The following is a 55,749-nucleotide window of genomic DNA, read 5'->3' as shown; positions in this document are numbered from 1 at the left end:
AGTTGGCGCAAGTCGAAGGGCAATTGAGCTTGGAGTCGGACGCCCGCCAGATCGCCTTTGAAATTCATGGCTTGATTTTGGCCTTGCATTACGAAGCCCGATTTTTACGCAACCCCGACGCTACCGATCGCGCACGCCGCGGGTTTGCCCACATTCTGTCTCGCTACGCCGCCGACCGTGCGCCCAGCAGTGGCCAAGCCAGCGCCACCAACGCGCTGGTCAAACCACGGCGAAAGAACAAAGTCATTTGATTTTCAATTCTCAGGTCCATTTACCCCATTGCTCAAGGAGCTTTCATGCCCGTCTACAACCCGCCCATTCGCGACATGCAGTTTGTTTTGCACGAGTTGCTCGATGTCGCCGAGGAATTCAAGGCCTTGCCCAAGCACGCTGAAACCGATGCCGACACCATCAATGCGGTGCTCGAAGAAGGGGGCAAGTTCGCATCTGAAGTAATTTTTCCTTTGAATATTTCAGGGGACACCCAGGGCTGTACGCTCAACCGCGACACGCACGAAGTCAAAGCCCCTGACGGTTTCAAAGCCGCCTACGCGCAGTATGTGGCCGGTGGCTGGCCCTCCCTCAGCTGCGACCCTCAGTTCGGCGGGCAAGGCCTGCCCTTCGTGGTCAACCAGTGTTTCTATGAAATGCTCAACTCGTCCAACCAGGCTTGGACGATGTACCCCGGCTTGTCGCATGGCGCTTATGAAGCCCTGCACGCGCATGGGACTGCAGAGCAAAAAGCCTTGTATTTGCCCAAACTCACCAGCGGCGAGTGGACTGGCACCATGTGCCTGACGGAGCCACACTGCGGTACCGATTTGGGCCTTTTGCGGTCCAAGGCCGAGCCCCAAGCCGATGGCACTTACCGCATCAGTGGCCAAAAGATTTTCATCAGCGCCGGTGAGCACGACCTGGCCCCCAACATCGTGCACCTGGTGCTGGCCCGTTTGCCCGATGCGCCTCCTGGCAACAAGGGCATCAGCCTGTTTTTGGTGCCCAAGTTCAAGGTGGCGGCCGATGGCATCATGGGAGCGCGCAACGGCATTTACTGTGGTGGTCTCGAGCACAAGATGGGCATCCACGGCAACGCCACTTGCCAGATGGTTTTGGACGAAGCCGTGGGCACTTTGGTGGGGCAGCCCAACAAAGGTTTGGCTGCGATGTTCGTGATGATGAACGCTGCGCGCTTGGGCGTGGGCAACCAGTCGCTGGGGCTGACCGAAGTGGCTTACCAAAACGCACTCGCTTATGCCAAAGACCGCGTGCAAATGCGTTCGCTCACCGGTGTGAAAGCGCCCGGCAAACCGGCCGATCCGATCATCGTGCACCCCGATGTGCGCCGCATGCTGATGACGGCCAAGGCTTATGCCGAAGGCGGACGCGCACTGGCTTGCTACTGCGCCTTGCTGCTGGACAAGGAATTCAACCACCCTGACGAGGCTGTGCGTCAGGAGTCGGCCGAGTTGGTGGCTTTGCTCACCCCCATTGTCAAAGCCTTCACCACCGACAACGCGTGGGAAGCCACCTCGGCCTGTATGCAAGTGTTTGGTGGCCACGGCTACATCAAGGAGTGGGGCATGGAGCAGCATGTGCGCGATGCCCGCATCAACATGATCTACGAGGGCACCAACACCATCCAGTCTTTGGACCTGCTGGGCCGCAAGGTGCTGGGCAACCAGGGTGCCTCGCTGCAAAAGTTTGGCAAGCAGATTGAAAAATTGGTGAAAGCCGAAATGGCCAACGAAGCCATGGCCGAGTTCATCAAGCCGCTGGCCGATCTGGGCCAAAAGCTCACGCAATTGACGGGCGAAGTGGGTATGAAAGCCATGAGCAACGCCGACGAAGTGGGCGCTGCGGCTGTGGACTACCTGCGCGTGGTGGGACATTTGGTCTTGGCTTACTTCTGGGCCCGCTCGGCGCAGATCGCCCTCAAGAAATTGGCCGAAGCCGAAGAAGAAGCCCAGCGCCCCGATCCCTTCTACCAAGCCAAGTTACAGACGGCGCGTTTTTACTTCACCCGCCTGATGCCCGAGACCTCGAGCTTGATGCGCCGCATCCGCGCCGGCAGCGATGTGCTGATGGACACCGAGGCCGCGCTGGCTTGATCAACGGCACGGCATGAACATGGTCAAACAAACAACCGCACTGACCCTCGGTTTGTTCACTTTGCTGGCGCAGGCTCAAATGAGCCCTGTGGGCCTGTGGCGCAGCATCGACGATGAGAGCAAGCAGCCCAAAGCAGAAATCCGCATCACCCAAACGGCCAGTGCGGGCCTCTCAGGCGTGGTGGAGCGCTCACTGCAAAACAACCCCAATACCGACCCCATTTGCAATCTGTGCACCGATGACCGCAAGGGCAAGCCCAAACTGGGCATGGAAATCATCCGTGGCGGTCAACAAGGTGACGGCAAAGCGGTGTGGGAAGGTGGGAAAATCCTTGATCCTGAAAACGGCAAAAACTACAGCCTGCGCCTGACCCCCATTGAGGGCGGCAAAAAGCTCGAAGTTCGCGGCTACATCGGTACCCCTCTTTTGGGACGCTCGCAAACCTGGATTCGTATTCAGTAACGCTTATCACTCTGCACGACACACCACAAGGAACGCCATGTCTGACATCCTGACCCACATCGACGCGGGGGTGATGACGATCACCTTCAACCGTCTGGACAAAAAAAACTCCATCACTTCCAGCATGTACGCGGCCATGGCCGACGCTGTTGACCAAGCGGCTGCAGACGCCAATGTGCGCGTGGTGTTGTTCCAAGGACATGAAAGCATCTTCAGCGCGGGCAACGACATTGGCGACTTTTTGAACCAGCCGCCCAGCACACAAGAATCGCCTGTGTTCCGATTCCTGAGGGGCATCGCCACCTTTGAAAAGCCCTTGCTGGCCGCTGTGGCTGGCCCTGCGGTGGGCATTGGCACCACCATGCTGTTCCACTGCGACTTGGTCTATGCAGGTGACAACGCCGCGTTTTCCATGCCTTTCGTGAATTTGGGTTTGTGCCCTGAGGCGGCTTCGAGCCTGTTGGCCCCGCGCATGTTCGGCTACCACCGCGCCGCAGAAGCGTTGCTCATGGGTGAGCCCTTTTTTGCTGAGGCGGCGCAAGAGGTGGGTTTGGTCAACCGGGTGGTGCCGCCTACCGAAGTCAACGGCTATGCGCAAGCGCAAGCCCGCAAGTTGGCAGGAAAACCGCTGCCTTCTTTGATTGAGACCAAACGGTTGATGAAAGGCGACACCCAAGCCGTGTTGCAAAAGATGGACGAAGAGGGCAAGAGCTTTGGCCGCATGCTGCGCGAGCCCGCTGCCAAAGAGGCCTTCGGCGCTTTCATGGAAAAACGCAAACCCGACTTCAGCAAAGTTTGACCTCGGGATCTTGCTGGGCGGGGCTTTTCTTTCCATAGAATCGAGTGCATGCCCCACAGCCACTCCACCCCTGTCGTTCTTGAGCCCGAATACATCGAAGGTTTCCGCCAGATTTTTGAAGACAAAATTGTCTTCAACAAAACCTTGGGCCTCAAGCTCGTCAAGGTGACACCTGAGGGTGTGGTGGCCCGCGTCGACATGCGGCCGGAGTTGGTTGGGCATTTTGCCTACAACCGCATCCACGGCGGGGTCATCAGTGCGGTGCTGGACGCCATCGGCAGCGCCGCCGTCATGGCCGCGCTGGCGGCCAAGCACATGGACGAGCCGCCAGCCAAGCGCCTGGAGCGTTTTGCCAAGCTGGGCACCATCGACTTGCGCGTGGATTATTTGCGCCCGGGTATTGGCGAGCACTTCACCATCACGGCCAATGCTTTGCGCGTGGGCTCGCGTGTGGGCTCATCGCGCATGGAGTTTTGTGGGCCCGATGGCACCTTGATGTCGACGGGCGCTGCCGCTTACATCGTCTCTTGACGGTCTGAGCCTGCGCCCAGAACACGTGCATCACTCGGCGGGCACCAACCTCGGCTTGCCCTGGTCGTCTACCGCCACGTAGGTCAGGCTGGCTTCTGTCACCTTGATGTACTGGCCTTGCAACTGAAAGCGTTCGGCAAACACCTCGACCTTCACCGTGACCGAGGTGCGGCCTACACGCACGATCCGGGAAAAGAATGACAAGATGTCGCCGACCTTGACGGCCTGCTTAAAAATGAACTCGTTCACCGCCACGGTCACCATGCGCCCGCGCACGCGCCGGGCCGGCAAAACAGCACCAGCCAAGTCGACTTGCGCCATGACCCAGCCGCCAAAGATGTCCCCGCTGGCATTGCAGTCGGCCGGCATGGGAATGACCTTCAGCACCAGCTCTTGGTCGGTGGGCAAAGACACGGCTTGGGGGTGTGGGGCGTCGGACATGGGCACAATCGGTGGTTAACATCAAGACTGGATTGTCCCTTATGCGCCACCACGGCGAAACCGCTCCTTCTGCTGCTCCGCCCGGCAAACCTTCAGGTCAGGCCGCACAGCCCCCTGCCGGCGGTGACTGGCAAACCCTGTCCCGACTTTTGCCCTACCTTTGGCAATACAAGTGGCGTGTGGTCATCGCTTTGAGCCTGATGGTGAGCGCGAAGTTGGCGAATGTGAGCGTGCCCTTGCTGCTCAAGGAATTGGTCGATGCCATGAGCCTCAAGCCGGGCGATCCGCAAGCCGTGCTGGTGGTGCCGGTGGCCTTGTTGGTGGGTTATGGTGCTTTGCGTTTGCTGACTTCGGCGTTCACCGAGCTGCGCGAGTTGGTGTTTGCCAAAGCCACCCAGGGGGCCTCGCGCAGCATCGCCTTGCAAACTTTTGAACACCTGCATGCCCTGAGTCTGCGCTTTCACTTGGCGCGGCAGACAGGGGGGATGACGCGCGACATCGAGCGTGGGGTGCGTGGCATTGAATCGCTGATCTCTTATTCTTTGTACAGCATCATCCCCACCCTGGTCGAGGTGGGTTTGGTGTTGACGATTCTGGCCGTGAAATTCGATGCCTGGTTTGCGGGCATCACGCTGTTGGCTTTGGCGCTGTACATCTTTTTCACGGTGCGCATCACCGAGTGGCGCACCCAGTTTCGCAAACAGGCCAACGAGTTCGATTCGGCCGCACACACCCGGGCCATCGATTCGCTCTTGAACTACGAAACCGTCAAGTATTTTGGCAATGAACATTTTGAGGCGGGACGTTACGACGAAAGCCTGGAGCGCCTGCGCCTGGCCCGGCTCAAGGCGCAGACCACCTTGTCGGTGCTCAACACCGGGCAGCAGCTCATCATCGCTTCAGCTTTGGTGGCGATGCTCTGGCGAGCCACCGAAGGCGTGGTGGCCGGGCGCATGACGTTGGGCGATCTGGTGATGATCAACGCCTTCATGATCCAGCTTTACATTCCACTCAACTTTTTGGGCGTGCTTTACAGGGAGATCAAGCAAAGCCTGACCGATTTGGACAAGATGTTTGTGCTGATGGACCGCGAACGCGAAGTGGCCGATGCACCCGGTGCGCAGGCGCTCGCTTTGCAAGGCGCGCCTGATGTGGTGTTTGACCGGGTGTCCTTTGCCTACGAAAGCGACCGCCCGATCCTCAAAGACATCAGTTTCACCATTCCTGCCGGAAAAACCGTGGCGGTCGTGGGCCCGTCGGGCTCAGGCAAGTCGACACTGGCGCGCTTGATGTTCCGTTTTTACGACGTGCAGCAAGGTTTTATTCGCATCGCCGCGCAGGACATTCGCCAAGTGACACAAAGCAGTGTGCGCCAAGCCTTGGGCATCGTGCCGCAAGACACCGTGCTCTTCAATGACAGCGTGGCCTACAACATTGCGTATGGCCGTCCCGGGGCCAGTCAGGTCGAGATCGAAGGCGCAGCCCGTGCGGCCCGCATCCACGACTTCATTGCTTCCACGCCCAAGGGCTACCAGACTTCGGTGGGTGAGCGGGGCTTGAAGCTCTCAGGTGGGGAAAAGCAGCGCGTGGCCATCGCCCGTACCCTGCTCAAAGATCCGCCGATTTTGGTGTTCGACGAAGCCACTTCGGCGCTGGACTCGGCCAACGAACGTGCCATTCAGGCCGAGTTGGCCAGCGTGGCACAAAACAAAACGACCTTGGTGATCGCGCACCGCCTGTCCACCGTGGTCGATGCGCACGAGATTTTGGTGATGGACGCCGGGCAGATCATTGAACGCGGCAACCACGTGGCCTTGTTGGCCCAAAACGGGCGCTACGCCAGCATGTGGGCGCTGCAACAATCCACGGATTGAACCGCACAAGGACAGGAACCCATCACCGATGGAAACCAAGTGGCTTGAAGATTTTGTGAGTTTGGCTGAAACCCGCAGTTTCAGCCGCTCGGCTCAGTTACGGCATGTCACGCAGCCGGCTTTTTCGCGGCGCATCCAGTCGCTGGAGGCATGGGCGGGGACCGATTTGGTGGACCGCAGTTCTTACCCCACCCAATTGACACCGGCAGGGCAGATCTTGTATGCCCAGGCTTTGGGATTTCTGCAGGCGCTGCAAAACATGCGGGTCTTGCTGCGTGATCAAGATGCGGCCTCTTGAAACAGTTGGGACGCTGTGCAGAGAGACCCTATTCATTTCAAGGGGCTACGGGGGGCGGCCGCTTTTTACCGCACAATCCTTCCAAGCCGCGATTCGGGCGCGTTTTGTGCTTTGAAGGACTGCGGGTTGGGTCCTTGCATCAAGATGGTGCGGCCTTTCGGTTTTTTGAGTGCGGACCCCACCTAGGGAAGCTCCTAGGCAGTTCGGTCTCAGATTTGGCTTTTAATCATCAAGTGGCGTTTTGCCGCTCAACATTGGAAAGAGGAACAAACCATGAAAAATCATGCGCATACCGTGATCGCTGCCGTATTGGCAACCGCCGGCTTGATGGCCGGCACTTCGGCCATGGCGGGCAAAACACTGGACCAGATCAAGCAACGCGGACAAATCGTTTGCGGCGTCAACACGGGCTTGGCAGGCTTTTCTGCGGCTGACTCCAGCGGCAACTGGTCAGGTCTGGATGTCGACCATTGCCGTGCGCTGGCCGCAGCCGTGCTGAGCGACGCCACCAAAGTCAAATACGTGCCTTTGACAGCGCAACAGCGCTTCACCGCTTTGCAGTCCGGTGAAGTGGATGTGTTGGCTCGCAATACCACCAACACCTTGAACCGCGATGGCTCTTTGGGTTTGCATTTCATCGGTGCCAATTACTATGACGGCCAAGGCTTCATGGTGCCAAAAGGCAAAATCACCAGCGCCAAGCAACTCAAGGGTGCAACGATTTGCGTGCAGTCTGGCACCACCACCGAGAAAAACCTGACCGATTTCTCCCGTGCCAACAAGCTGAACCTCAAGCCCGTGGTGTTTGAGAAAGTGGAAGCGGCCACTGGCGCTTACTTCTCTGGCCGTTGCCAGGCTTACACCACCGACGCATCGGGTCTCGCTTCGGTTCGCGCCAAAGAAGCCAAAGATCCAGCGGCACACGTTGTTTTGCCTGACTTGATCTCCAAAGAGCCTTTGGGCCCTATGGTTCGCCGCGGCGATGACGAGTGGTTTGCCATCAACAAATGGGTCTTGAGTGGCTTGGTCGAAGCCGAAGAGTATGGCATCACCCAAGCCAATGTGGACCAGATGAAAACCAGCGACAACCCCCAAGTGGGCCGTTTGTTGGGCGCCACAGAAGATTTGGGCAAACACCTGGGTCTGGACAAAGAATGGTTGGCCCGCGCCATCAAGACCACGGGCAACTATGGCGAGATGTTTGAGCGCAACGTGGGCCCCAAGACGGCCATCAACTTGCCACGCGGCCTGAACAATCAGTGGAGCAAAGGTGGCTTGATGTACGCAGCCCCCCTTCGTTGATTTCAGTCTGACTTAAAGACTTTGGATACGCCCCTTCTCGGGGCGTATCTTTTGTAACCGTGGTTTTCTTCAGGCCCTGTCCATGTCCCATTTTTCCATGATCGAGGCCAGGCCTTTGCCTGGCAAGAAAAACCGATCCATTTCTTGGCGCAGCCGCGAAGGGCGATCGGTCCTTTACCAGATCGTCGCGATTTTGTCCGCTCTGGCCTTGGTGGGCTTGCTGGTGCGCAACACGCTGACGAACATGCGATTGCGTGGCATCCAAAGCGGTTACGACTTTTTGTTCCAACCGTTTGGCTTTGACATCAGTGAAACGATGATCGAGTACGCGTCCAACAGCACTTATCTGGTGGCCTTTTTCATTGGCATGCTCAACACGCTCAAGGTGGCTGTGATCGGCATAGTGTTGGCAACTGTGTTGGGCGTGCTGTTGGGTGTGGGGCGGTTTTCCGCCAACTACTTGGTGCGCAAGGTTTGCTATGTCTACGTTGAGTTCTTTCGCAATGTCCCGGTTTACCTGCAGTTGTTGATTTGGTATTTGGTGTTCACCGAAGCATTGCCCGATTTCGACAAGGCCTGGAAGTTGGGCAATTTTTACCTCAGTAAAAACGGAGTTTCATTCCCTTGGCCCGAATGGCAACTCGGACAAACGCTGGCCCTTTTGGGTGCTGCTTTGGGGGGGGTGTTTGCCATCTATTACCGCCGCAAGGCCAAAGCTTATTTCGACCAAACAGGTCAAACCCGTCCGGTTTGGGGAGTGTCTTTGGCAGTCAGCTTGGCCTTGATGGTCTTGGGCTGGTTGGCTGGGGGTGCGCCTTCCGAGTGGAATGTTCCCAAAGTGGGCGACTTCCAGATTGAAGACGGAGGCGTGTTCAGCCCCGAGTTCATGGCCTTGCTGTGCGGCTTGGTTTTCTACACCGCGTCCTTTATTGCCGAGGTGGTCCGGTCTGGCATCGCCTCCGTGTCCTTGGGTCAGCATGAAGCCTCGGCTTCTTTGGGCTTGAGCAAAAGCCAATCCATGCGTTTGGTGGTCTTGCCCCAGGCGCTGCGGGTGATCATTCCTCCGCTCACCAGCCAATACCTGAACCTGACGAAAAATTCTTCTTTGGCGGTGGCCATCGGCTATCCCGAACTGGTGTCGATTGCCAACACCACACTGAACCAGACAGGCCGGGCCATCGAGGCCTTGTCCATCGTGATGTTGGTGTATTTGACGCTGTCCCTCATCACTTCGGCCCTCATGAACTGGTTCAATGCCAGTGCCGCCATTCAGGAGCGCTGACATGAGCAATGTTTTCAAATCCTTGGATGCCAGGCCTATGCCTGGTCGCAGCTCAGGTCCTCTGGCTTGGTTGCGTGCCAATCTGTTCTCCAGTGTAGGTAACGCTGTTTTGTCGCTGGTCTTGCTGGCTCTGGGCTTTCTGGCCCTGGTGTCTTCGCTTGACTGGGCCTTGTTTCAGGCTGTTTTCGGCAGTCATTTGCAAGCCTGTAACGACATGCGCGGTGTGGGGGCTTGCTGGGGTGTGATCTCCGAAAAAGGCCGCTTGATCGTCATGGGCCGCTACCCCGAAGCAGAGCACTGGCGGCCGGTGATCGCCACAGCCCTGATGTTGGGCGTGGTGGTTATCAGTTGCATGCCGCGTTTTTGGAACAAGGCTTTGCCGCTGGTCTGGTTGGTCATGCTGTCCGTTTACTTCGTGCTCATGAAGGGTGGCTTTGGGGGTCTGACCCCGGTCGACACCGACCAGTGGGGCGGCTTGCCGCTGACGGTGATGCTCACGGTGATTTCCATGACGCTGGCCTTTCCTCTGGCCATCTTCGTGGCGCTGGGTCGGCGCTCCAACATGCCGGCCATCAAGACCTTGTGCACGCTTTACGTGGAGTTGGTGCGGGGCGTGCCGCTGATCACTGTGCTGTTCATGGCTTCCTTCATGCTGCCGCTGTTCATGCCCGAAGGCGTGAAGATCGACGTGCTTGTGCGTGTGGTGGTGGGCATCACCCTGTTTTCAGGGGCTTACATGGCCGAAGTCATCCGCGGCGGCTTGCAGGCTTTGCCCAAAGGGCAGACCGAAGCGGCGGCCACCCTGGGGCTGAGCTACTGGCAGACCCAACGCATGATTGTGCTGCCGCAGGCGCTGGCCACCGTGGTGCCTTCCATCATGAACACCTTCATCGGCTTGTTCAAAGACACTTCTTTGGTGACCATTGTGTCGCTGTACGAGTTGACGGGTGCCTTGGGTCTGGCGCTCAACTCCGATGCCGACTGGCGTCCCTTCAAGATCGAAGCCTACCTCTTCATCACCTTCATTTATTTCGCGTTCTGCTTTGCCATGTCGCGCTACAGCTTGTGGATTGAAGACCGCACAGCTGTGAGCAAAGTCCGTTGAACGAAAGACCTTCTATGACCTCCAACGCTACCCCCCTGATTGAATTCAAAGGCGTGAACAAGTGGTATGCCAGCAATGGCTACCATGTGCTGCGCGATGTGAACCTGCAATTTGCCAAAGGCGAAAAAGTCGTCATTTGCGGTCCTTCGGGCTCGGGTAAGTCCACCCTGATCCGTTGCATCAACGCCCTCGAGGAATACCAAGAAGGCACGCTGACCGTGGATGGCACCTTGCTGGGTGATGATCTCAAAGGTATTGACAAAGTGCGCCGCGAGGTGGGCATGGTGTTCCAGCAGTTCAACCTGTTCCCGCACCTGACGGTCTTGGAAAACCTGATTTTGTCGCCCACTTGGGTGGCCAAGATGCCGCGCAAGGAAGCGGTGGACAAAGCCATGGTGCAGCTCGAGCGTGTGCGCATTTCGGAGCATGCCCATAAGTACCCCTTGCAATTGTCCGGCGGGCAGCAGCAACGCGTGGCCATTGCGCGTGCGCTGTGTCTCACACCCAAGATCATGCTGTTCGATGAGCCCACTTCGGCGCTGGACCCCGAGATGATCAAGGAAGTGCTGGACGTGATGATCGAGCTGACCGGCCAGGGCATGACCATGCTGTGCGTGACGCATGAAATGGGCTTTGCCAAGGCCGTGGCTGACCGCGTCATTTTCATGGATCAAGGCCAAGTGGTTGAACAAGCGCCTCCGCAGCAGTTCTTTGACTCACCTCAGACCGACCGGGCACAAGACTTTCTGTCCAAAATTTTGGGGCATTGAGGCGAGGTTTCGAGGTTTGCGACAATACTCTCCATGACTCAAGAAATCACCTTCACCCGCCCTGACGACTGGCATCTGCACGTGCGCGACGGCGCCGCCCTGAGCGTGGTGGTGCCCCACACCGCCGCGCAGTTTGGCCGCGCGGTCATCATGCCCAACCTCAAGCCGCCGGTGACCACTGCCGAACAGGCCTTGGCCTACAAGGCGCGCATCCTGGCCGCTGTGCCCCATGGCTTGAGCTTTGAGCCTTTGATGACGCTGTACCTGACCGACAACTTGGCCCCGGCCGAAATCGCCCGCGCCAAAGCCGCTGGCGTGGTGGCCTGCAAGCTGTACCCGGCGGGTGCCACCACCAACAGCGACGCGGGTGTGACCGATTTGCGCAAGATCTACCCCGTGCTCGAAGCCATGCAACGCGAAGGTGTGCTGCTGCTGGTGCACGGCGAGGTCACCTCCTCCGACATCGATCTGTTTGACCGCGAAGCCGTGTTCATTGAGCAGCAATTGATCCCCCTGCGCCGCGACTTTCCGGGCCTCAAAATCGTGATGGAGCACATCACCACGAAAGAAGCCGCGCAGTACGTGGCCGCAGGCGACGCGAACCTGGGCGCGACCATCACCGCCCACCACCTGCTGTACAACCGCAATGCCCTGTTTTTGGGGGGCATGCGTCCGCATTACTATTGCCTTCCCGTGCTCAAGCGCGAGACGCACCGGCTGGCCCTGGTGCAAGCGGCCACCGGCGGCAACGCCCGGTTCTTTTTGGGGACCGACAGTGCCCCGCATCCAGCCCACCTCAAAGAACACGCCAGCGGTTGCGCGGGTTGCTACACCGCGCACGCGGCCATTGAGCTGTACGCCGAGGCCTTTGACCAAGCCGGTGCCTTGGGCCAACTCGAGGGTTTTGCCAGTTTCTTCGGCGCTGACTTTTATGGCCTGCCGCGCAACAGCGGCACCGTCACGCTGCGCCGCGAAAGCTGGACACCGGCCGAAAGCTTTGCTTTTGGGGAGGCCGAGCTCAAGCCGCTGCGCTCGGGTGAAAGCCTGCCCTGGCGGATGGTGAACCCCTGAGCCACAGCGTGAATCCGAACCGGACGGGGCGCAGGTGCGTCCCGTCATCTGCCCTGAGCGTGCCCGACATCGATTGGCAAGCCCCTTGGCTGGCCGACTGGCGGGCCTTGGGCAAACCCATCGCCCAGCAAGTCGCTGCCGGTTGCCCTCAAGCTCAAGCCTTGAATCAAGCGCGTGACCACCTGCCCGTGCGCTTCGTGCCGCAAGCCGACTTGCCCGAGGGTCAGGCCTACGAAGACTTCATCTTTGCCCACGGCCAGGTGCCCACCCGCGAGGGTTTGCACGACTTCTTCAATGCTTTGTGCTGGATGCACTTCCCGCTGGCCAAAAAGCGTTTGAACCAATTGCAGGCCAGCGAGATCGCCCGTGCCGGCGTGGGCCAAGAGCGCGGTCCGGTGCGAGACGCAGCCACCGTGTTCGACGAAAACGCTTGGCTTATTCAGCCTTCGGACGCGTTGTGGACCGCATTGACCGAACACCGGTGGACCGAGGCTTTGGTCGATGGGCGTGCCCAATGGGCGCACACCCGCCTGTGGGCCTTTGGCCATGCCGCGCTTGAGAAAGCCGTGCAGCCTTACAAATCGATCACCGTGCACCTGTGGCGGGTGCCGCAAGAGGTGGGTGCGGCCGATCTTGATGCCTGGCTGGCGCAAGACCTGTCGCCGGACAAACTGGCCAGCAAACCCTTCAGCCCCTTGCCTTTGTTGGGTGTGCCCGGCTGGTGGCCTGCCAACGAGGACCCCGCCTTTTATCGCGATGCGAGCGTGTTTCGCCCGCGCCGCTGGACTGCCGCCCCTGAAAAACCGTACGCCAATTCGGAAATCGAACCCCCGGCTTGATTTTGGATTCGGACCCCCTAATATCCGTTCCAACGTGCCCGCGTCTTTCGGGTGAAAGTGAAACTCAACATGAAACGCATTTTTCTTTTTGTCATGACCAACCTGGCCGTGGTGCTGGTGTTGGGGATCGTTGCCAATTTGCTGGGCGTCAACCGCTTTTTGACGGCCAACGGCCTGAACCTGGGCGCTTTGCTGGGCTTTGCGCTGATCATGGGTTTTGGCGGTGCCATCATTTCTTTGCTCATCAGCAAACCCTTGGCCAAGTGGTCATCGGGCGTTCAAGTCATCGCCCAACCGGCCAATGCAGACGAAGCATGGATCGTGGACACCGTGCGCAAACTGGCTGACAAATCGGGCATCGGCATGCCCGAAGTTGGTATTTTTGAAGGCGATCCGAACGCCTTTGCAACTGGCGCATTCCGCGATTCGGCCTTGGTGGCCGTGTCCACAGGTTTGCTGCAAAACATGACCCACGAAGAAATTGAGGCCGTGCTCGCCCATGAAGTGGCGCACATTGCCAACGGTGACATGGTCACCATGACCCTGATCCAGGGCGTGATGAACACCTTTGTGGTCTTCATCTCGCGCATTGTGGGTTATGCCGTGGACAGCTTTTTGCGCAAAAACGACGAAGAAAACACAGGCCCTGGCATGGGCTACTACATCACTACCATCGTGATGGACATCCTGCTGGGCTTTGTGGCCGCGATCATTGTGGCCTGGTTCAGCCGTCAGCGCGAGTTTCGAGCCGATGCCAGCGCTGCCCAATTGATGGGTCGCAAGCAGCCGATGATCAACGCTTTGGCCCGTTTGGGTGGTGTGCACACGGCCGAATTGCCCAAGACCATGGCGGCCATGGGCATTGCCGGTGGCATTGGTCAGTTGTTCAGCACCCACCCACCGATCGAAGAGCGCATTGCCGCTTTGCAAAACAGCGCTGAGCGCTGAATGACGTAACCCAAGCGACCCCGTGGGTCGCTGACTGGGCCTAAGATGGTTGGGTGATTGACCTCAAGCCCTCAGGCTGCGCATGAAACCGCGCAAAGCCTTTTTCTCCATCCCTCGCCTGTGGCGCTTGGCGCAGCACCGTAGTAGCCGTGCTTTTTCGTCTTGGCCCCTGGCGGTACAAGGCATGGTCTGGATGGTTTTGGGTGGCTTGCTTTTTTCCCTGCTCAACACCGTCGCCCGTGAATTGACTTTGCAATTGGACGTTTACCAGTCGCAGTTCTTGCGGTACTTGTTCGGCCTGTTGGTGATCTTGCCCTGGGTGTTTCGTGATGGCTGGCGCGCCTACATGCCGGTGAACATGGCAGGGCAGTTTTGGCGCGGCGGGGTGCACACCTTGGGCCTTATTTTGTGGTTCACAGCCCTGCCCAAGATTTCCTTGGCCGACATGACGGCCATTGGTTTTACCGGGCCGATTTTCATCATGATTGGCGCGGCCTGGTTTTTGGGTGAACCCATGCGCAAAGACCGCTGGATCGCCGCCATCATTGGGTTTGCCGGCGTGTTGGTGGTGGTCTTGCCCAAGATGTCCGGGGATGGCGGTTGGTACAACCTGGTGATGCTGGCTTCGTCGCCGGTTTTTGCGGCTTCTTTTCTCATCACCAAAGCCCTGACCCGGTACGAGAAACCCGGCGTCATCGTGCTGTGGCAAGCCATCACCGTGACCGTGCTCAGCTTGCCAATGGCCTTGCCACACTGGCAAATGCCCACGCCTGTTCAATGGCTGGGTTTTGCAGCCACCGGGGTGCTGGGCACCTTGGCCCACTACAGCCTGACGCGGGCGTTCGCGCTGTCCGAGATCTCGGCCACCCAGTCGCTGCGCTTTCTCGACCTGGTCTGGGCCTCGGTCTTGGGTTGGCTGGTGTTTGGCGATGTGCCCAGCGAATGGACTTGGGCCGGGGCCTTGGTCATCTTGGGCTCTACCGTCTGGATTGCCCGCAGGGAAAGCAGCAGAAAGACCGTTGTGCCCGATTGACGGGGTATATTGCTCTGCTCAACAGGGAGAACTGAGTGATCGACATCGAGCCATTGCGCTTTGCCTGGACTCTGGGGGGGCCTGACACACTGGTGCTGGGGCGTTTGCATGTGGAACGTGGCCAGACTGTTTTTTTGCATGGCCCCAGTGGTTGTGGCAAGAGCACTTTGCTGGGCTTGTTGGCGGGTGTTTTGTCGCCCAACCAAGGCCGCGTGGCCTTGTTGGGGCAGGACTGGGGGGCCTTGAAGGGTGGCCATCGCGACACCTTTCGGGCCGACCATGTGGGCGTGATGTTTCAGCAGTTCAATTTGCTGCCTTACCTGAGCGTGCTGGACAATGTGACACTGCCTTGCCGCTTTTCCAAATTGCGCCGCGAACGATGCCAGGCCGCAGGTGGCCCCGAGGCTGCGGCCCAAAGCTGGTTGCAGCGCATGGGCTTGCCCGAAGCTCTGTGGAGCCGCCGCGCCGACGCCTTGTCGGTAGGTCAGCAGCAGCGCGTGGCCGCTGCCCGCGCCTTGATGGGGCAGCCCGAACTGATCCTGGCCGACGAGCCCACTTCGGCGCTCGACTCCGCCTTGCGCCAGAGCTTCATGGACTTGCTGCTGCAGGCCGCACGCGACGCGGGCAGCACCTTGGTGTGCGTGAGCCACGACGAGCAACAGGCGATGCACTTTGATGTGCGGTGGTCATTGCCCGACATGCAGCAAGTGGAGGTGCGCTCATGAACAGACTGCTGAGCATCGCCCGGCAAAGCGCCTGGAACCGACGCAGCACCTTGGTGTGGGTGGTGGTGTCGCTGGCGCTGGCCACCGCATTGTTGTGGACGCTGGAGCGCCTGCGCCACGACATTCGCAGCAGTTTTTCGCAATCGGTCAGCGGCGTCGACTTGATCGTGGGGGCACGCAGCAGCCCGGTGCAGTTGATGTTGTTTTCTGTGTTTCACATCGGCAGCGTTCCGCAAAGCATGTCCATGGACAGCGTGCGCCAACTGGCACAGCACCGCTCCGTGTCCTGGGTTGTGCCCTTGAGCCTGGGGGACTCGCACCGGGGGTTTCCCGTGATGGGCACCACGCCCGCCTATTTTCAGCACTTTGCCTATGGCGACAAACAGCCGCTGGTCTTGCAACACGGCGCGGTGTTTGCAGACACCCTTGACGGTTTGTACGAGGCGGTGATTGGCGCCGAGGTGGCACATCAAATGGGTTACGGCCTGGGCCAGAGCATCACCCTGGGCCATGGGCTGCACGACGATCATGGCCATGACCAGGAAGGTCAGCAGACCGACGAGCACGCCGACAAGCCCTTCAAGGTGGTCGGTATTCTGGCGCCCACGGGCACCCCGGTGGACCGAACAGTGCATGTGAGCCTGCAAGCGCTGGAGGCCTTGCACCTGGGCTGGGTCGCGGGCACGCCCATGCCGGGTGGGCAAATCCCGGCCGATCAGGCGCGCAAATTCAATTTGCAGCCCGAAGAAGTCACGGCTGCCCTGGTGGGCCTGAAAAGCCGGGCGGCGGTATTCAATGTGCAGCGCTTTGTGAATCTCTACGAAGCAGAAGCCCTGATGGGCGTCATGCCCGGCGTGGCTCTGGGTGAGTTATGGTCGGTGCTGGGCTTGGGTGAGAATGCCTTGCTTGCTGTCTCGGCTTTGGTGGCGTTGGTGAGTGTGGTCTCGCTCATGGCGGTGGTGCTGGCGGGCCTGAACGAGCGCCGCCGCGAACTGGCGGTGCTGCGCGCCGTGGGGGCTGCGCCGCGCCATGTCCTGAGCCTGCTCACACTCGAAGGCTTATGGGTCACCTGTTCAGGCGTTTTCTTGGGTGTGCTGTTGGCCCATGCGGGGATGGCCTTGGCCACGCCTTGGCTGCAGCAGTCGCTGGGTATCCGCTTGCAATTGGCCATGCCTTTGCCCACACAATGGGCTTTGGCTGTCGGTGTTTTATTGGCCGGTTTGTTGGCCAGTTTGGGGCCGGCCTGGCGGGCTTACCGCTTGTCCTTGGCCGATGGCTTGTCGCCACGGGTATGAACAAAAAGGATCAGGGATGAAACGCAACACCATGATGAAGTGGGGGCTGTTTGTTTTGGGCCTTGGGCTCGCGGGCCAAGCTTGGGCCCAAAGTGTGCGTGACACGGTGCGCGCAACCGTGCCTCAGGTGCAGCCCGCCTTGTCAGGCGAATCCCCACCGCCCGGCACCAGCATGCCCGGACAGACGCGCACCATCGGTTGGGAACAGTTGATTCCAGCGGGCTGGGACCCTTACAAAGACCTCAAAGCCCTGAACCTCAATGCGCTCAATGACAACGACCCCAGGGCCGATGAGGCACTTAAAAAATTGCGCAAGATGTGGGACAACGCGCCCATCAACCCGCTGATCCTGGGGCAGAGCGTGCGCTTGCCTGGTTACATGGTGCCGCTGGAGGACTTGCCCGAAGGCACCAAGGAGTTTTTGCTCGTGCCCTATTTGGGCGCTTGCGTGCATTCGCCGCCGCCGCCCGCCAACCAGATCGTGCATGTGGTGCTGGACAAACCCACCAAGCGTTTTCGCATGATGGACTCCTTGTGGGTCACCGGCCCTTTGAGTGCCACCCAAACCGATACGCACATGGGAGTGTCCAGTTACCGGATCGACGCGAAAATGGTGGCACCGTATGCGGACAAAAAGTGAAGGCTCAGTCCGGGTTCGAAACACCTGATGCTACATGCCCCGAAGGGACATGCTTGGCCGCCGATTCGATGTGACCGGTTTGGTCATCAAAGAAAAAATCAGGCTCGAACTCACGCAGAAATTCGCCTTTGGGCAAGCCGCCCAAAAACATGGCTTCGTCCACTTCGATGTTCCAGTCCATCAGCGTGCGGATGGCACGTTCATGGGCCGGGGCGCTGCGGGCTGTGACCAGCGCGGTGCGGATCCGCATGGCAGGGGTGCCTTCTTGCTGAAGCCGCTGCAGGGCCGCCAGCAAGGGCTTGAACGGGCCGGCCAGCAAGGGTTGTCCCGCCTTGTCGCGCTCATGCGCTTGAAAGGCGGACAGGCCCTCGGCTTGGAACACCCGCTCGGCCTCGTCAGAGAACAGCACCGCATCGCCGTCAAAGGCGATGCGCACTTCGTGGGGGTGTGCCTCTGAGGCCAGCGCCGAATGCGGGTACACCTGCGCGGCGGGCACACCCGCACCCAGAGCCGCACGCACATCCGACAAGTGGGTGGACAAAAAGAGGTTGGCGTTCAGTGGTTTGAGGTAACGCCACGGTGGCTGACCTCGGGTGAAACTGCCGCGCTGGATGGGCAGGCCGTAATGCTGCGCCGAGCGGAACACCCGCATGCCCGATACCGGGTCGTTGCGCGACAAGATGACCACTTCCACCCGCTGCGCATCGGCGTCGTTGAAAGCCAGCAGCTTGCGCACGAGAGAGAAAGCCACGCCCGGTTTGGCAGGCGCCTCCAGCCGATCGAGCTGCAACTTCATGTAAGCCCGGTCGTCGCCTTGCTCGAACACCAGGTTTTCTTCTTCAAAGTCGAAGAGGGCGCGCGATGAAATCGCGACGACGAGTTGGCCTTCAAGGGAAGCGGGCATGCGTGCTCCTCGGGCTTACTTCACCCATTGGTTGAGTTCCATGATCGGCATCAGCACCGCCAGCACGATCAACATGACCATACCCCCCATGCCCACGATCAACAAGGGTTCGAGCACGGTGGCCAAGGCCATGGCGCGGCGCTGCACCTCAGACGACAACTGCGTGGCCGCCCGTTGCAGCATCACCGGCAGCTGGCCGGTCTGTTCGCCCAGCCGGGCAAACATGGACAGCAGGCCGGGAAAACGGGCATTTTGTGCCAAGGCGGTGCCCAGCGGCGCCCCTTCGCGCACCCGCACCAAAGCTTCCAGCGCATCGGCCCGCAAGGCTTGGTTGGACAGCGTGTCGGCCGCCGCCTGTAGGGCTTTCAGGATGGGCACCCCCGCAGCTGTGAGCATGGCCAAGGTGGAGGCAAAGCGGGCACTGTTGTAGCCACGGGCCAGCCGACCGATCAAGGGCAGGCGCAACCACGCGGCGTCAAATTTCAAACGGAATGCGGTTTGTTTCAAGGCCAAGCGGAAACTGAAAGTGCCACCAGCCAAGGCCAAAATCACCAGCCAGCCCCATGTGCGCACAAAGTCGCTGATGGCCAGCATGGCCAGCGTGAGTAAAGGCAGCTGGCGCTTGGTGCCGGCAAACACACCCGCCACCTGTGGCACCACCGAGGTGACCAAAAAAATCACGATGGCCAGGGCCACCAGGCTGACGATGGCGGGGTAAAGCGAAGCCGACAACAGTTTAGAGCGCAAGAGCTGTTGATCCTCCAGGTCGTTGGCCAGTTGGTTCAGCACATCGCCCAAATGCCCGCTTTCTTCGCCAGCGGCGATCACGGCCCGGTCAATCGCCGGAAACTCACCGGGGTGCAGACCCAAGGCACGGCCCAGGCTGCTGCCGGAATTGACTTCGGCGCGTATGGCGGCCATGAGTTGGCGCTGTTTGTCGTGTTCGGACTCATCAGACAAGGCCGAGAGCGCGCGTTCAATCGGCAAGCCGCTGCTGACCAGACCTGCCAATTGGCGGGTCCAGACGGCGCGTTGGCTGGTGCTGAAAGCGCGGCTTGCACCCACCGGGCGTTGCCACCAAGGCAAGTTGGAATGGGGGTCAGACGTGCCGGCTGAGATGACCTCGACCACCAGAGGCACCAGCGATTGGGCGCGCAGTTGCGTGCGGGCCGATTTCAAGCTGTCGGCTTCCACTACGCCTTTGCGCGTGGCACCGTCGGCTTGCAGGGCTTCAAAGCGGTAGGCGGGCATGGGGTGCTCAGTCGCGCGTCACACGCAGCAGTTCTTCGGTGCTGGTGATGCCTGCGTCTACCAGGCGTTGTCCATCGTCACGCATCAGCACCATGCCTTGTTGCAAGGCGGTGGTTCGCAAATCGGATTCGGCGGCGCGGTTGTGGATCTGAGCGCGGATCTCATCACTGGCCACCAGCAGTTCAAAAATGCCCGTGCGCCCAGCATAGCCCGTGTGACCGCAGGCCTCGCAACCGGCTCCATGGCAAGCGGTACAACGTTTGCGGACCAAGCGCTGCGCGAGCACCCCCAAGAGGGATGAGCTCAGCAAAAACGGCTCCACGCCCATGTCGGTCAAGCGCGTCACGGCGCTGGCCGCGTCGTTGGTGTGCAGCGTGGCCAAGACCAGGTGGCCCGTGAGCGAAGCCTGGATGGCGATTTGCGCCGTCTCGAAGTCTCGGATCTCGCCGATCATGATCACGTCCGGGTCTTGCCGCAGGATGGCGCGCAAGGCTTTGGCAAAGCTCAAATCGATCTTGGCGTTGACTTGTGTCTGACCCACGCCCGACAGTTCGTATTCGATCGGGTCTTCCACCGTCATGATGTTGTTGCGTGCCGCGTCCAGCCGTTGCAATGCGGCGTAAAGGCTGGTGGTTTTACCGGAACCGGTGGGGCCGGTGACCAACAAAATGCCGTGCGGCTGGCCAATGAGTTGGTCCACCTGTTGCAACACACTGCCCTGCATGCCCACAGCCTCCAAGGTCAATCGGGCTTCGCTTTTGTCCAAAAGGCGCAAAACGGCGCGTTCGCCATGCGCGCTGGGCAGGGTGGACACGCGCACATCGACCGCGCGCGTGCCCAAGCGCAAGCTGATGCGCCCGTCTTGGGGCAGGCGTTTTTCGGCGATGTCCAACTCGGCCATGATTTTGAGGCGAGAAATCAGCGCGGCGTGCAGGGCGCGGTTGGGTTGCACCACTTCGCGCAAGGTGCCATCTACCCGAAAACGCACGCTGCTGTGGCGTTCGTAGGGTTCGATGTGGATGTCGCTCGCGCCGTCGCGCGCCGCTTGCGTCAGCAAAGCGTTGAGCATGCGGATGATGGGCGCGTCGTCGCTGGCTTCCAGCAGGTCTTCTACCGCGGGCAACTCTTGCATCATGCGTGACAAGTCGGCTTCGGACTCGACTTCGTTGACCACGGCTGCAGCGCTTGAAGAGCTGTTGGCCTGCCCCCCCGAATAGGCTTGGTTGATGCGTTGTGCCAATTCATTTGAGGCGCTGTGCTGCATCTGTAACCCTTGGCCAGCAAATTTGCGTGTGACTTCGGATTGGGCCGACTGGTCACTCTCGTCGCACCAGCAAAGGGTCAGGCGCTTGCCATCGTCCTCCAGCAACAAGCGGCTGGCGCGGGCGAAAGCGTAGGGCAGGGGGTATCGCATGATCAGTTTCAGGGCTGACGTTTGGCCGGTTCGGCCATGTCGGGCAAAACGGCCGAGCCATTCAAGGGCAAGGCGCCTGTGGCGGTGGGCTGGAAGCCCTGTTGGTTCAAACGCATTTGCTCATAACGGCCCATGGACAAGGCTTCGGTGGCCGCACCGTCGCGCACGACCACAGGGCGCAGAAACACCATCAGGTTGGTTTTTTTGCGGCTGCGTGCTTCGGACTTGAACAGGTTGCCGAAAATGGGCAGGTCACCCAAACCAGGGACTCTCTCTTGGCTGTTGGTGGTGTCGTCTTGCAGCAGTCCACCCAGCACCACAATCGAGCCGTCATCGACCAACACGCTGGATTCGATGGAGCGTTTGTTGGTGATCAAGCCAGCGGACGAAGAGCTTTTGCTGTCGATGCTGCTGACTTCTTGAAATATTTGCAGTTTGACTGTGCCGCTTTCGCTGATCTGCGGTTTGACCCGCAAGGTCAAGCCCACGTCTTTGCGCTCGATGGTCTGGAATGGGTTGACTGCCCCACTGCTGCTGTTGTTGGCGGTGTATTGGCCCGTCACAAAAGGCACGTTTTGGCCGATCACGATTTTGGCTTCTTCGTTGTCCAGTGTCAGCAAGTTTGGCGTCGACAGCACGTTGGCATCGCCATTGGACTGTAGAAACCGCGCCAGCGCGCCTAAGGCCAAAACCCCGTTGCGCTGTTGCCCAATGGCCAGGTTCAATCCGGTCGACGGAGTGATTTGACCCGCGGCAGCACCTGCTGCCAAGGTGAACAGGTTGGTGCCTCCCACCGAGAAGTTGGTCCCCAGCACACCCACGGTGTTGCTGCCGGTGCCTGTGCCGCTCATCCATTGCACGCCAAATTCGGCCGCTTTGTCAGCGCTGACTTCGGCGATCAGGCTTTCGACAAAAACCTGCGCGCGGCGTTGGTCCAACATGTCGATCACACTGCGCAGTTGTCGGTATTGGGGCTCGGGCGCGGTGATGATGAGCGAATTGGTGGCCGGATCGGCTTGCACTTGACCGCCAGTGGAAGGTGCCGACGCGTTCGGGCTTGTGCTGCTGCCGGCAGTCGCCGTTGGTGTGGCCGAGGGTGGTGGCGTGGGCGATGCACTGGACGCCGTGCCGGTAGCGCCGCCTTGGCCGGTGATGGCAGCGCGCAAAGTCACCGCCAGTTTGGTGGCGTCTGCGTTTTTCAAATAGACCACATGGATATTGCCACTGGCGGCGCCTGCGCCCGTCGCATTGGGCTGGTCCAGTTGATCGGCCAAAGCACGCGTGAGGGCCAAACGGGCCGGGTTGGCCGCACGCACGATCAGCGAGTTGGTGCGCGCTTCTGCCAGCACAGTGGTTTTGAAACTGTTGTCTGTTTGGCCTTGGGCTGCGGGCGCTCCGGCAGCGGCACCGGAATCGATCAGGCGTTGCAACATGGGGGCCAGGTCAGCCGCGATGCCGTGTTTCAGACGAATGATTTCCACCCCTGTGGCGTTGGCCACATCCAGCGCGGCAATGATGCGGCCCAGCCTTTGCAGGTTGTCGCCGTAATCGGTGATGACCAGCGCGTTGGTGCCGGGGTTCACGTTGATGGTGTTGTTGGGACTGATGAGGGGGCGCAGCACGGGTACCAGGTTGTTGGCATTTTCGTGGTTGAGCTTGAAAATTTGGGTCACGATTTGACCACTGCTGGCCGGTACAGCACCTGCAGAGACTGAACTGCTTTGCAGTTTGGCTTCGGCTTCTGGCAACACGGTGTACAAACCGCCTGATTCGACCAGAGCAAAACCTTGGGTTCTCAGTTGTGAGGCAAACAAGCGCAGTGCTTGCGCGGGGGGCACCGCCACGGTGCTGGACAAGTTCATGGTGCCTTTGACGCGCGGGTCAACCACAACGTTGTGGCCCGACAAGGTCGCCAAAGTGCGCGCCACAGCCTCGATCTCGGCATTGACGAAATTGAGTGTGACCGGCTCCTTGGCCCGGGTGGTTTTTGGCTTGACAGTTTGCGCCATGGCCATGGGCCCCCAGCAAGTCAAGGCCAATGCCAAGGCGAATGCCAAGGTTGAAAGACGAGAGGTGGTCAGAAAGTGAGGCGAGTGCATGGCTTATCCCAATGAAAGCAGGCTTTTGCCGCCTTGGCGGCGGCCGATGATGTTGAGCAAATTGGTCAAGGCGCTTTCGCTGCCCTCTTCGGCGCTGGCTTCGCCGGTGAATCGCAAACGGGCCCCCACCCATTGGCCTTGGCCCGTCAGATGTAACGGCCCTTGCATGGTGCTGAGTTGCAACTCGGGTGTGGGGCTGCCCTCGGGGGTGCCACGCAGAACGATGCGGTAACTGCCCATGGGTTTGAGGGTGCTCAGCCGTGAAGCCATTTGCTGCGCTTGGAGCTCCATTTGGCCTTGCAGCAGCCAGCGGCCAGCGGCCCATTGGAGGCCAAGCCCATCGGCTTGGAGAGTCAGTTGACCAGTCGCTTGCAGGCTGTTCCAGGGGGCACCCAATCCGCTCAGTAAAACGGCGGGCCATTGTGAGCGGTGGTTGTTGGTACTCAAGCGCAGGGAGGTGCCATCTGCGCGAACCACCCACTGTGTGGGTGCGCTCATGCAGCAATCGGCGTTGAAGCTGAGCGCAGCCGATAGCCAGCCAAGTTGAATTTTCCACTGAACCCGCCCGGGCAGCGCCTGTGCGTCGCGACTGCCCTCGCCGCCACTGAGCAGCAGTTGTGCCGAGCCATTCCACAGGGTGCCTCTGACCGATTGCAGCACCAGGCGGTGTTGGCTGGCCTGTGCCACACCCCAAGCCAGCCATTGAGCCGGCGCCCACAACAGCAAAGCCACCAGCAAGCCTGCCAAAGTGCCCAGTCCGGCCCAAGCCCAAGGCGCTGGCTGCTGTTGTCGTGCAGGGCGAAAGGGGAGGGCGGGCATGGTGTGGCGTGGCGCGCTCATGGCAGGCTCAACAGCAAGGTGCCGTTCCATCGGATACCGTTGCTGACGGTCTCAGGTTCGCTGGAGGGGCTAGGCTTTTTGCTGGACGCGTTGGGTTGGGTGTTTTCAGCATTCGCTTGGTTGAGCTGGGCTTGCACAGGCAAGGCTTGTGCACGCTCACGCGCTTGTGTCAACCAAGAGGCCAGCCGTTCAGGCGATGTCCCAGACAACTGCACGCTCAAGCGCTCACCTTGCAACTGCCATCGGGTTTCTTTGCCCAGCTGTGTCGGGATGTTTTCTTCCAGCCAGCGAAGCGCTTCAGCCCGGGTTACGGTGGAGGGTTTTTTAAAGGATTTTGCTTGCGCTTGCAGTTGCTGCATTTGACTGGATGTGACGTCCAATGAGGCTTGGCGTGTGGGCGCTTCATGCCAAGTGCGCAACGCGGGGGCCAAGGCCAGACTCCAAAGCGCAGACGCCAGCACAAGCCAAGCAGCGGCAAGCATCAATTGGCGCTCACGCACCGAGCGTTGCTGCCAAGCTCGGTCCAATGCGGCGCGAAGGGCGGTGAGCGTTGTGGCCTTTTGCTCTGTTGAGGGCGAACTCATTGCTTCCCTTCTTGGGGTCGCATGACCCAGGCAGTGCCATCCGCGCGCCATTGGTAACCCAGGGTGTTCAGGGCTTGCGTGATGGTGTTTTGCTCGCTGGCGCTGGCCTTGAAATCTTGCACATGAAGTTGTCCGGTTTGGTAACGCCAAGCCGTTGGGGCAGCCATGTTGGGGGGCAAGGCTTGCCCCCATGCGGCCAACATGGCTTCGAGGTCTTGCGGTGCCAATTGGCCCGAGCCTTGTTGCAAGCGGGCCACTTCTTTGGCCATTTGCACGGGTGCGTCCACCACCACGCGGGTTTGTGGAAAAGAGTCCTTCAGCATTTGGTTCCAACTTGCTTGTTGGTTTTGCCAATCAGTCCGCGTTTTCCAGGCCCATGCATTCAGGCCCACAACTTGGGTGGCCAGCAGCAGGTAGAGGCCCCAACGCACAGGCCGCCAAGTGCTGTGGCGCCAAAAATGGCTGGCCGCACGCTGCACTTGTTTGACGCGGCGGCTTTGCGCAAGGGCTTGGAAGTCAAATTGCGCCAAATCCCAGCCATTGGCTGCAGCGCTTAACCAGTGTTGTCCAGGTGCCATGAGCTGGGCTTGCAAGCCCAAAAGTTGTGAAACCGAGGCCACCACTGCGGGTTCGGCTTGCACATTGGCCACAGCGCGTTCTTCTTCTGTGCGCCACAAGCCGTGGCCATCGGTGCGCAGATCGCTCAAGGGCATTCCCCAAACGCCTCGCTCGACTTGGCTGCACCACAGCCAGCCCTGTTCAGCATCACCCAGGGCATGCAACTGAAGGGTTGCGGAGGTGGGGGCGAATTCAGGCACGATGCGGTGCACCGTCAGGCCCACGGATTCCAAGACCTGCAGGTGAGCGCTCAGCCATTCGCGGTCACACACGGCCACCCAGGGTTGTTCGCTGCGTTGCCAATCGGGGGCCAGGGCCATGTGCAAACTGGTGGGGTCGTCCAGCAGGCGGTCTTCCAACAAACCTTGCAAGGCGGCTTGGCGTCGGCTGCTGTGCTTGTGCAAGCCCGCAGGCAGGCTCACCCGGTGCCATGACAGGGCCTGTGCAGGCACCAAAACCATAACATCGGTTCCCCGATCGGCCGAGGGCAATAAAGCGGCCGCCGCCCATTTCAGGGTGCAGTCGGGCGCAGACGCGTCTGTTTGCACCTCGGCATACGTATAAACCGTGCTGGGTGAGGGGGAGCCCAAGGGCAGCTGAACAATCAAAGTAAGCATGGAAAGTTCATTTTAGGGGGCGCGCGTGACAAGTACTGGCCTGCGCACGCGCCACACCATGTTGACCTGGTTGCCTTCGCGTTTGACCAGCAGTTGCTCGACTTGCACCACGTCGTCGATGCGCATGCGGCCGATCACTTCAAAATAACGGCTTTGCACCTCGTGTTGTCCGGCCTGTAAATTTTGACCCACAGCCCCCATGGCTTTGCGGGCGGCTTCCACGGATGGCCAATGTCCGCGCTCACGCAAGGCCACCAATTGCCGTGCGGCGGACAGTTCCAGTCCCGGCAGGCTGGCCATCAACACCTCGGCGGGTGCGGTGTTCAAATTCACGGCGGTGGCCTCAGGCAATACGGTGATGAAGTTCTCCAGCGCCGCCAAAGTGCCAGGGCTCAGACCCAGCCAGACCAGTTGAGCGGTTTGCTGTGGCATCAGCGGGGCCGATGTTGACGACCCGCCTGGTGACTTCGTGGCGGCAAAGGCGGCCTGCAGCTCGCGTGCCAGGGTTTGCAACTCTTGCACAGGCAGGTTCAGCCGCTCAAACAAACGCCCAAAGCGCTGCAGGGCTGGCACTGAAATTTGCCCGTTGTCCAGCAGGTTCATCACATTCAGGCGCGATTGGGCATCGCTGATTTGGCCAGACAAAAAAACCTCGGCATCGCCTTCACGCCATTGCTGGTCTTGCGACAAAAAGGTCGAGAGTTTGGACTCTTGTACGGGCAAGGCCCAGGGTTCTCCCAAATGGTCGACCCCGGCGCCCTGAGCAGACACCGCATCCTCGCGCAGGATCAAGCGGGTCCAATCCAGTGCCCCTGTCATCATCCAGGCGGTTTGGCTGCGGCCTCGTTCGGCGGTTTCGATCTCGACTTGCCGCCATTGCTGCCACAGGGCGGCCGAGGCCATGGTGGCCACCAAAGTGACCGTCAGCATGGCCGTCAGCAGCGCTGCGCCTTGTTCCGAGCGCCTCATGACTTGGGGCCCGAAAACGTGGGCCTCACCCAGTCCAGTGTGAGAGGGCCACCTGCACCCGAGGCCAAAGGCGAGGAAGCCGGCAAGTTCAAAACCAGGCGCATCCCATCTGGAATAAGCCCTGTCGCGGGTTTGCCGGGTTGGTTTGCACCGTTGACCGCCACGACCTCACTGGACAAAGGGTTGGCCCAGCTGCCGCCGCGGTGGACAAAAATTTGCCAGCCCTGCAAAGGGTGGATTGGGGTTTGCCCGGCCCGGGTGCTGTCGTCGGGCGTTTGCCCCCATTGGGCCGCCATTTGCCAGGCCGTTTGCCAGTCGTTGACTTTGTGCAGGGGTTGCGATTGCCAACGCTGCCATTGCCCGCCATCGACGCTGGATGGGTTGCTGCGCCAGGTCCAGGCCACCACTTGCACATCGTTGCCGATGGCGGTGCGCCGAGTCAGGCGCAGCACCTGCCCGTTCCAATCCCAACTGGGGGTGCCGGACAATTCGGTCAATTGGTCCAGGTCGGCTTGCCATTGGGCCAAACCCGCTTGCAAGGTGCGAATCTGGTCACTGCGTTGTTGCAGGCCGGTTTGGGTGCGCAGCATGCCGTCTATGCCGCGCCAGGCCATGAGGGCCATCAAGGCCATCACGCCGATGACCACCAGCACCTCGATCAAAGTGAAGCCGCGATTTGGCGAAGTTCGCATCAGTTGCGCCCCATCACGGTGGACAGTTGCAGCACGTAGTCGCCTTGGCTCAGTACCCGTGCATCGACACGCCTGAAATTCGGATTGGGCGTTGGGCGCACCGACAGGTCCACCTGCAGGGTTTGGCCGGCTTGGACACAGGTCACCAGCTTGTTGCCGGTATCGGGCAATTGCCGCAAGAGGCGCAAACGGATCAGTTCGTTTTCAGCGCAAATTTGCCCCAAGAGGCTGGTGCTTTGCCTGTCGGCATTGCGGCTCAGAGACCCGGTGGCCTTCAAGCCCGCGAGCAATGCCACAGCCGTGATGCTCAATGCCACCAGGACCTCGATCAAGGTGAAGCCGCGAGGCGCAATCATGGCGCTGAGCCGGATCAAGGTTGCACCTCTAGGGAGGCAGCGAGGTTTTGTACGCTGAAGGGGCGCAAGCCATCGGTCACCACCCACAAGCGCTTCGGGGGGCTTTGTGCATTGGGTGGCACATGGCTCAAAGCCACCGTTTGTGGGCCGATCATGGGCTCTGGCCCCAAGAGGAGGGGGGCATTGACAAATGCTCGGGTGCTGTCGTTCAGCCATTGCGAAGGCAAGTTGCGGCTTGGCAGGCCGATGAACTCAAACCCAGACGCCGTGGGTTGCCATTGGGCGGCGACACCACTGGCCCTGGCTTGGGCTCTGGCCGCTTCCAGCAGGCTGGCCAGCCGCTGGGCATCGCGTGCCAGTGCGCTGTCGGCACTGTCACGCATTGACCAACTCACCCCCGCTGTGGCCACAGCGATCAAGGCCACCACCACCAGCATCTCCAGCAAGGTGAACCCGGAGGCCAGCAGTTGTTTACTGCCAGCTGCCAACGTCCGCATTGTTGCCCTCGCCGCCGGCTTGTCCGTCAGCGCCAAAGGACAGCACATCCACCTCGCCCTTGATGCCCGGGTTCATGTATTGGTAAGCGCGGCCCCAAGGGTCATTGGGCAGTTTGTCCAAATACGGTTTCCAGTTGCCAGGGACAGGCTCGGTGGTTGGCTTGAGGATGAGGGCGTTCAGGCCTTGCTCGCCGCTTGGAAAGCGCTGGTTGTCCAGTTTGTAGAGCTTGAGCGCTTGCATGAGGTTGCCCACGTCGGTGCGTGCGGCCGTGATGCGCGCATCGTCCGCGCGTCCCAGCACATTGGGCACGATCATGGCGGCCAACACGCCGATGATGGCCAGCACCACCATCAGCTCGATCAGGGTAAAACCGCGTTGGCGGCGGGAGGGGGCGTAGTCGGTTGTGTGCATGCCATACATCATAATCTGCACATGTTGCACTTTCCATCATCATCCAAACCATCGCGCTGGGTGGTCAAAGGGCTCACTTTGCTGGTGTGGGCTTTGGCCGCAGCGGGGGCAGTGATTTGGACCCTGAAGTTCCCTGTGCCGTCCAGCGGGGTGCCCGCGGCATTGGCGCTGACACCTGCTGGGCCGTCTGGTGATCGGTTGTCGAGCGATGTGGCCCGGTCATTGGGGCACCGGGCAGTCAACCCCAGTTCACCGGTGGCTGCCGATTTGCAGTTTCAGCTGCTGGGGGTGATCGCTGGGGGCTCGGGCGCAGGCAGTGCGCTGATCTCAGTGGGTGGTCAGCCACCTAAAGCCTTCAAGGTGGGTCAGACCTTGACCGACGGCGTGGTGTTGCAGCGTCTGAAGGCCCGGCAGGCCGAGCTGGGCTCCGCTGCAAACGGCCCAGTCCTGTGGACCCTGGAGTTGCCAGCAGCCGCAACGGGTGGCTAGTCCCCAAGCCGGCTTCAAGCCCTTAAAAACAAACGATAAACCGGGTTGTCTGTTTCCTCTGCGTAGGGATAACCTAAAGCCTGCAAAAATTTGTCAAAGGCCTTGTGGTCTCGTTTGGGTACCTGAATGCCCACCAAAATGCGGCCGTAGTCGGCGCCTTGGTTGCGGTAATGAAACAGGCTGATGTTCCAGCCCGGGCGCATCAGGCTCAAAAATTTCAGCAGTGCCCCGGGACGCTCCGGGAACTCAAAGCGCAGCAACCGTTCGTCTTGTGACAAATCCGAGTGCCCGCCCACCATATGGCGGATGTGCTCTTTGGCCAGTTCATCGTGCGTCAGGTCCAGCGCCTTGAATTGTTGCTTGTTGAAGTTGGCGGTGATCTGGGTGCTCTCGCCCTTGCCGTGCGTGCCCAGGCCCAAAAACACATGGGCTTGATCGGAGTCGCTCATGCGGTAATTGAACTCGGTCACGTTGCGCGGCCCGCCTGGCAGGCTACCGATCAACTCCAAAAAGCGCTTGAAACTGCCCCGCTCTTCGGGAATGGTCACGGCAAAGAGCCCTTCTTTTTCTTCGCCCACATCGGCCCGCTCGGCCACAAAGCGCAGGCGGTCAAAGTTCATGTTAGCGCCGCACAAAATAGCGGCGTAGGTCTCGCCTTTGGTTTTGTGTGTGGCCACATACTGCTTGATGGCGGCCACGGCCAGGGCCCCCGCGGGCTCCACGATCGAGCGGGTGTCGACAAACACATCTTTGATGGCCGCGCACACCGCGTCGGTGTCCACCGTCATGTAAGCGTCCACCAAGTTGCGGGCCACCCGGAAAGTTTCTTCGCCCACCAGCTTCACGGCCGTGCCGTCAGAGAACAAGCCCACGTCCGTCAAGGTCAAGCGTTTGTTGGCGGCAACCGATTGCATCATGGCATTCGAGTCGTTCATTTGTACGCCGATCACCTTCACCTTGGGGCGCACCGCCTTGATGTAGTTGGCCACGCCACTGATCAGACCACCACCGCCAATGGCCACAAACACCGCATCGAGCGGACCTTGGTGCTGGCTCAGCATTTCCATGGCAATGGTGCCCTGGCCCGCGATGACATCCGGGTCGTCAAAGGGGTGTACAAAGGTCAGGCCCTGTTTTTTTTGCAGACTCAATGCATGGTTGTGGGCATCGGAATAGCTGTCGCCGAACAGCACCACATGGCCCCCAAAGCCTTTGACCGCGTCGACCTTGACCTGCGGTGTGGTGGTGGGCATCACGATCACCGCCTTGGTGCCCAGGCGGCTTGCGCTGAGCGCCACGCCCTGGGCGTGGTTGCCAGCCGAGGCGCAGATCACGCCTTTTTTCAGCTGGGCGGGCGTCAAGTGCGCCATTTTGTTGTAAGCCCCGCGCAGCTTGAAACTGTGCACGGGTTGCTGGTCTTCACGCTTCAACAGCACCTGGTTTCCCAAGCGGCGAGAGAGGTTGGGGGCGAACTCCAAAGCCGACTCGGTGGCGACGTCATAGACCTTGGCGTTCAGAATTTTGATCAGGTAGTCGGCGGGTTTGAGGTGTTTGGTGGTCATGGCCAGCGCAGGCGAAGGCAAGCCCCGCCTCCAAAAGAGAGTGGCCTTGATCATAGCGGCCAAAAAAATGCCCCAAGCCTTGCGGCTTGGGGCAAATCCACCTTTTCAGAGGGTGGAGGAGACAACAGGTGCGTGCAAAAAAGCACGCTTGTTCACAATTCTACGTGAATTTTGCTGCGGTGCAACAAGGGCAAGGGTCGAAATGCAAAAAACACTGAAAAACGATTTATTCAATCAATTCAGACGGCTTGAAACTTTTGGATTGACAGGAGTATTCAAGGTGTTCGAGCGGATCACTGTTTGGGTTTGACCAGGTCTTTGACATCTTTTTCATAGGCACGCAGCCTGCGCGTGGCCTGCTGGCGCTGCTCAGGTGTCGCGGCGTTGTGCAGTTGAGCCAAGTTCTCGCAGGCACGTTGCGACAAGTTTTGCACCACAGCACGCTGAGCGGCCTCTGGCGGCTTCATCCAGCGTTGCCACACCCCCCAAAGCTGGGCTTCCACCTCGACCTGCGAAAGCTTGTATTGGCTGATGCCCTGTAAGGTGGAGAGCAAGTCTTGTTGTCGGCGTTGGCGGTCTTGTCGGCCCCACTCCGCCGTCCAAGGGGATTGGGCCAATTGCGTCTTGACCAAGCTGACCTGAGTTGGCGTCAATTCACCATAAAAGGAGCGGTAGCGCTCCAGTGTTTTGTCCAAACGACGTTCAAGACGCTCACTGACGCTGCCCAGCAACCATTCTTTTTCCCATTCTTCGTTTTGGCTTTCCCAGCGCCGAGCCAAATGGCTCAGCTGCCGAGGGCCCAAGGCCATGGCGACTGGGGCCGCCTGCACCACAGCCTCGCGCATCAGAGTGTCCAGTCGGGTTTGCACGTCGGACCACACACGACACACTTGTTCTGTCTGCACAGGGCCGGCAGACAAAACCTGGGCGCGCTGAAGCAGTTCGGCATAAGCTGTTAACTCTTCGCTGCGGTGCCATTGGTAGAGGTTGTCTATGGCCTGTTTGGCCCCCGCCGTTTGCGAGCCACTGAACGACACCGTGCTGTCGAGCCACCAATAAGACAAGGTAGGCAGTTGCTGGTAGCCCAGTTTGATGGCGCTGCAGCCTTGCAGCAGCAGAAACCCAATGAGCGAGAGCCAAAGGCGTGTCATGTGTTGCCCGCCAAAAGGACAGGCCACTGAATCGGTGTGCCCGTTCCGTTCAAACTCTGAAAGGACGAGACTGAACATTGGGCGCTGGTATTCCAAGTCAGGTTCGAGGGGGGTGATCGCATGCAATGGTTCGCAAAGTAGGGTTTGCCCGTTCCCGGTCGTGGATTTGGTTTGGGGCTGAGCCAAGCCACTTTTTTACTCATTGTGTACCTTTTACAAAATCCTGCAGAGGATCCAGCCCATCGTTGCCGCTCAGCTTGGCACAGTCTGGTGATAATCCAGACTTGTTGGCTGAAACCGAACTGAGGACAGCCTCAGAAAGAGACCCATGAGCTTGAGCATCCCGTTTCCCGTTGATGTCGTCGTGATGGCCGCCGGCAAAGGCACCCGCATGAAAAGCCGCTTGCCCAAAGTGTTGCAGCGTCTGGCAGGCGTGCCACTGGTACAGCATGTGCTGAACACAGCAGCCCAGCTGAATGCCCGCTCGGCCGTGGTCATCACCGGCCATGGCGCTGACCAGGTGGAGCCTTGGGTGTTGGCACCGGGTCAGGCGTTGGCGGTGCAATGCGTCCGCCAAGAGCCCCAGTTGGGCACAGGCCATGCCGTGCAGCAGGCGGTCCCCGTGCTGGCCAACGATGGGGTGGTGATTGTTTTATCGGGCGATGTGCCTTTGACCGAGGCCGATACCCTGCAAGCACTGATCGCCATGTGTGGCGGTGACAAATTGGCGCTGCTCACCATCGACTTCGTTGACCCGACGGGTTATGGTCGCATCGTGCGGCAGGGCGATGCGGTGCAAGCCATCGTGGAGCACAAAGACGCCACCGACGCCCAACGTCAAATTCAGGAGGTGTACAGCGGCATCATGGCCGTGCCCACCGAGCTTCTCAAAAGCTGGCTCAGTCGCATCGACAACCAGAACGCTCAGGGCGAGTATTACCTGACCGATGTGGTCAAGTTGGCCGTGGCAGACGGCGTGCCTGTGGTGGCGCACAAGATCAAGGACCCGCTGCAGGTGGCGGGCATCAACAGCCCCTTGCAACTGGCCGAGCTGGAGCGCGCCCACCAACTGCGCCAGGCGAACCGCCTGATGGAACAGGGTGTGCGCCTGAAAGACCCGTCCCGCTTTGACCTGCGCGGACAACTCGATTGTGCGCAAGATGTCGAGATCGACGTGAATTGCATTTTTGAAGGCCAGGTGTCCTTGGGCGAGGGCGTGAAGGTCGGCGCGCACTGTGTCATCGCCAATTGCACCATCGCGGCGGGTGCGGTCATTCACCCCTTCACGCACATCGACGGCGAGAAATCAGGTGTGTCGGTGGGTGAGCGTGCGCTGGTTGGCCCATTTGCTCGCCTGCGCCCCGGTGCGCAGCTCGGCCCTGAGGTGCACATCGGCAACTTTGTCGAGGTCAAAAATTCAACGATGGCCGCTGGGGCCAAAGCCAACCACCTGGCCTATTTGGGCGATGCCACCGTGGGCGAGCGTGTGAACTACGGCGCGGGCAGCATCACCGCCAATTACGACGGTGCCAACAAACACCGCACCGTGATCGAGGCCGATGTGCACATTGGCAGCAACTGCGTGCTGGTGGCACCGGTGACGATTGGGGCGGGCGGCACTGTAGGCGGTGGCTCGACGATCACCAAGAGCACCGATCCCGGCGCATTGAGCGTGGGGCGGGGCAAACAGGTCAGCATTGCCAACTGGAAGCGGCCTGACAAAACTTCAAAAAAACATTTTGGCTAAAGATCGTGGTCAAAAAAGAACGCCAAGCCTGCAAAGGCTTGGCGCTGGATCGGTCGCGATCAATTACTCACGATAGCTTTTTGTGCTGAAAGTGCTGGTCGCTGGCTTTGACAAGGCCGGGTTCTTCTTGACGTACTGCAGAAAGGAGTCCGCATAATCCAAGAAGGTGTTTTCCTTGAGGCTCTTGTCAATACCTTTGAGAGTCAAATAGTTGTCGCCGCCACCCGCTGTAAAGTCGTTGGTGATGACTTTGTAGGTTTTGCTCAAATCAAAGCTGACCCACTGACCATTGCTCTGGATTTCAAGATTGCTTGCACGTGAGCCTTTGACTTTGGTGATATCCACGTCAAAACGCAAACCTGCAGTGTAGGGATATGCACCGGAGCCCGTGCCCCCGTTGTTACCCAACATCGAGTCAATGCCGTCTTCAACAGTGTCTTTCACCTGCTGACCCGTCATAGGGATGCGAACCAAAACGTTTTTGAAGGGTAAAAGTGTGTAGACCTTGCCAACGGTGATGTCGCCTGATGCAATGTCAATGCGAACACCTCCAGCGTTTTGCAATGCGATGTCAGCGCCACCAAAAGTTTGGCCTTGCAACAAAAAGGCTTGCGCTACGAGTTGTTGTATGTCGCCACCACGGGCAACGACACCGGCATCTTTGTTGCAGATGTCGCCCAAGCTAGAGCGTGTGACATCGCTTTTGGCACCAATGCCAGGGACACGACGCAAGCACAGGTTTTCGGATGATTTACCCACCAAAACCGAACCCAAAGCGACTTTGGCATCGCTGAATGGCTTCAAAGCCGTCACCGTTTCGGTCAAAGGCGTTGTCAACCTGAAGACGCCTGAATCAGTCAAAGCTTTTTTATACGCAGCGGCATCGCTCGCATTGGAGACGGTTGAGCCCTCTTTGAATGTGTCGCCTACCAGCACCATGGGCGCACCTTGACAAGCGCTCACATTGCCCTTGCTGTCGAATTCCACCTTGAGTTTCCCGACCACGTAGCTGTATTGCCAAGCTTGAACCACACAAACAGGCTGACCACCCGCATTGGTCAACTTGGTGGGGTAGGAGCCCTCGGGTGATAAACCAAAACTTTTCATGCTGTCTGGACCCAGCAGTGTGTGGGAGTCACCACCCACCACCACATCGACTCCTCTGAGCTTTGTCGCTAATTTCGTGACGTCGAACTCATAGCCCACATGGCTCATGACAATGATTTTGTTGACGCCTTGGCTGGTGAGTGTGTCAATGGCACTTTGGGTGCTGATGACCTCATCGCTGAACATGGTGGTGACGTCGGGGCGTGACGCATTTTTGGTTTTCTGTGAAATCGTCACACCCACAATGCCAATTTTTTGACCATCACGGGTCACAGTGGTGTAGGGCAGAAATTTTCCTGCGATAGGGGATGTTGTGCTGGTGCTGACGTTGGACGACAGCAAGGGTGTTTGGCACTTTTTGGGGTCCTTGTTCAAAAAACCGATGAACTTGGACAAGCCTGTATCGCCAGTATCAAACTCGTGGTTGCCAAAAGACATGGCGTCGAAACAAACGGTATTCATGGCAATCGCATCCGCCTCGCCTTCACTTTGGGTAAAGTACAAGTCTCCAGTCAGGGCATCGCCAGCATGCAGTTTGATGACGTTGGTGCTTTTTGCTGATTCTTCGCTCATGGCTGCTGCGACGCGCGCAAACCCACCCATTGGCAAGGTCACCGACTTGGTTGCCCCTGCAGCATTAGGCAGTTGAAGTGTTGTGCTTTCCTCATCAAGGCGCGAATGGTGGTCGTTGATGTGCAGCAATGTCAAGCTGATGGGTGGGGTAGTGACTTCAGATTCGCCTCCACAGCCAGTCAAAACAACGGCCAACAAGCTCACACTGAGAAAAGATTTTGCGAAATGAATTTTATTCATGGTGATGATCGGTTTAATTACCTGTACGTTGCATTCCAAAACGCCATGAAATCATTCAATTGCGACAAATTGATGAAAGTTATTGGCACTTTCGAGAAAAGTGCGTCATCAAATAGGCCAAGTGGTGGTGAACTTTGCCCGTTTGGTTGCAAAGAATGCCTTCACATTGCGCACATTGGCATCCTGTGTGAACAGCGTTTGGCTCAAGGCCAGGTAATGCGGCATGTCACGGGCCTGCAGCACCAGCATGAAGTCGGGGCCTGGCGACACGCGCCAGCACTGTTGCACCGCTTCGTTCGCCACGGCGCGGGCTTCAAAGGCGTCCAAGTGTTCACTGCCTTGCTTGTCCAGTGACACCTCGACCAATGCCGTGAGGCCGTAGCCCAAGGTGGCGGCGAGCAGGTCGGTGCTGAGCACAGCCACCTGCCGCTCAACCCACCCACCTTCGATCAAGCGCTTGACACGGCGCAGGCAGGTGGGGGGTGAGACATTGACCTTGTCGGCCAGCGCCACATTGCTCAGGCTGGCGTCGTGCTGCAAGCTGTCGAGCAGTTGCAGGTCGATCGCATCGAGTTCATTGGATTCCATAAATTAAATTTTATTGAAATTAAATTCCATTAATGAATTATAGTGAAATAAAAATCCATTAAGTTCCAAAAATTGATCGGATATTTTAGTGAAGTCTGCCTACCATCGCTCATCCACCCTTTCAGGAGCATCCCCAGGTGTGGCATCGTCGGCGCCGTTTCTTCCCGCAACATCGTTCCCATCTTGGTGCAGGGCCTGCAGCGGCTCGAATACCGGGGTTATGACTCCTGCGGGGTGGCTGTGCACTCGGCCAGTCTGAACGGCGGCACGGGAGGCCTGCAGCGTGCCCGCAGCACTTCACGCGTGGCCGAACTCATAGACCAAGTCACGGCCGACCACATCGAAGGCGGCACCGGCATCGCCCATACCCGCTGGGCCACGCACGGCGCACCTGCCGTGCACAACGCCCACCCGCACTTCAGTCACGGCACGGGCGCAGCAGACACCAAGCCGGGCAAGGTGGCTTTGGTGCACAACGGCATCATCGAAAACCACGAAGAACTGCGTGCCGCCCTGCAAGCCAAGGGCTATCTGTTTTTGAGCCAGACCGACACCGAGGTCATCGCCCACCTGGTGGACAGTTTGTACGACGGTGATTTGTTTGAAGCCGTCAAGACCGCCATTCGTCAGCTCCATGGTGCCTATGCGATTGCCGTGTTCCACAAAGATGAGCCCCAGCGCGTGATCGGTGCACGCGCAGGCTCGCCGCTCATTTTGGGTGTGGGCCAGGGCGAAACCTTTTTGGCCAGCGACGCCATGGCTTTGGCGGGTGTGACCGACCAGATCGTCTACCTGGAAGAGGGCGACGTGGTCGACATCCAGCTGGGCAAATACTGGGTGGTGGACCGCGAACACAAGGCCGTGACCCGCACTGTGAAAACCGTGCACGCCCACAGTGGTGCGGCCGAACTCGGCCCTTACCGCCACTACATGCAAAAGGAAATTTTCGAGCAACCCCGCGCCATTGCCGATACGCTCGAAGGCGTGGAGGGCATCACGCCCGAGCTGTTTGGCGACGGCGCTTATTCAACGTTCAAGGCCATCGACAATGTGCTGATCTTGGCGTGCGGCACCAGTTACTACAGCGGCTGTGTGGCCAAGTACTGGATTGAAGCGATCGCCAAAGTGCCCTGTCAGGTGGAGATCGCCAGCGAATACCGCTACCGTGAATCGGTGCCCAACCCGAGCACCCTGATCGTCACCATCACCCAAAGCGGCGAGACCGCCGACACCCTGGCGGCTTTGCGCCACGCACAAAGCTTGGGGCAACTGCACACGCTGACGATCTGCAATGTGTCCACCAGCGCCATGGTGCGCGAATGCAAACACGCCTACGTGACCCGCGCAGGGACCGAGATCGGTGTGGCCTCGACCAAGGCCTTCACCACACAACTGGCCGGCTTGTTTTTGCTGACGCTGGCGCTGGCGCAGACCAAGGGTCGCCTCAGTGATGCCGAAGAAGCCGCCCACATCAAAGCCATGCGCCGCCTGCCCGCCGCGCTGCAAGCCGTGCTGGCGCTGGAGCCTCAAATCATCGCCTGGTCACAAGAATTCGCCAGCAAAGAAAACGCGCTCTTCCTGGGACGGGGCACGCACTACCCGATTGCGCTGGAAGGCGCGCTCAAACTCAAAGAAATCACTTACATCCACGCCGAAGCCTATGCGGCAGGTGAGTTGAAACACGGCCCGCTGGCCCTGGTGACCAGCGCCATGCCCGTGGTCACCGTGGCTCCCAATGACCAACTGCTGGAAAAGCTCAAGAGCAACATGCAGGAAGTCCGCGCGCGTGGCGGCGTGCTCTATGTGCTGGCCGACGGCGGCACGAAGATCGAGAGCAGCGAAGGCGTCAACGTCATCCGCATGCCCGAGCACTATGGCGTGCTCTCACCCATCTTGCATGTGGTGCCGTTGCAGTTGCTGAGCTACCACACGGCGTGTGCGCGGGGGACGGATGTGGACAAGCCGAGGAATTTGGCCAAGAGCGTGACCGTGGAGTAATTCAGCTCGCTTTTGCCTCCCGAAGGGTCGAAGGGTCCTGACCAACAAACTTGTGTTTGGCTGCCAATGGCGACCCACAGATCAGGCCTGGTGCCCTGACCGGGCAGTTTGGGCAGGTATCGGATCACAGCGCTCGTTAGACCTATTCGGTTAGAAGAATTACAGAAACACACCGTTTGGACGTTCAAGATGGGTCATTGAAATCTTTTTCAATTTGATTTCATCTTCCATGCGCCACATGTCAACAAGCAGTTTCCAACGGGCGGCCATGTTTTTTTTGATGGTCATCCTCACCGCCTGTGGAGGGGGCGAGTCCGGTGAAGCGCCAGCGCATGCCACCAAAATCTCCATCCTCAACGGAGCACCCTTGAGCGATTGCTCGATCGGGGGCGTAACGATCAACTCCGGCACTGATTTCAGTGATGATCTGGTTCTGCAAGATACAGAGATCACGGCCACGCAATACATGTGCAATGGCCAAAACGGTACAGCAGGAGTGGCCGGAACAGTGGGATTGACTGGAGTCATTGGCATGGTTGGCTTGACAGGGACAAGTGGACTCACGGCTCCTGATGTGATCTCTTATGAGTAGCCAAGTCTCAGTTGTTTGGCAGGTGGAAGTCGGGTCAGTGCTGGATTTGACACCAACCAAGATACCTTACTCAATAAACCAGAAGTCACTGTGACGTGACTTGCGCCACATGGACCCCTGGCCTGCGCCCATCGTTCCACTTTCCTCCCAGCGCCCGCTCGATCTGTGCGGCCAGTTGCAGCAAAAGCCCATCGTTGGCCTGGCGGGCCTGTGCTTGGATGCCCAAAGGCAAGCCGTTCTCTTGTGTGGCCATCGGCAGTGAGATGCCGGGGATGCCGCACAGGTTGGACAGGGGGGTGTAGGCGAAGTTTTGCCAGAGGTTTTCAAACCAGTCGTGCACCGAAGGGTTGTCGCTGGTCGTCAGGTATTCGGTGGTGCCCAGCAGGGGCGTGGGCAATGCGGTGATGGGCGTGAGGATGATGTCCCAATGCTCAAAGAACTCGCCAAAACTGCGTGAGGTGGTGTTGAACACAGCCTGCATTCGGGCGCGTTCGGCGTAGCTGGTTTTCAGACCTTCTTCCCAGATTTTGATGTTGATCGGCTCCACCAGATCGGCAGGGGGCCTCTCCAGCCCCAAAGGCTTGAGCAGATTGGTGATGGTTTGCGCAAAGTTGCTGATGTAGCAGGTGGTTTGGGCAGCAAAGGCGGCTTCCAAGTCCACATCGGGCAGGGCCCATTCGACGTGGTGGCCCAGGCTCTCCAGAAAACGTCCGGCTTTTTCCAACTCGGCTACAAAGTGCGGCACCGCGCGGTAATGTCCCCATTCGTGCGACAAGGCGATGCGTAGCCGAGCCGGGTCGCGCTTGATGAGCGTGCTGTAGGTCTCGGGCGTTGACCAATAGGGCATGAATTCACCAGGCGCGCCGCCCCGGCAATGGTCCACAAAGGCGGCGGTGTCCCGCACGGTGCGGCTGTGGCAGCCCTGAGTCGACACCAAGCCCGTGAGGTCTGAGGCTGCAGGCGCGATCGAAAACACGCCGCGCGAGGCCTTGAGGCCAATGTTGCCGTTGAAGCCTGCCGGGATGCGGATTGATCCACCGCCGTCGGTGGCGTGCGACAAGGGCAAGACACCCGCCGCCACGGCCGCCGCTGTGCCTGCCGACGAGCCGCAGGTGGTGTACTGCAAGTCCCAGGGGTTGCGCGTCACATACACGGCGGGGTTCTCTGCCGAGCTGCACACCCCAAACTCGGGCGTGGTGGTGCGGCCCATCACGTTCAGGCCGGCTTGCTTGATGCGCCCGGCCAGGTAGCTGTCGGCAGTGGCGCGGTTGCCGCGCATCAAGAGCGAGCCCATTTCCTGTAAACGGCCTTTGAGCGTGGGCCCCAGGTCTTTCATCAGGTAGGGCACGCCCGCAAAGGGCCCATGGGGGTTCATGCCATCTCGGGTCGGCTCGCTCACCAGGTCGTCAAACACCTCGACCACGGCGCTGAGCGTCGGGTTGACCAAGGCGATGCCGGCCACTGTTTGGCGAGCCAGTTCGGTGGGTGTCAGTTCGCCACGCTGCACACGTTCGGCCAGGCCCACGGCATCGTGACCGGCCCATTCTTCCCAACCCATGACGAGTGACATAGCGTTTTGCCTTTTTGCTGAGGTCTGGATAAATTAAAACAGAGTCAGCTTGGTGGGGCTGTCGCTGTCGCGATGTTGCACTGGCACTTTATAGTCAGGCCTCACCTCATCACGTCCCGTTGAAAAAGCCACTTTGAGCCACCTGCCTGTCCCCAGACTGATCCATGTGCATTCATCTGAGGTGCATGGCAAAGGCGTATTCGCGACCCGTCACATCGCCGCAGGCGAGACGGTGATCGAGTACGTGGGCGAGGTCATCAGCATGGCCGAGGCGATACGCCGCCACCCCCATGACCCCAGCAACCCTGATCACACATTTTATTTTCACTTGGACGACGGCACAGTGATCGATGCGCTTTACGGCGGTAACGACTCGAAATGGATCAACCATTCGTGCCGTCCCAATTGCGAACCCGATGAACGCCAAGGGCGAATTTTCATCATGACACGCAGGCCTGTGTTCAAAGGTGAAGAATTGACTTTTGACTATGGCTTGTACAGTGACGAGCCGATGACCGAGGCCTTGAGAGCCCGCTATGTCTGCCGATGTGGGGCGTCCAAGTGCCGGGGCACGATGTTGTCGGATTGAGCGGTTTGCTCAGACCGTGCACCTCAATGACCTTGTTTTTTTTGTTCGCGCAGCATGAACAGGTAAAGGCTTTCAACTTTGTCACGCGCCCAAAGCGTTTTGCGCAAAAACTTGAGGCTCGAGCCCACACTGGGGTCGTGCGTGAAACAGCGGATCTGAATGCGTTGACCCAGATCGTCCCAGCCATAAAAATCGGCCAGTTGGGTCACGATGGCCTCTAGGGTCATGCCATGCAAAGGGTTGCGGGCTTGCGGATTGTCTGGCGATGAAAGTGACATGGCTTGATTTTACGCAGGGCCGTGGGTGCCCACCGTCAGGGTCAGGCCCGCACCCGAAGCGTTGAATCATCCATCAATGCAATATGTTGGATGGGATTTAACGGTAAACGAGTAGTCGTTATCACCGATAAAGAGGATGGTTGTTGAAGACTTTGGGCCCTATCCTTCATGGACCATGGGCCCGTGCTTGAGAGATGAAAAAGCGTTTGCGGTCCGTGTTATTGATGAAAGAAGACGTGACCTATGTGCATCAACCTCGTGCTGGCTGACCCTTACCCGATGATGCTCGAAGGCTTGACCCAAGCGTTTAAGGTTCATCAGTCTATTCGGCCCATTTGTTGACCCCCCGAGAAATGACGGTTGCCCGCATGGTGACCGAAGGTTTGCCGAACAAGAGAATTGCCAGCCAATTGGCCATCAGCGAGGAGACGGCCAAGTTGCATTTGCACCACATTTGCCAAAAGCTCAGCTGTCCGGGGAGGATGTCTTTGCAGCGCTGCATGCAGGAGCAAGGTGTGACGTGAGGTGAACGGAAAAATCTCAATGGCTCTTAATGGTTCTTTATGAGGTGTAGCGCACATTGAGCAGCATTGACGAATTGATGTCCGCAATATGTGCGGCGGCATCAGGGCGTGTGTATCTGTGCCAATCGGCTGCATCAGAGATGATGGATTGCTTCAGAAAAGTCCGCTCAGGCTACAGCCCTGCCAAAAACCTTTTGGGTACACGTGAGGAGCAGGTGCTGTGCCTGATTGCCGATGGGTATTCGTCCAAAGAAATTGCACGCAACCTTTTGATCGCGCCCAGCACGGTCGAAGTGCACCGGCGCAACATCATGCGTAAAATCGGTCTGCACAAGGTGGCCGACTTGACACGCTACTCTGTTCGCAAGCAGATGGTGTCGGTCTAGCTTGCAGGCGCCATGATATGGCGGGCCAAAGATTCCGCCACCTTGATGCCATCCACCCCCGCCGACAAGATGCCGCCCGCATAGCTTGCGCCCTCGCCCGCCGGGTACAGCCCTTGGGTGTTGGTGCTTTGGTGGTCTTCGCCGCGCGGGATGCGCAGGGGCGAGGAGGTGCGTGTTTCCACCCCGGTCATCACCGCATCTGCCATGTCGTAGCCGCGGATCTTGCGGCCGAACACCGGCAGCGCTTCACGCATGGCGGCGACCGCGTAGTCGGGCAAGACATCGGCCAAGTCGACCAGTTTCACGCCGGGTTTGTAAGACGGTTGCACACTGCCCCACTGACTGGAGGGACGTTGGGCCAGAAAGTCCCCCACCAATTGCCCGGGGGCTTCGTAGTTGCTGCCGCCCACTTCAAAGGCACGCGTTTCCAGTTGGCGTTGCAGCACGATGCCCGCCAGCGGGTGTGATTGGGCAGGCAATTGTTCGGCCAAGTTGCGGGCTTCTTGCGCCAGCTGCGCGCCGTCTGACTCGCCAAATGCGGCTTGCCAGGCGGCGGTGTCCAGTGGGTAGTCGGGCGGGTCGATGGCCACCACCATGCCGGCATTGGCATTGCGTTCGTTGCGCGAGTATTGGCTCATGCCGTTGGTGACCACGCGGCCCGGCTCGCTGGTGGCCGCCACCACCGTGCCACCGGGGCACATGCAAAAGCTGTATACCGCCCGGCCATTTTGCGCGTGGTGAACCAGCTTGTAGTCGGCAGCCCCCAGCAGCGGGTGGCCTGCGTGGCGGCCCCAGCGCGCCTGGTCGATCACGCTTTGCGGGTGCTCGATGCGCACGCCGATCGAAAACGCCTTGGCCTGCATGGCCACGCCCCGACGGTGCAGCATGACAAAGGTGTCGCGCGAACTGTGGCCCAGGGCCATCACCGCGTGACGCGTGTGCAGGGCCTGGCTTTGGCCGGTGCGCAAGTCCTGCACTTGCAGGCCCGTCAGTTGATGGCCCTGTGCGGTGGTCGCGAGCAGCACATCGCTCACCCGCTGCTCAAAGCGGATCTCACCGCCCAAAGCGATGATCTGCTCACGGATGTGCTCGACCACTTTGACCAGCTTGAACGTGCCAATGTGCGGGTGCGCCGCATACAGGATGTCGGCAGGTGCACCCGCCTTGACGAACTCCTGAATCACCTTGCGGCCCAAATGTCGCGGGTCTTTGATCTGGCTGTAGAGCTTGCCGTCAGAGAAGGTGCCTGCGCCGCCTTCGCCAAATTGCACATTGCTTTCGGGGTTGAGCACTTTTTTGCGCCACAGGCCCCAGGTGTCTTTGGTTCGTTCACGCACGGGCTTACCGCGCTCCAGAACAATGGGCTTGAAGCCCATTTGCGCCAAAGCCAGCGCTGCGAACATGCCGCAAGGCCCGAAGCCGACGACCACTGGGCGCTCGCCTTGTTCTGCACCAAAACCGACCGGGGCTTGGCAGGGCGCGTGCCACGCCATGTCGGGGGTGGCCTGGATGTGTGGGTTGGCATTGAACTGGTGCAACAAGGCCGCTTCGTTGACCACCCGGCTGAGGGCGAGATCTACGATGTAGACCGCCATCAAATCGGCCTTGCGCGCATCAAAGCTGCGTTTGAAGACCTGCAAAGTGGCGATGTCGTTCTCTGCGATGCCCAGTGCCTGTGCGGCCAATTGGCGCAAGGCTTGATCGGGGTGGGGTGTGGGCAGTCGGTCTGCGTCGGTTTCTGACGGGGCATTGGCCGCGCGGCGGACTTCCACCGGAACGGCGGAAAGGGGCAGTTTGAGTTCTGAAATCCGGATCATGTCAACCTCTGTGGCTTGTGGTTATCAAGCAAGAAGCCGTGATTATCGCCGTGCAGATGGCACTGCGCAGCGATCAAGCCGGCAAGAACCCTTCAATCGACAAATAGCGCTCACCTGTGTCGTAGTTAAACCCCAGCACGGTGGCGCCCGCAGGCAAATCGGCCAGTTTTTGAGCAATGGCCGCCAGCGTGGCCCCAGACGAAATGCCCACCAAGATGCCCTCTTCACGCGCTGAGCGGCGTGCGTATTCACGGGCCGCCTCGGCATCGACCTGGATCACGCCGTCGAGCACGCTGGTATCCAGGTTGTTGGGAATGAAGCCCGCGCCAATGCCCTGGATGGGGTGAGGTGCTGGTGCACCGCCCGAAATCACGGGCGAAGCGGCAGGTTCGACCGCAAAGACTTGGAGGTTTGGGAATTTGGCCTTGAGTACACGGGCTGTGCCAGTGAGGTGGCCGCCCGTGCCCACACCCGTGATGAGCGCGTCGATGCCCTCGGGAAAGTCAGCCAAAATTTCCTGCGCGGTGGTGCGCACATGCACGTCGATGTTGGCGGAGTTTTCAAACTGTTGGGGCATCCAGGCACCGGGCGTGCTGGCCACCAAGTCCTGGGCCCTGGCAATCGCCCCTTTCATGCCTTCTGCGCGGGGCGTGAGGTCGAAGCTGGCGCCGTAGGCCAGCATCAGGCGGCGGCGCTCAATGCTCATGCTGTCGGGCATCACCAACACCAATTTATAGCCCTTGACGGCCGCGACCATGGCCAGGCCAATGCCCGTGTTGCCCGAGGTGGGCTCGATGATGGTGCCGCCTGGTGTCAAGGCGCCGGACTTTTCGGCGTCTTCGACCATGGCCAAGGCGATGCGGTCCTTGATGGAGCCGCCGGGGTTGCTGCGTTCGGACTTGATCCACACGTTGGCATGGTCGCCAAACAAGCGGTTGATGCGCACATGAGGGGTGTCGCCGATGGTCTCGAGGATGGTGTGTGCTTTCATGGGCGGTCTCCGATGAGAAATGGCAGGGGCAAAAAACCATTGTGCGCGAAACGGCAGACCCTGAGCGACATCAGCACATGACCGCAGGCGATAATCAAGTGGTGAAGCACGCCAGACCGTCGCTGGTGCAATTTCCGAAAGGAAGCACTGGAGGAACGTCCGGACTGCACAGGACAGCGTAGGAGGTAACGCCTCTCCACCGTGAGGTGAGGATCAGAGCAACAGAGACGAGCCGATTGAGTTCGGGTGAAACGGGCAATCTCTACGCGCAGCAATACCAAGTAGGCCTTCCTGAATGGGTGTGGTTCGCCGCATCCCTTCTCCCTGTGGTTCCGCGGGGTGAGTTGGCGGGTAGGTAGCATCGAGCCGGGTGGGCGACCCCCGGCCCAGAGTAATGGCGGTCACGCAGCGGGCAACCGCTGTGCACAGAATCCGGCTTATCGGCGGGCTTCACACTTTTTTCCTGTGGGCAAACCACAAAAAACCCGCCGAAGCGGGTTGGGGGTTGTCTGTGGCGTGAACAGATCAGCCGCGAGACGGCATCAAACTGGCCCCCAAGGCGAACACCGAATTGGGCGCGGTGATTTTCAAGGTGCTTTTGGGCTTGGCAAAGACGCCGCGCTTGACCACCGGCTGAGGAGCTGGCTCAACGGTGACGCCTTTGGTGCGTTGCTCGGCCACCAATTGGCGCAGGCTGATGGACTGCAGGTGGGTGAGCATTTTTTCGTTCAGGCTGGCCCACAGCTCGCTGTTCATCCAGCCGCCTTCGGCAGCGGCTTCTTCGTCCGAGGGCGCATCCACTGCCCCCACGATGTCGGCCATGGTGATTTTTTCGGCATGGCGTGACAGGGAATAGCCGCCACCGGGGCCGCGGGTGCTTTCGACCAAACCGTGCTGGCGCAGCTTGCTGAAGAGCTGTTCCAAATAGGACAGCGAAATTTGATGGCGCACGCCGATGGCTGCGAGGGACACGGGACCGCGGTCTTCGCGCAGTGCAACGTCGATCATCGCGGTGACGGCAAATCGGCTTTTGGTGCTCAAACGCATGGTGTGCTCCTTGTTTCGATGGACAAGCCTTACAGGGCATTACCCCGGTCACAGGATGCGCGAATCGCAAATGTGACTGATTGGTAATTTTCTCAGACTCTTGACACAGATGGCGATTGCCCGTTTGATTTCAAGGGTAAATCCTGTGTATTTTTGTCGGAAATCAACTAAAAACGTTCGTGACTTTCCAACTGCCGCCATTGCTGGGGCTCTAACGGGGCCAGGTTCAGGCGCCCCACGCGTTGACGCCGCAGATCTTGCAGGGGGCACTGTTCGTCCAGCCAGCGGCCTAAATCCAGGCCATCGATGTCTTTGCCGGCGATGCGCAATACCGTCACGGCGTCGGTTTGGCGGTTGATGCTGGCGCGGATCCCGGGGCCGTTCAGGGCCTTGATAAGTCCCTCGGACACTTCACCACCCACTGTAGCCATCCATTCTTGCTCCATCGGGGTGCGGCGGTCTTCCAAGTGGCGCAGCACGGCCACATCGTCCGTGAAAATGCACAGCCCACTGGCCGGCTTGGCCAGCGGCAAGGGCATGTGCATTTTGGCCAAGCGCTCATGTCCCCAAATACCAGGTTGTGGGGCTTTGAGGCCCACGGTGTCTTGCAGCCAGGCCAAGTTGGCCACCCGTTCCGCAGGCTTGAACAGCACCAAGGTCATGGGGGCGAGTGCGGCCATCGAGACCAAACGGTTGACCGTCACGGCTTGTTCATCCTGCACGCGCCGGGCCGGATCGGTGACGATTTTGCCTGTGACCTGCACGCCACCGGCCACGATCAGGGCTTCGGCTTCGCGGCGCGAGCAGTTGTGGTCGGCTGCCACACGCTTGGCCAGCCGAATGCCTTCTTCAGAGGAAATCATCAATGCTTTCAATCATGATCAGTGAGGGTCAAGGCAGGGCTTGTTCCCGGATGTGGTCCACGTGCGCTTGCAAAGACCGTGCGGCGACGGGCCACAGGCGGGACGGTACGTCGTCGTAGGCTTTTTCCACCCATTCTTGCAAGCTGCCCTGGGGCAGGGCCTGCATGGCCGCGGCAATTTTGGCCTCTCGCCTGAGGCGATGCGCCCGCAGCTGCGTGATGGCCTGGTGGGCAAAGCCCAGCACATGGCCGTGCGCGGGCAAGATGAATTCGATGTTTCCGGCTTTGCAAGCTGCCGCCAGTTTGTCCAGCGAGTCGAGGTAGTCGCCCATGTGGCCGTCAGGCGGGTCGATCACGGTGGTGCTGCCATTGAGCACATGGTCGCCCGAAAACAGTAGGCCATCTTCCTCCAGCACCAGGCAAAGGTGGTTGGCCGCATGGCCGGGCGTGTGCAGCACCCGCAGGGTGTGTGTGATGTCGCCCTCGACCCCCGTGCCGTTCAAGACCCATTTTTCACCATCGGCCAATTCGCGATCGGGTGTGAAGCGGCTGTTGGCGCGAGCGGTGGTTTTGGAGGCCAGGCCCAAAATCGGCGGTTGGAGCGTGCACAACGCTTGCAGCGGGGCTGCGCCAGGCGAGTGGTCCGGGTGCGAATGGGTGCACAAAATGGCCTTGATTTGCCCGCCTGTTGCACGCCACAGGCGTTGCAGGTGCGCCTCGTCGGCTGGGCCCGGGTCAATCACCACGAAGCCGGTGTTCGGGTCGCCCACCAAATAGCTGTTGGTGCCAGGGCCGGTCATCACGCCGGGATTGGGGGCCGTGAGGCGTTGCACGTTTTTCAGCAAAGAAACAGCTTGCTCGGTTTGCCAGTCCAGGTGGTGGTGGATTTGGCCGTCAGGCGTGACCAGAGCCAGTTCGCCAAACGGCGCTTCGTGCTCCATGTAACGCGCTTCCTGGCCCGCCAGCCAGCCTGCCCGGGGGCAACTGGTCCACAGCGGTTCGTCGTTTTCAGCGCAGGCTTTCAGCACCGCGTCCACCGTGGCAAAGGCTTGGAGTCGATCCAGCGTGCGGATGGTCGGGAAAATGATGAAAAACTGCCCCAGCGCATGGCGGTCCAATGCCTCTTGCGGCCGCACCCAAACCGGCTCGAATTGTTCGGATTCGTCCGCCACTGGGGTTTGGCCCTCGGGCATGCGGGCCACCAAAAAGGGCACGTCAAATCGGCGCGGCAGGTCGCGGTCGGTGATCCAGTGGGCCAGCACAAACACTTGGTCGGCCGCCAGCGTCAGGCCTCGGTTCAGGCATTGCGCGGCAAATGGGCCTTGACGGTCGATGGCGGCGATGTCGCTGGGGTCAGCCCATCGGCCATCGGCATGGTGGGCGAACAAAATGCCCAGTTCCTCGAAACTTTCGCGGATGGCCGCAACAGCCTGTGTCAGGTGCAAGTCACTTTGCGTGGGGCGGCGTTTGGCCATGCCGTGGCTGTTGGCGTCGGCGGCGTCGATGCCGCCACCCGGGAACACATAGGCCCCGGGTGCAAAGCTGGCCATCATCGAGCGGCGGGTCATCAACACTTCAATGCCCTGCGGGCAGTCGCGCAGCAGCAGCACGGTGGCGGCAGGGCGCAGCAAAGCAGGTTCGCGTTGGGGGTAAAGGAGTTGGGATGTGCGTGCCATATCCCATTATCTGTTGACTTGTGTCGGTGTGACCTGTCGGCTGAGATGTGGTAGGCCAAAGGCGATAATCTATACCATGCACATCCGCTTTACCAAAATGCAAGGGGCCGGCAACGACTTTGTCGTGCTCGACGAGACGCAAGGTCGTCTGGGCCTGAGCACGGCGCAGTACCGTTTTTTGGCCGACCGACACTTTGGCGTAGGGGCCGATCAGATCCTCAGCGTTCGCCCATCGCCCGCCCCTGGCCTGGATTTTGAATACGTGATCCACAACGCCGACGGTGGCGAGGTGGAGCACTGTGGCAACGGGGCCCGGTGCTTCGTGCGTTATGTGAACGACAAAGGCTTGACCGACAAAACCACGGTGCGTGTGAAGGTGCAAAGAGGCGAGATCGAGCTGCGCATGAATCCCGATGGTCGGGTGACGGTGAACATGGGCGCACCTGTGTTCGATTGGGCGCTGGTGCCTTTCAATCCCATGGGCCTCATCAGCGACCAGGTGAACGGCTGGCCTGTCTTTGATTTGGTGTTGGGCGAACTGGGTATTGCCCGGGTCGGGGTCGTGTCCATGGGCAATCCGCATGCCGTGCAGCGCGTGGACAGTGTGGACAGCTTTCCGGTGTTGGCCCAAGGCCCTCTGATTGAAAACCACCCGGCTTTCCCCAAGCGGGTGAATGCGGGCTTCATGCAGATCGTTTCGCGTCACCAGATCAAGCTTCGCGTGTTCGAGCGTGGCACTGGCGAAACCTTGGCTTGCGGCACGGGCGCATGTGCCGCCGTGGTTGCAGGCATACGCCAGGGATGGTTGGACGCCCTTGTGGACGTGCAGACCCGCGGCGGCGTGTTGACCATTGAGTGGGCTGGGCAGCCCGACAGTCCGGTGTGGATGACCGGCCCGGCCACTTCTGTTTTTGAGGGCAGCATCGATGTGCCCGACCACCTTTGAATTTCTGGAGCCCTCCGCATGAAGACCCCTGACCCCATGAGCCCGATCACCGAAGACGACATCGCCGACTACTTGGTGAACACACCTGACTTTTTCGAGCGCCACGCCTCGCTGTTGGCGACGGTGCAACTGACCCACCCTCAAAGCCACCGCACGGTCGGATTGCAAGAGCGTCAGGCACAAATGCTGCGCGACAAGATCAAGGGTCTGGAGCACCGCATCATGGACATGATGCGCCACGGCAGCGAAAACATGGTGTTGACCGACAAAGTTCACCGTTGGTCCTGCGAACTGCTGGTCACGCCGCACGACCATTTGGCGGATTCGGCGGTCGACAACATCCGGGATTTGTTCCAGGTGCCGCAGGTGGCTTTGCGTTTGTGGTCACTGCAGGGGGAATACGCCCAAGCAGCCTACGCACAGGGTGTGACCGAGGCGGTGCAAGTCCTGGCCACTTCGCTGGACCGGCCCTATGTGGGGATCAATTCGGGTTACGAAGCCGTGCAGTGGTTGTCAGAACCCAACCAAGCCGCATCTTTGGCACTTTTGGCATTGCGGCCGGCTCCGGGTCAAGCTGCTTTTGGCCTGTTGGTGTTGGCCTCACCCGATGCGCAGCGCTTCAACAGCCAGATGGGTACCGACTTGCTGGAGCGCCTGGCCGAGCTGGCGGGCGCAGCCTTGTCGGTGTTGCAAAAGCCGCAGGCCTGAACTGTGTCGGATGCTGCCATGTCGGACGCGGCGGCCCCCGATCCGCTCGTCATGCGTTATCTGGACCATGTGCGCTTTGAAAAACGCTTGGCCGAACGCACCTGCACGCTGTACGCGTTGGATTTGACCCGCTTGGCCCAGATGTCGGCCGCCTCGAAAGTGCCTTTGCTGCAGGTGCAAAGCGGCCATGTTCGCCGTTGGGTGGCGCAGATGCATAGCGCTGGACGCAGTGGGCGCGGCATCGCCCTCATATTGTCCGGCTGGCGCGGGTTTTACACCTGGCTGGGGCGCGAGGGCCTGATCGCCCAAAACCCGGTGGTCGATGTGCGGGCACCGCGTGTGGCCAAGCCCTTGCCCAAAGCACTGGGCGTGGACGAAGCGGTGCAACTGGCCGAGCATGCAGAAGACAAAGACGACCCTTGGCTGGAGGCCCGTGACGCGGCCATGGTGGAGTTGCTGTATGGCTGCGGCTTGCGCATCGCCGAGTTGACCGGGCTGGACGTGGTGGCGAGCACCGATGCGGCGCGTGCCGGCCGCGGCTGGATCGACTTGCCCAATGCTGAAGTGCATGTGCAAGGCAAAGGCAGCAAGCGCCGAACCGTGCCCCTGGGCCGTTGCGCCATGGAAGCGCTGACGCATTGGCTGGCCGTGCGTCCTCAGTTGCCCGGCATGCTGACAGCGCCTGCAAGGGGCGCCTCCCCTTTGGCTTTGGCACTGTTTCCAGGGCAGCACGGCACGCGCCTGACACCCCGCGGTGTGGCCCAGCGCCTCAAGCGCCGCAGTCTGTTGGCGGGCCTGGCCACGCCGGTTCACCCCCATATGTTGCGCCACTCGTTTGCCAGCCATGTGCTGCAGTCCAGCGGCGATCTGCGGGCCGTTCAAGAGTTGTTGGGCCATGCCAACATCGGCACCACCCAGGTCTATACGCGGCTGGATTTTCAGCACCTGGCCAAGACCTACGACGCGGCGCATCCCCGCGCCAAACGAAAATAAAGCCCCAGCGATGCTGGGCTTGTGTGGCGTGAGGCCATGCGGGACAGGCATACGCGGGCTTGGCATTCATCGCTACACTCCCCACCTTGTGCTTTTTTGACCCGCAACGGAACCGTGCCATGTCCTTGATCCCCACCACCATCCTGACCGGCTTTTTGGGTTCGGGCAAAACCACCCTGCTCAAACGCGTGCTGACCGAGGCCCATGGCCAGAAGATCGCCGTGATTGAAAATGAGTTCGGCGAGGAAAACATCGACAACGATATCCTGGTGTCGGAAACCGATGAGCAGATCATCCAAATGAGCAATGGTTGCATCTGTTGCACCATCCGCGAAGACTTGCGCGTGACTTTGCAGCTTCTGGCCGCCAAACGGCGCAAAGGCTTGCTCAGTTTTGACCGCATCGTGATCGAGACCACCGGCTTGGCCGACCCTGGCCCCGTGGCGCAGACTTTTTTTATGGACGACGAGATCGCCGAGACCTATTTGCTCGACTCCATCTTGACCCTGGTGGACGCCAAACATGCCGCCCAACAACTCAACGACCGCCAAGAGGCGCGTCGCCAGGTGGGTTTTGCCGATCAGATTTTCATCAGCAAGGCCGATCTGGTCTCGCCTCAGGAGTTGGATGCCTTGCAGCACCGCCTGAAACACATGAACCCGCGCGCCCCTCAAAAAGTGGTGCATTTTGGCGACGTGGCCTTGTCTGAAGTGTTCGATCTCAAGGGCTTCAATTTGAACGCGAAATTGGACATCGATCCCGACTTCCTGAAAGAAGACGACCACGACCATGCGCATGGTGAGCATTGCGATCACCCCTCACACCAACATGACCACGCGCATGACCATGAGCACGGTGAGCACTGCGACCACCCCTCACACCAGAACGACCATGCCCACGGTCAGGGTCACCACCATCACCACGATGACGATGTGAAAAGCTTTGTTTTCCGCTCTGACAAAGCCTTTGACCCCGCCAAGCTGGAAGATTTTTTGGGTGCCATTGTCAACATCTATGGCCCGCGTATGCTGCGCTACAAAGGGGTGTTGAACATGCGCGGTACCGAGCGCAAGGTGATTTTCCAAGGCGTGCACCAACTCATGGGCAGCGATTTGGGCCCCATGTGGGCCGATGGCGAAACCAAAACGAGCAAGATGGTGTTCATTGGCATTGATCTGCCCAAGGACATCTTGTTACAAGGCCTGGAGCAGTGCTTGGTTTGACCGGCTCTTGGACCCGTTTCTGTCCACGACGCCCGCTGTCATTCGGGTGCTTTAATGCACGGTGAACCCGTCATTTAATCTGGGTCTGGGCATTTTTAACCGTTCTTGTCGTTACAATCGCCCGCCTGAAGCCTCCCCCTTTCGGGGAGGCGGTTCAACCCCAACCAATTTGTACCAGGGGTTTGAAATCCAAATCAACAGGTTTTTCAATCGCTTGCTACTTGGTAGCAAAAGGTGTGGGCCTGCCTTTTCACACGGCTAGGAGACAAGACGTGACGACCCCGAAGAAAAAAGTGGCGGCCCCTGTGAAAACCACCTCGGCCAAAGCGGTGCCCGCCAAGAAACCTGTGCCCGCCAAATCGGCAACCCCAGTTCAATCTTTGAGCAAGGCCAAGAAGGTGGCCCCATCTGCCCCGAAGCCGGTGGTGAAAAACAAACCTGTGCCACCTGCAGGCAATACAAGCAAGAGCCCCAAAAAGGTGGTGGCTGCTTCCAAATCCATGCCCGTCAAAAGCAAAGCTGTCGCCCCTGTCGCTCGAAAAGCGGTGGTGACAGCCCCCAAGCCAACTCCAGCCTCCAAGGCCAAGGTGGCGCCTGTGTCGTCCACTAAAAAGGCGACTCCTGTACCTGAAGTGAAACCTATGACAGTTAAAAAAGTGGCGACACCGACCACCCCGGTCGCCCCAGTGGCCGAAATGGTGGCAACCGTGGCCGCACCCGCAGCGCCTGAACAATTGGTGCGTGCCACACGTCCTTCTGCACGCTTGGCCCAAATCACGGTGCCTTCTTTGCCTCCCGCAGTGGCCTCTACGGCTGCAAAATCCAGTTTCATGCCCACGACGCCGGTGGCCGTCGTGTCTGCGCCGTTTGCACCGGTCAAGAAAGACCCCAAGCTGGCCAACAACTGGAAAACCAAGCCTGTTGAGGCGCTGATCGATGCCGAAATCTTGGCCATGTCGGACGATGCTTACATGAACAACGTGCAGTTGGCTTACTTTCGACGCAAGTTGTCGATTTTGAAGCAAGAGATCTTGAACAGCGCAGGCGCCACCACCGAGCATTTGCGTGAAGACACCGTGGTGGTGCCGGATCCGGCAGACCGTGCCACGATCGAAGAAGAGCATGCATTGGAGCTGCGCACCCGTGACCGTGAGCGCAAGCTGCTCAAGAAGATCGAGCAATCCATTGCCTTGATCGATGGCGGCGAATATGGCTATTGTGACGAGACTGGCGAACCCATTGGCGTGGGGCGTTTGTTGGCCCGGCCCACCGCGACTTTGTCCCTTGAGGCGCAGCAGCGCCGTGAGTTGAAGCAAAAAATGTTTGGTGATTGAGCGCGGTATCTCCCGCGGTTGCCGAAAAAACCCCTTTTCAGGGGTTTTTTTACGGCCCAAGCCTGCACAGCTTGGAAAAAACGCTTCTGACCGTCACGGCATGGCTTCATTTTCATATTTAAATTTCCTTCACAGCTTACTTTCAATGCCTCTTGTAAGTGCCTAATTTACAAAGAAATTCTCCGCGTGGTTGGGTTCAATTTCAGCGCTAAGCCATTGATTTCATTGAAAAAAATGATCTAAACCAGTTGAGTTGCACTGAATTCCTGATACAGTGCAAAAAAGTGCAAATAAGTGGGGGAAAGTGTCTCCGCTGGTGCATTTCAACTGAAAAAGGTCTTCGCTGTGTTTCAAGGCGCTTCATCGCTGAGTCTGGATGCCAAAGGGCGGTTGTCTGTACCGACCCGGCACCGTGACGTCCTGAGCGCGACAGCCCAAGGCCAGCTGACCATCACCAAGCACCCGCACGGCTGCCTCATGGTGTTCCCCCGCCCCGAGTGGGAAAAGTTCCGCGAACGCATCGCCGCATTGCCCATGTCGGCCCAGTGGTGGAAGCGTATCTTTTTGGGCAACGCCATGGACGTTGAGATGGATGGCACCGGGCGCGTTTTGATCTCCCCAGAGCTGCGCCAAGCCGCAGGCATTTCCAAAGACACCATGCTTTTGGGCATGGGCAACCACTTTGAGTTGTGGGACAAAACCACCTACGACGCGCAAGAAGCGCAGGCCATGCAGGGCGACATGCCCGATGTGTTCAAGGACTTCTCGTTCTGAATGCCATGAGCACCTCTGAACTGACCCACATCACGGTCCTTTTGAATGAGGCCGTTGACGAATTGCTGCAGGCTTCGGCCGGTGCCGACGGCCGCTATGTGGATGCCACATTCGGTCGAGGCGGACATTCCCGCTTGATTTTGTCGCGTTTGTCACCTCAAGGCCGTTTGCAGGCTTTTGACAAAGACTTGGAAGCTATAGCCGAAGCTGAATGCATTGCAGACAGCCGGTTTCTGATCCGTCATGAAGGCTTTTCTAACCTGGGTGAACTGCCGCCCGGCAGTGTCGATGGCGTCTTGATGGACCTGGGCATCAGCTCCCCCCAAATTGACAGCCCCGAGAGGGGTTTTTCTTTTCGTTTTGACGGCCCACTGGACATGCGCATGGACACCACGCGCGGACAAAGTGTGGCCGATTGGTTGACCACAGCAGAGGTGGATCAAATCACGGAGGTGATACGTGACTATGGCGAAGAACGGTTTGCTTTTCAGATTGCAAAGGCGCTTGTGGCTCGCCGACAAGAGCGGGGCCCAATTTCAACCACCACCGATTTGGCCCAGCTCGTGGCTGACACGGTCAAAACTCGCGAGCCGGGCCAGAACCCTGCAACGCGGACATTTCAGGCTTTTCGGATTTTCATCAACGCAGAGCTTGCGGAGCTCGAACAAGCGTTAGAAGCCAGTCTGCATGTGTTGGCACCGGGTGGTCGTTTGGTGGTGATCAGTTTCCATTCGCTAGAAGACCGCATCGTCAAACAGTTCATGGCCAAGCACTCCAAAGAGGTGGTCGACCGGCGTGTGCCGTTTGCCGAGCCGGTCAAGATGCGCTTGAAGACGCATGGCCGCATTCGCCCCAGCGAGACCGAGGTGCGCGGCAACCCCCGCTCGCGCAGCGCGATCATGCGCATGGCCGAGCGCACCGAGGTGCCGGCATGACCCGTTTGAGTATTTTCTTGTTGTTGGCCGTGTTGGCCAGTGCGCTGGTGCTGGTGCACAGCCAGTATGAAACCCGCCGTTTGTTCATGGCGCTCGAATCGGCCAACAAAGAAGCCAAACGCCTGGAAGTGGACCACGACCGCCTGCAGGTCGAGCGACGCGCCCAGGCCACGCCTTTGCGCGTTGAGCAAATCGCACGCCAGCAACTGCAAATGCGCCCAGCTTCTCCTGGCATCACCCAATACGTGACCCGGCCCGGCGCCACCCATTCG

58 protein-coding genes, 1 other RNA gene and 1 pseudogene (1 of these 60 only partly in view) are annotated in these 55,749 nt (G+C 59.4%); 34 read left to right on the top strand and 26 right to left on the bottom strand.

Translation table 11 applies throughout. The features are described from left to right. The 5 genes in view from Q0O19_RS01695 to Q0O19_RS01675 are tightly spaced (at most 48 nt apart) and all read left to right on the top strand, a layout consistent with a single transcriptional unit that may run on beyond the window. A protein-coding gene (locus Q0O19_RS01695) for a TetR/AcrR family transcriptional regulator (RefSeq protein WP_295519500.1) crosses the window boundary here: on the top strand, positions 1-251 show its final stretch. The gene continues 478 nt to the left of window position 1, outside the view; 251 of the gene's 729 nt are visible here — the last part of the coding sequence; its start codon lies beyond the left edge, outside the window; its stop codon occupies positions 249-251. A gap of 45 nt (positions 252-296) precedes the next feature. Further along, on the top strand, positions 297-2,108 hold the full coding sequence (locus Q0O19_RS01690) for an acyl-CoA dehydrogenase C-terminal domain-containing protein (protein ID WP_295519498.1): 1,812 nt from the start codon (positions 297-299) through the stop codon (positions 2,106-2,108). A 19-nt stretch (positions 2,109-2,127) separates the two neighbouring features. Then, a complete protein-coding gene (locus Q0O19_RS01685) occupies positions 2,128-2,571 on the top strand; it encodes a DUF2147 domain-containing protein (protein ID WP_295519545.1) in 444 nt (147 codons plus the stop codon). Positions 2,572-2,608: 37 nt separating this feature from the next. Further along, positions 2,609-3,370, top strand: a complete 762-nt coding sequence (locus Q0O19_RS01680; RefSeq protein WP_295519496.1) for an enoyl-CoA hydratase — start codon at positions 2,609-2,611, stop codon at positions 3,368-3,370. 48 nt (positions 3,371-3,418) lie between these two features. After that, a complete protein-coding gene (locus Q0O19_RS01675; RefSeq protein ID WP_295519493.1) occupies positions 3,419-3,901 on the top strand; it encodes a thioesterase family protein in 483 nt (160 codons plus the stop codon). A 30-nt stretch (positions 3,902-3,931) separates the two neighbouring features. On the opposite strand, the gene Q0O19_RS01670 is transcribed toward Q0O19_RS01675, so the two are convergent. Next, entirely contained in the window at positions 3,932-4,342 is a 411-nt protein-coding gene (locus Q0O19_RS01670) for an acyl-CoA thioesterase (protein WP_295519490.1), read from the bottom strand. Positions 4,343-4,383: 41 nt separating this feature from the next. Between Q0O19_RS01670 and Q0O19_RS01665 the strand changes: the two genes are divergently transcribed. From Q0O19_RS01665 to Q0O19_RS01605, 13 genes and pseudogenes are all read left to right on the top strand, one after another. Next, positions 4,384-6,216 carry an ABC transporter ATP-binding protein/permease gene (locus Q0O19_RS01665; RefSeq protein WP_295519488.1) on the top strand — a complete coding sequence of 611 codons (1,833 nt, stop codon included), beginning with the start codon at positions 4,384-4,386 and terminating at the stop codon, positions 6,214-6,216. A 28-nt stretch (positions 6,217-6,244) separates the two neighbouring features. After that, a pseudogene (locus Q0O19_RS01660) lies at positions 6,245-6,493 on the top strand (LysR family transcriptional regulator); the annotation flags it as partial. Between the two features lie 294 nt (positions 6,494-6,787). Next, complete coding sequence (locus tag Q0O19_RS01655; protein WP_295519485.1) at positions 6,788-7,816, top strand: amino acid ABC transporter substrate-binding protein; 1,029 nt, start codon at positions 6,788-6,790, stop codon at positions 7,814-7,816. An 82-nt stretch (positions 7,817-7,898) separates the two neighbouring features. Next, a complete protein-coding gene (locus tag Q0O19_RS01650; protein ID WP_295519481.1) occupies positions 7,899-9,098 on the top strand; it encodes an ABC transporter permease subunit in 1,200 nt (399 codons plus the stop codon). Position 9,099: 1 nt separating this feature from the next. Beyond that, complete coding sequence (locus Q0O19_RS01645; protein ID WP_295519480.1) at positions 9,100-10,203, top strand: amino acid ABC transporter permease; 1,104 nt, start codon at positions 9,100-9,102, stop codon at positions 10,201-10,203. Positions 10,204-10,217: 14 nt separating this feature from the next. Continuing rightward, positions 10,218-10,973, top strand: coding sequence for an amino acid ABC transporter ATP-binding protein (locus Q0O19_RS01640; RefSeq protein ID WP_295519477.1), 756 nt, complete (start codon positions 10,218-10,220; stop codon positions 10,971-10,973). A 33-nt stretch (positions 10,974-11,006) separates the two neighbouring features. Continuing rightward, on the top strand, positions 11,007-12,044 hold the full coding sequence (pyrC, locus tag Q0O19_RS01635; protein WP_295519474.1) for a dihydroorotase: 1,038 nt from the start codon (positions 11,007-11,009) through the stop codon (positions 12,042-12,044). Between the two features lie 59 nt (positions 12,045-12,103). Beyond that, positions 12,104-12,883: a DUF3025 domain-containing protein gene (locus tag Q0O19_RS01630; protein ID WP_295519472.1), complete on the top strand. Its 780-nt coding sequence runs from the start codon at positions 12,104-12,106 to the stop codon at positions 12,881-12,883. A gap of 69 nt (positions 12,884-12,952) precedes the next feature. Then, positions 12,953-13,831: a protease HtpX gene (gene htpX, locus Q0O19_RS01625; RefSeq protein WP_295519469.1), complete on the top strand. Its 879-nt coding sequence runs from the start codon at positions 12,953-12,955 to the stop codon at positions 13,829-13,831. Between the two features lie 82 nt (positions 13,832-13,913). Then, complete coding sequence (locus tag Q0O19_RS01620; RefSeq protein WP_295519467.1) at positions 13,914-14,864, top strand: DMT family transporter; 951 nt, start codon at positions 13,914-13,916, stop codon at positions 14,862-14,864. Positions 14,865-14,899: 35 nt separating this feature from the next. Beyond that, a complete protein-coding gene (locus Q0O19_RS01615; protein WP_295519464.1) occupies positions 14,900-15,589 on the top strand; it encodes an ABC transporter ATP-binding protein in 690 nt (229 codons plus the stop codon). Beyond that, complete coding sequence (locus tag Q0O19_RS01610) at positions 15,586-16,884, top strand: ABC transporter permease (protein ID WP_295519461.1); 1,299 nt, start codon at positions 15,586-15,588, stop codon at positions 16,882-16,884. The genes Q0O19_RS01615 and Q0O19_RS01610 overlap by 4 nt, the downstream gene beginning before the upstream one ends. Before the next feature lie 16 nt (positions 16,885-16,900). Then, positions 16,901-17,524: a DUF3299 domain-containing protein gene (locus tag Q0O19_RS01605; protein WP_295519459.1), complete on the top strand. Its 624-nt coding sequence runs from the start codon at positions 16,901-16,903 to the stop codon at positions 17,522-17,524. 4 nt (positions 17,525-17,528) lie between these two features. Here the strand turns inward: Q0O19_RS01605 and Q0O19_RS01600 are convergent, their stop codons facing one another. The 12 genes from Q0O19_RS01600 to gspG form a co-directional block, all read right to left on the bottom strand. Further along, positions 17,529-18,428, bottom strand: coding sequence for a 5'-nucleotidase (locus Q0O19_RS01600; RefSeq protein WP_295519456.1), 900 nt, complete (start codon positions 18,426-18,428; stop codon positions 17,529-17,531). 15 nt (positions 18,429-18,443) lie between these two features. Further along, entirely contained in the window at positions 18,444-19,679 is a 1,236-nt protein-coding gene (gene gspF / locus Q0O19_RS01595; RefSeq protein WP_295519453.1) for a type II secretion system inner membrane protein GspF, read from the bottom strand. A gap of 7 nt (positions 19,680-19,686) precedes the next feature. Then, complete coding sequence (locus tag Q0O19_RS01590; RefSeq protein WP_295519450.1) at positions 19,687-21,093, bottom strand: ATPase, T2SS/T4P/T4SS family; 1,407 nt, start codon at positions 21,091-21,093, stop codon at positions 19,687-19,689. A gap of 8 nt (positions 21,094-21,101) precedes the next feature. After that, positions 21,102-23,108: a type II secretion system secretin GspD gene (gspD, locus tag Q0O19_RS01585; protein WP_295519542.1), complete on the bottom strand. Its 2,007-nt coding sequence runs from the start codon at positions 23,106-23,108 to the stop codon at positions 21,102-21,104. An 87-nt stretch (positions 23,109-23,195) separates the two neighbouring features. Next, positions 23,196-24,032 carry a type II secretion system protein N gene (gene gspN, locus Q0O19_RS01580; RefSeq protein ID WP_295519447.1) on the bottom strand — a complete coding sequence of 279 codons (837 nt, stop codon included), beginning with the start codon at positions 24,030-24,032 and terminating at the stop codon, positions 23,196-23,198. After that, a complete protein-coding gene (gene gspM / locus Q0O19_RS01575) occupies positions 24,029-24,616 on the bottom strand; it encodes a type II secretion system protein GspM (protein WP_295519444.1) in 588 nt (195 codons plus the stop codon). The genes gspN and gspM overlap by 4 nt, the downstream gene beginning before the upstream one ends. Further along, entirely contained in the window at positions 24,613-25,851 is a 1,239-nt protein-coding gene (gene gspL, locus Q0O19_RS01570) for a type II secretion system protein GspL (protein ID WP_295519441.1), read from the bottom strand. The genes gspM and gspL overlap by 4 nt, the downstream gene beginning before the upstream one ends. A 12-nt stretch (positions 25,852-25,863) precedes the next feature. Next, entirely contained in the window at positions 25,864-26,820 is a 957-nt protein-coding gene (gene gspK, locus Q0O19_RS01565; protein ID WP_295519438.1) for a type II secretion system minor pseudopilin GspK, read from the bottom strand. Beyond that, positions 26,817-27,512, bottom strand: coding sequence for a type II secretion system protein J (locus Q0O19_RS01560; RefSeq protein ID WP_295519435.1), 696 nt, complete (start codon positions 27,510-27,512; stop codon positions 26,817-26,819). Before Q0O19_RS01560 ends, gspK begins: the two co-directional genes overlap by 4 nt. Then, positions 27,512-27,868: a type II secretion system minor pseudopilin GspI gene (gspI, locus tag Q0O19_RS01555; RefSeq protein ID WP_295519540.1), complete on the bottom strand. Its 357-nt coding sequence runs from the start codon at positions 27,866-27,868 to the stop codon at positions 27,512-27,514. Before gspI ends, Q0O19_RS01560 begins: the two co-directional genes overlap by 1 nt. A gap of 14 nt (positions 27,869-27,882) precedes the next feature. Next, complete coding sequence (locus Q0O19_RS01550) at positions 27,883-28,365, bottom strand: prepilin-type N-terminal cleavage/methylation domain-containing protein (protein ID WP_295519432.1); 483 nt, start codon at positions 28,363-28,365, stop codon at positions 27,883-27,885. Further along, positions 28,340-28,777, bottom strand: a complete 438-nt coding sequence (gene gspG, locus Q0O19_RS01545) for a type II secretion system major pseudopilin GspG (RefSeq protein ID WP_295519429.1) — start codon at positions 28,775-28,777, stop codon at positions 28,340-28,342. The genes Q0O19_RS01550 and gspG overlap by 26 nt, the downstream gene beginning before the upstream one ends. 21 nt (positions 28,778-28,798) lie before the next feature. On the opposite strand from gspG, the gene Q0O19_RS01540 reads away from it, so the two are divergent. Continuing rightward, the gene (locus Q0O19_RS01540) at positions 28,799-29,266 is read left to right on the top strand and encodes a general secretion pathway protein C (protein ID WP_295519426.1); all 468 of its coding nucleotides are present in this window, start codon (positions 28,799-28,801) and stop codon (positions 29,264-29,266) included. Between the two features lie 14 nt (positions 29,267-29,280). On the opposite strand, the gene ilvA is transcribed toward Q0O19_RS01540, so the two are convergent. Continuing rightward, positions 29,281-30,828: a threonine ammonia-lyase, biosynthetic gene (gene ilvA, locus Q0O19_RS01535; protein WP_295519424.1), complete on the bottom strand. Its 1,548-nt coding sequence runs from the start codon at positions 30,826-30,828 to the stop codon at positions 29,281-29,283. Between ilvA and Q0O19_RS01530 the strand changes: the two genes are divergently transcribed. After that, positions 30,827-31,138, top strand: coding sequence for a hypothetical protein (locus tag Q0O19_RS01530; RefSeq protein ID WP_295519421.1), 312 nt, complete (start codon positions 30,827-30,829; stop codon positions 31,136-31,138). The two genes, ilvA and Q0O19_RS01530, sit on opposite strands and share 2 nt — an antisense overlap. Here Q0O19_RS01530 and Q0O19_RS01525 read toward each other — a convergent pair. After that, positions 31,122-31,979 carry a DUF6279 family lipoprotein gene (locus Q0O19_RS01525; protein ID WP_295519418.1) on the bottom strand — a complete coding sequence of 286 codons (858 nt, stop codon included), beginning with the start codon at positions 31,977-31,979 and terminating at the stop codon, positions 31,122-31,124. The two genes, Q0O19_RS01530 and Q0O19_RS01525, sit on opposite strands and share 17 nt — an antisense overlap. Positions 31,980-32,307: 328 nt before the next feature. On the opposite strand from Q0O19_RS01525, the gene glmU reads away from it, so the two are divergent. Continuing rightward, entirely contained in the window at positions 32,308-33,726 is a 1,419-nt protein-coding gene (gene glmU, locus Q0O19_RS01520; RefSeq protein WP_295519415.1) for a bifunctional UDP-N-acetylglucosamine diphosphorylase/glucosamine-1-phosphate N-acetyltransferase GlmU, read from the top strand. A gap of 63 nt (positions 33,727-33,789) precedes the next feature. On the opposite strand, the gene Q0O19_RS01515 is transcribed toward glmU, so the two are convergent. Together Q0O19_RS01515 and Q0O19_RS01510 are read right to left on the bottom strand one after the other, a co-directional pair. Then, a complete protein-coding gene (locus Q0O19_RS01515; protein ID WP_295519412.1) occupies positions 33,790-35,646 on the bottom strand; it encodes a 5'-nucleotidase C-terminal domain-containing protein in 1,857 nt (618 codons plus the stop codon). Positions 35,647-35,754: 108 nt separating this feature from the next. Further along, the gene (locus tag Q0O19_RS01510) at positions 35,755-36,234 is read right to left on the bottom strand and encodes an Lrp/AsnC family transcriptional regulator (protein WP_295519410.1); all 480 of its coding nucleotides are present in this window, start codon (positions 36,232-36,234) and stop codon (positions 35,755-35,757) included. Between the two features lie 129 nt (positions 36,235-36,363). On the opposite strand from Q0O19_RS01510, the gene glmS reads away from it, so the two are divergent. Then, positions 36,364-38,232: a glutamine--fructose-6-phosphate transaminase (isomerizing) gene (gene glmS, locus Q0O19_RS01505; RefSeq protein ID WP_295519538.1), complete on the top strand. Its 1,869-nt coding sequence runs from the start codon at positions 36,364-36,366 to the stop codon at positions 38,230-38,232. 159 nt (positions 38,233-38,391) lie between these two features. Here glmS and Q0O19_RS01500 read toward each other — a convergent pair whose 3' ends face one another. Continuing rightward, positions 38,392-38,643 (bottom strand): hypothetical protein, encoded by a 252-nt coding sequence (locus Q0O19_RS01500; RefSeq protein ID WP_295519407.1) that lies wholly within the window; start codon positions 38,641-38,643, stop codon positions 38,392-38,394. Positions 38,644-38,909: 266 nt separating this feature from the next. Continuing rightward, entirely contained in the window at positions 38,910-40,394 is a 1,485-nt protein-coding gene (locus tag Q0O19_RS01495; protein WP_295519405.1) for an amidase, read from the bottom strand. A gap of 166 nt (positions 40,395-40,560) precedes the next feature. On the opposite strand from Q0O19_RS01495, the gene Q0O19_RS01490 reads away from it, so the two are divergent. Then, positions 40,561-40,983: an SET domain-containing protein-lysine N-methyltransferase gene (locus tag Q0O19_RS01490; RefSeq protein ID WP_366939017.1), complete on the top strand. Its 423-nt coding sequence runs from the start codon at positions 40,561-40,563 to the stop codon at positions 40,981-40,983. A 23-nt stretch (positions 40,984-41,006) separates the two neighbouring features. Here Q0O19_RS01490 and Q0O19_RS01485 read toward each other — a convergent pair whose 3' ends face one another. Continuing rightward, positions 41,007-41,261 (bottom strand): VF530 family protein, encoded by a 255-nt coding sequence (locus Q0O19_RS01485; protein WP_295519400.1) that lies wholly within the window; start codon positions 41,259-41,261, stop codon positions 41,007-41,009. A gap of 335 nt (positions 41,262-41,596) precedes the next feature. Between Q0O19_RS01485 and Q0O19_RS01480 the strand changes: the two genes are divergently transcribed. Both Q0O19_RS01480 and Q0O19_RS01475 read left to right on the top strand, forming a co-directional pair. Continuing rightward, the gene (locus Q0O19_RS01480; protein ID WP_366939016.1) at positions 41,597-41,785 is read left to right on the top strand and encodes a helix-turn-helix transcriptional regulator; all 189 of its coding nucleotides are present in this window, start codon (positions 41,597-41,599) and stop codon (positions 41,783-41,785) included. A 143-nt stretch (positions 41,786-41,928) separates the two neighbouring features. After that, entirely contained in the window at positions 41,929-42,171 is a 243-nt protein-coding gene (locus tag Q0O19_RS01475; RefSeq protein ID WP_295519398.1) for a LuxR C-terminal-related transcriptional regulator, read from the top strand. Here Q0O19_RS01475 and Q0O19_RS01470 read toward each other — a convergent pair. After that, positions 42,168-43,988 carry an NAD(P)/FAD-dependent oxidoreductase gene (locus tag Q0O19_RS01470; RefSeq protein WP_295519395.1) on the bottom strand — a complete coding sequence of 607 codons (1,821 nt, stop codon included), beginning with the start codon at positions 43,986-43,988 and terminating at the stop codon, positions 42,168-42,170. The two genes, Q0O19_RS01475 and Q0O19_RS01470, sit on opposite strands and share 4 nt — an antisense overlap. Before the next feature lie 73 nt (positions 43,989-44,061). After that, positions 44,062-44,979 (bottom strand): cysteine synthase A, encoded by a 918-nt coding sequence (gene cysK, locus Q0O19_RS01465; protein ID WP_295519391.1) that lies wholly within the window; start codon positions 44,977-44,979, stop codon positions 44,062-44,064. A 103-nt stretch (positions 44,980-45,082) separates the two neighbouring features. Between cysK and rnpB the strand changes: the two genes are divergently transcribed. After that, positions 45,083-45,435: RNase P RNA component class A (rnpB, locus tag Q0O19_RS01460), an RNA gene on the top strand. Positions 45,436-45,504: 69 nt separating this feature from the next. Here the strand turns inward: rnpB and Q0O19_RS01455 are convergent. The 3 genes from Q0O19_RS01455 to Q0O19_RS01445 all read right to left on the bottom strand — a co-directional run bounded on the left by Q0O19_RS01455 (position 45,505) and on the right by Q0O19_RS01445 (position 48,564). Next, the gene (locus Q0O19_RS01455; protein ID WP_295519388.1) at positions 45,505-46,026 is read right to left on the bottom strand and encodes an Rrf2 family transcriptional regulator; all 522 of its coding nucleotides are present in this window, start codon (positions 46,024-46,026) and stop codon (positions 45,505-45,507) included. Positions 46,027-46,193: 167 nt separating this feature from the next. Beyond that, the gene (locus Q0O19_RS01450; protein WP_295519386.1) at positions 46,194-46,889 is read right to left on the bottom strand and encodes a S4 domain-containing protein; all 696 of its coding nucleotides are present in this window, start codon (positions 46,887-46,889) and stop codon (positions 46,194-46,196) included. A gap of 28 nt (positions 46,890-46,917) precedes the next feature. Continuing rightward, on the bottom strand, positions 46,918-48,564 hold the full coding sequence (locus Q0O19_RS01445) for an MBL fold metallo-hydrolase (RefSeq protein ID WP_295519384.1): 1,647 nt from the start codon (positions 48,562-48,564) through the stop codon (positions 46,918-46,920). A gap of 76 nt (positions 48,565-48,640) precedes the next feature. Here Q0O19_RS01445 and dapF point away from each other — a divergent pair, with 76 nt between their 5' ends. The 4 genes from dapF (at position 48,641) to Q0O19_RS01425 (ending at position 52,434) form a co-directional block, all read left to right on the top strand. Further along, positions 48,641-49,510, top strand: a complete 870-nt coding sequence (gene dapF, locus Q0O19_RS01440) for a diaminopimelate epimerase (RefSeq protein ID WP_295519381.1) — start codon at positions 48,641-48,643, stop codon at positions 49,508-49,510. An 18-nt stretch (positions 49,511-49,528) separates the two neighbouring features. Continuing rightward, positions 49,529-50,218: a DUF484 family protein gene (locus tag Q0O19_RS01435; RefSeq protein WP_295519379.1), complete on the top strand. Its 690-nt coding sequence runs from the start codon at positions 49,529-49,531 to the stop codon at positions 50,216-50,218. Between the two features lie 18 nt (positions 50,219-50,236). Beyond that, positions 50,237-51,211, top strand: a complete 975-nt coding sequence (locus Q0O19_RS01430; protein WP_295519376.1) for a tyrosine recombinase XerC — start codon at positions 50,237-50,239, stop codon at positions 51,209-51,211. A 119-nt stretch (positions 51,212-51,330) separates the two neighbouring features. Continuing rightward, positions 51,331-52,434: a GTP-binding protein gene (locus Q0O19_RS01425; RefSeq protein ID WP_295519374.1), complete on the top strand. Its 1,104-nt coding sequence runs from the start codon at positions 51,331-51,333 to the stop codon at positions 52,432-52,434. 373 nt (positions 52,435-52,807) lie between these two features. On the opposite strand, the gene Q0O19_RS01420 is transcribed toward Q0O19_RS01425, so the two are convergent. Beyond that, a complete protein-coding gene (locus Q0O19_RS01420; RefSeq protein ID WP_295519549.1) occupies positions 52,808-53,041 on the bottom strand; it encodes a hypothetical protein in 234 nt (77 codons plus the stop codon). Here Q0O19_RS01420 and dksA point away from each other — a divergent pair. The 4 genes from dksA to ftsL form a co-directional block, all read left to right on the top strand. Continuing rightward, positions 52,935-53,768, top strand: a complete 834-nt coding sequence (dksA, locus tag Q0O19_RS01415; RefSeq protein WP_295519532.1) for an RNA polymerase-binding protein DksA — start codon at positions 52,935-52,937, stop codon at positions 53,766-53,768. The two genes, Q0O19_RS01420 and dksA, sit on opposite strands and share 107 nt — an antisense overlap. Before the next feature lie 345 nt (positions 53,769-54,113). Beyond that, positions 54,114-54,542 (top strand): division/cell wall cluster transcriptional repressor MraZ, encoded by a 429-nt coding sequence (mraZ, locus tag Q0O19_RS01410; RefSeq protein ID WP_100172194.1) that lies wholly within the window; start codon positions 54,114-54,116, stop codon positions 54,540-54,542. Between the two features lie 5 nt (positions 54,543-54,547). Beyond that, positions 54,548-55,477 carry a 16S rRNA (cytosine(1402)-N(4))-methyltransferase RsmH gene (gene rsmH / locus Q0O19_RS01405; protein ID WP_295519367.1) on the top strand — a complete coding sequence of 310 codons (930 nt, stop codon included), beginning with the start codon at positions 54,548-54,550 and terminating at the stop codon, positions 55,475-55,477. Then, positions 55,474-55,749, top strand: a 276-nt coding sequence (gene ftsL, locus Q0O19_RS01400) for a cell division protein FtsL (protein ID WP_295519364.1), incomplete at its 3' end; no start/stop codon positions are given. The genes rsmH and ftsL, both read left to right, overlap by 4 nt.

Source organism: Limnohabitans sp. Rim8, assembly GCF_945869175.1.
Classification (GTDB): Bacteria; Pseudomonadota; Gammaproteobacteria; order Burkholderiales; family Burkholderiaceae_C; genus Limnohabitans_A.
This window is presented reverse-complemented; position numbering and strand designations above follow the sequence as displayed.

Coding starts and splice junctions, on each gene's coding strand:
- Q0O19_RS01690 (WP_295519498.1), top strand. CDS start 297: ATGCCCGTCTACAACCCGCCCATTCGCGACATGCAGTTTGTTTTGCAC.
- Q0O19_RS01685 (WP_295519545.1), top strand. CDS start 2,128: ATGGTCAAACAAACAACCGCACTGACCCTCGGTTTGTTCACTTTGCTG.
- Q0O19_RS01680 (WP_295519496.1), top strand. CDS start 2,609: ATGTCTGACATCCTGACCCACATCGACGCGGGGGTGATGACGATCACC.
- Q0O19_RS01675 (WP_295519493.1), top strand. CDS start 3,419: ATGCCCCACAGCCACTCCACCCCTGTCGTTCTTGAGCCCGAATACATC.
- Q0O19_RS01670 (WP_295519490.1), bottom strand. CDS start 4,342: ATGTCCGACGCCCCACACCCCCAAGCCGTGTCTTTGCCCACCGACCAA.
- Q0O19_RS01665 (WP_295519488.1), top strand. CDS start 4,384: ATGCGCCACCACGGCGAAACCGCTCCTTCTGCTGCTCCGCCCGGCAAA.
- Q0O19_RS01655 (WP_295519485.1), top strand. CDS start 6,788: ATGAAAAATCATGCGCATACCGTGATCGCTGCCGTATTGGCAACCGCC.
- Q0O19_RS01650 (WP_295519481.1), top strand. CDS start 7,899: ATGTCCCATTTTTCCATGATCGAGGCCAGGCCTTTGCCTGGCAAGAAA.
- Q0O19_RS01645 (WP_295519480.1), top strand. CDS start 9,100: ATGAGCAATGTTTTCAAATCCTTGGATGCCAGGCCTATGCCTGGTCGC.
- Q0O19_RS01640 (WP_295519477.1), top strand. CDS start 10,218: ATGACCTCCAACGCTACCCCCCTGATTGAATTCAAAGGCGTGAACAAG.
- pyrC (WP_295519474.1), top strand. CDS start 11,007: ATGACTCAAGAAATCACCTTCACCCGCCCTGACGACTGGCATCTGCAC.
- htpX (WP_295519469.1), top strand. CDS start 12,953: ATGAAACGCATTTTTCTTTTTGTCATGACCAACCTGGCCGTGGTGCTG.
- Q0O19_RS01620 (WP_295519467.1), top strand. CDS start 13,914: ATGAAACCGCGCAAAGCCTTTTTCTCCATCCCTCGCCTGTGGCGCTTG.
- Q0O19_RS01610 (WP_295519461.1), top strand. CDS start 15,586: ATGAACAGACTGCTGAGCATCGCCCGGCAAAGCGCCTGGAACCGACGC.
- Q0O19_RS01605 (WP_295519459.1), top strand. CDS start 16,901: ATGAAACGCAACACCATGATGAAGTGGGGGCTGTTTGTTTTGGGCCTT.
- Q0O19_RS01600 (WP_295519456.1), bottom strand. CDS start 18,428: ATGCCCGCTTCCCTTGAAGGCCAACTCGTCGTCGCGATTTCATCGCGC.
- gspF (WP_295519453.1), bottom strand. CDS start 19,679: ATGCCCGCCTACCGCTTTGAAGCCCTGCAAGCCGACGGTGCCACGCGC.
- Q0O19_RS01590 (WP_295519450.1), bottom strand. CDS start 21,093: ATGCGATACCCCCTGCCCTACGCTTTCGCCCGCGCCAGCCGCTTGTTG.
- gspD (WP_295519542.1), bottom strand. CDS start 23,108: ATGGCCATGGCGCAAACTGTCAAGCCAAAAACCACCCGGGCCAAGGAG.
- gspN (WP_295519447.1), bottom strand. CDS start 24,032: ATGAGCGCGCCACGCCACACCATGCCCGCCCTCCCCTTTCGCCCTGCA.
- gspM (WP_295519444.1), bottom strand. CDS start 24,616: ATGAGTTCGCCCTCAACAGAGCAAAAGGCCACAACGCTCACCGCCCTT.
- gspL (WP_295519441.1), bottom strand. CDS start 25,851: ATGCTTACTTTGATTGTTCAGCTGCCCTTGGGCTCCCCCTCACCCAGC.
- gspK (WP_295519438.1), bottom strand. CDS start 26,820: ATGAGGCGCTCGGAACAAGGCGCAGCGCTGCTGACGGCCATGCTGACG.
- Q0O19_RS01560 (WP_295519435.1), bottom strand. CDS start 27,512: ATGCGAACTTCGCCAAATCGCGGCTTCACTTTGATCGAGGTGCTGGTG.
- gspI (WP_295519540.1), bottom strand. CDS start 27,868: ATGATTGCGCCTCGCGGCTTCACCTTGATCGAGGTCCTGGTGGCATTG.
- Q0O19_RS01550 (WP_295519432.1), bottom strand. CDS start 28,365: ATGCGGACGTTGGCAGCTGGCAGTAAACAACTGCTGGCCTCCGGGTTC.
- gspG (WP_295519429.1), bottom strand. CDS start 28,777: ATGCACACAACCGACTACGCCCCCTCCCGCCGCCAACGCGGTTTTACC.
- Q0O19_RS01540 (WP_295519426.1), top strand. CDS start 28,799: ATGTTGCACTTTCCATCATCATCCAAACCATCGCGCTGGGTGGTCAAA.
- Q0O19_RS01530 (WP_295519421.1), top strand. CDS start 30,827: ATGGCCAGCGCAGGCGAAGGCAAGCCCCGCCTCCAAAAGAGAGTGGCC.
- ilvA (WP_295519424.1), bottom strand. CDS start 30,828: ATGACCACCAAACACCTCAAACCCGCCGACTACCTGATCAAAATTCTG.
- Q0O19_RS01525 (WP_295519418.1), bottom strand. CDS start 31,979: ATGACACGCCTTTGGCTCTCGCTCATTGGGTTTCTGCTGCTGCAAGGC.
- glmU (WP_295519415.1), top strand. CDS start 32,308: ATGAGCTTGAGCATCCCGTTTCCCGTTGATGTCGTCGTGATGGCCGCC.
- Q0O19_RS01515 (WP_295519412.1), bottom strand. CDS start 35,646: ATGAATAAAATTCATTTCGCAAAATCTTTTCTCAGTGTGAGCTTGTTG.
- Q0O19_RS01510 (WP_295519410.1), bottom strand. CDS start 36,234: ATGGAATCCAATGAACTCGATGCGATCGACCTGCAACTGCTCGACAGC.
- Q0O19_RS01495 (WP_295519405.1), bottom strand. CDS start 40,394: ATGTCACTCGTCATGGGTTGGGAAGAATGGGCCGGTCACGATGCCGTG.
- Q0O19_RS01485 (WP_295519400.1), bottom strand. CDS start 41,261: ATGTCACTTTCATCGCCAGACAATCCGCAAGCCCGCAACCCTTTGCAT.
- Q0O19_RS01475 (WP_295519398.1), top strand. CDS start 41,929: ATGGATTGCTTCAGAAAAGTCCGCTCAGGCTACAGCCCTGCCAAAAAC.
- Q0O19_RS01470 (WP_295519395.1), bottom strand. CDS start 43,988: ATGATCCGGATTTCAGAACTCAAACTGCCCCTTTCCGCCGTTCCGGTG.
- cysK (WP_295519391.1), bottom strand. CDS start 44,979: ATGAAAGCACACACCATCCTCGAGACCATCGGCGACACCCCTCATGTG.
- Q0O19_RS01455 (WP_295519388.1), bottom strand. CDS start 46,026: ATGCGTTTGAGCACCAAAAGCCGATTTGCCGTCACCGCGATGATCGAC.
- Q0O19_RS01450 (WP_295519386.1), bottom strand. CDS start 46,889: ATGATTTCCTCTGAAGAAGGCATTCGGCTGGCCAAGCGTGTGGCAGCC.
- Q0O19_RS01445 (WP_295519384.1), bottom strand. CDS start 48,564: ATGGCACGCACATCCCAACTCCTTTACCCCCAACGCGAACCTGCTTTG.
- dapF (WP_295519381.1), top strand. CDS start 48,641: ATGCACATCCGCTTTACCAAAATGCAAGGGGCCGGCAACGACTTTGTC.
- Q0O19_RS01435 (WP_295519379.1), top strand. CDS start 49,529: ATGAAGACCCCTGACCCCATGAGCCCGATCACCGAAGACGACATCGCC.
- Q0O19_RS01430 (WP_295519376.1), top strand. CDS start 50,237: ATGTCGGACGCGGCGGCCCCCGATCCGCTCGTCATGCGTTATCTGGAC.
- Q0O19_RS01425 (WP_295519374.1), top strand. CDS start 51,331: ATGTCCTTGATCCCCACCACCATCCTGACCGGCTTTTTGGGTTCGGGC.
- dksA (WP_295519532.1), top strand. CDS start 52,935: ATGCCCGTCAAAAGCAAAGCTGTCGCCCCTGTCGCTCGAAAAGCGGTG.
- rsmH (WP_295519367.1), top strand. CDS start 54,548: ATGAGCACCTCTGAACTGACCCACATCACGGTCCTTTTGAATGAGGCC.